The organism is Nocardioides sp. CER19, assembly GCF_029846275.1.
Classification (GTDB): domain Bacteria; phylum Actinomycetota; class Actinomycetes; order Propionibacteriales; family Nocardioidaceae; genus Nocardioides.
The window spans coordinates 897493-952540 of sequence record NZ_JARVWS010000002.1 but is presented as its reverse complement, the minus strand read 5'-3'; the positions used below and the strand labels follow the sequence as shown (position 1 = coordinate 952540).

Below are 55048 nucleotides of genomic sequence, written 5' to 3'. Positions count from 1 at the left end.
CAGCGGGGTGTCGCCGGCGTACATCGCGTCCTGGCGCGCGACCAGCTTCTCGTTCTCCGCCGCGAGCAGCGCGAGGACGAGGCCCTGCTTGCCGCCGAAGTGGTAGTGGATCTGGCTGAGCGGCACGCCGGCGTGGTCAGCGACGCGCCGCGTCGACAGGTTCGCGTAGCCCTCGGCCAGCAGGCAGGCGCGCGCCGCCTGCGTGAGTCGGGACGCGGTCTCGGCGGCCATGTGGTCTCCTCGGGAAAGGGCCCTTGTCGGTCGATCGACCGAATGCTAGCGTCTCGATATTCGGTCGGTCGACCGACCCGCCGGAGAGGAGCCCTGATGACCGCGCGCATCGCGACGCTCGCCTACGGAGCGCTCGCCTACCTCGCCTTCGTGGCGTCGCTCGCCTACACCACGCTCTTCCTGGCCGGCGTGGCCGTGCCGAAGGGCGTCGACGACGGGCCGGACGCCCCCGTCTGGCTCGCCCTGGTCGTCGACCTGACGCTGATGTCGCTGTTCGCCGTCCAGCACAGCGTGATGGCGCGGCCGTGGTTCAAGCGGGCCTGGACCACTGTCGTGCCGCCCTCGATGGAGCGCAGCACCTACGTGCTCGCGTCGAGCGCCGTCGTGGCACTGCTGCTCTGGCAGTGGCGGCCGCTCCCCCACGAGGTGTGGTCGGCCGACCCGACCTGGGCCCGTCTGCTGCTGTGGGCCGGCTACGTCGCCGGCTGGGTCGTGCTGCTGGTCAGCTCGTTCCTCATCGGCCACTTCGACCTGTTCGGGATCAAGCAGGTCGTGGCCCGCTGGCGGGCGACGACCTACCGCGAGGGCGAGTTCCGCACGCCGGGCCTCTACCGCTACGTGCGGCATCCCCTGATGGTCGGCTTCCTGATCGCGTTCTGGTCGACCCCTGACATGAGCATCGGCCGGCTGCTCTTCGCGACGGTCGCCTCGGCCTACATCGTCGTGGCGGTGCGCTTCGAGGAGCACGACCTGCGTCTCCAGCTGGGCGAGCCCTACACGGAGTACGCCGACCGGGTGCCGCGCTTCGTTCCGCGACTCCGCCCGGGGCTGGCCCTGGCACCCCGCCCGCGCTCACACTCAGCATGGGAGGAGCGATGAGCGAGGATCGCCGGATCGGCGCGGCCGACGCGGACGGGTTCGTCGAGGCGGCCGGGACGAAGGTGCACTACGAGGTGCACGGCACCGCCGGGCCCACGCTCCTGCTGATGCCGACGTGGACGATCGTGCACCAGCGCTTCTGGAAGCTGCAGCTCCCCTATCTCGCGCGGCACCACCGCGTGGTGACCTACGACGGGCCCGGCAACGGCCTCTCCGACCGACCGGTCGAGCCGGCGGCGTACGACCAGGACCGGCAGGTCGAGCGCGCGCTCGCCGTGCTGGACGTGACCGGGACCGAGACGGCGGTCGTGGTCGCACTGTCCCGAGCGGCTCAGTGGGCCCTCGACCTGGCCGCCAACCACGCAGAGCGGATCGCGGGCACGGTGCTCATCGGGCCGTCGCTGCGGCTGGGGACGTCGCCCCGGCCCGAGCGGGTCAGGCGACCGGACCCCGTCGAGCTGCCCCCCTCGCGGGTGCCGCACCTTGGCACCGACCCGCTCGAGCACTGGGCGAAGATGGACCCCGGCTACTGGCGGCGGTCCTACGACGACTTCCTGTGGTTCTTCTTCGGGCAGTGCTTCCCGGAGCCGCACTCGACCAAGCCGATCGAGGACTGCGTCGCCTGGGGACGCGAGACGAACGCCGAGGTGCTGGTCGCCGAAGCCGGCGGCCGCGTCCCGTCGGCGGAGACCCTGCGGAAGTGGTGCGCCCGGATCACCACGCCGCTGCTCACGATCCACGGTGACCACGACCGGATCAGCTCGGTCCGCCGCAGCGAGCTCATCGCCGAGCTCACCGGCGGACGGCTCGTCGCGATCGAGGGCGGCGGCCACCTGCCGCTGGCGCGCGACCCTGTCAAGGTCAACCACCTGATCCGGGACTTCGTGCGATCCGCCGCGGGAGCGGGGGGATGAGCACCGAGCGGTGGTCCCGCGCCCGGGGCCGGCCGCGCCGAGCGCTCTACCTCTCCTCCCCCATCGGCCTCGGACACGCGCGGCGCGACCTCGCCATCGCGCAGCGGCTGCGGACGCTCCACCCCGACCTGCAGATCGACTGGCTCGCCCAGCACCCGGTCACCCGGGTGCTGGAGGACGCCGGCGAGCGGGTGCACCCGGCCTCGCGGTGGCTCGGCAGCGAGTCGGCGCACCTCGAGGCCGAGTCGGGCGAGCACGACCTGCATGTCTTCCAGGCGATCCGCGAGATGGACGAGATCCTCGTCAACAACTTCATGGTCTTCGACGAGGTGGTCGAGGAGACGCCGTACGACCTGGTGATCGGCGACGAGAGCTGGGACGTCGACTACTTCCTGCACGAGAACCCCGAGCTGAAGCGGTTCTCGTTCGCGTGGATGACCGACTTCGTCGGCTGGCTGCCGATGCCCGACGAGGGCGCGCGGGCGGCCCTGGTCACCGCCGACTACAACGCCGAGATGCTGGAGCAGCGCGCCCGCTACCGGCGGATCCGCGACCGCCAGATCTTCGTCGGCAACCCCGACGACGTCGTCGACGAGTCGTTCGGGCCGGGCCTCCCGAACATCCGGGAGTGGACGGTCGACAACTACGACTTCGCGGGCTACGTCACGGGCTTCGAACCGCCCTCGGCCGCCGAGGTCGCGCGGGCGCGTCGCGAGCTCGGGTACGGCGACCGCGACGTGCTGTGCCTCGTCGCGGTCGGCGGCTCGGGGGTCGGCGAGCCGCTGCTGCGACGGGTGCTCGACGCGGTGCCGATCGCCCGCCGACTCGTCCCCGAGCTGCGGTTCCTCGTCGTCACCGGCCCCCGCATCGACCCCGCCGCCCTCCCGCACGTGGACGGCGCGGACGTGAGGGGCTTCGTGCCGGACCTCCACCTCCGGCTCGCGGCGGCCGACGTGGCGGTCGTCCAGGGCGGCCTCACCACGACGATGGAGCTCGCGGCCGCGCGCGTGCCGTTCCTCTACGTCCCGCTGCGCCACCACTTCGAGCAGAACATCCACGTCCGCCACCGCCTCGAGCGCTACGGCGCCGGCCGCTGTGTCAGCTACGAGGAGGTCAGCGACCCGGCCTGGCTGGCCGAGGCGGTCGTCAAGGAGGCCGGCACCGAGGTGGTCAGCCGGCCGGTCGAGACCGGCGGCGCCGAGCGGGTCGCGGCGATGCTCGCCGAGCTGCTCTGACCGGTCCCCTCAGGCTGGCCGGGCCCGCTCGTACTGCTGGGGCCAGTCCACCTCGCCGCCGAGCTCGGCGGCGGCACGCAGGGCCCAGTGCGGGTCACGCAGCAGTGCGCGGGCGAGCAGCACGACGTCGGCCTGCCTGTTCTTGACGATCTCCTCGGCGTGCGCCGGCTCGGTGATGAGCCCGACCGCGCCGGTCGGGACGCCGGCCTCGGCACGGATCCGCTCGGCGTACGGGACCTGGTAGCCCGGGGCGAGCTCGATCCGCGCCGGCGCCACGCCGCCGGTCGAGACGTCGACGAGGTCGACCTTGTCGGCCAGCGTGCCGGCGAGCCGGACCGACTGGTCGCCGTCCCAGCCGCCCTCGAGCCAGTCGGTGGCGGAGATGCGGACGATGACCGGGTAGTCCTCCGGCACGCGCGCCCGCACCGCGTCGACGACCTCGTGCAGCAGCCGGGCGCGGTTGTCGAAGCTGCCGCCGTAGCCGTCCGTGCGCAGGTTGCTCAGCGGCGAGAGGAACTGGTGGAGCAGGTAGCCGTGCGCCGCGTGGATCTCGACGAGGTCGAAGCCGGCCGCGAGCGCACGCTCCGCGGCGTCGGCGAAGGCGCCGGGCAGCGCGGCGATCTCCTCCGGCGTCAGCTCGCGCGGGTCGAGCAGCCCCGGGTACGCCGCCGCGCTCGGCGCGACCGGCTCCCAGCCGCCCTCCTCCGGGCCCACGACGCCGCGCTCCCAGGCCGGGCGGGTGCTGGCCTTGCGGCCGGCGTGTGCGAGCTGGACGCCGATCGCGGCGCCCTGGCGGTGGGCGAAGTCGGTGATCCGCCGCCAGGCAGCGGTCTGCTCGTCGTTCCAGAGGCCGGTGTCCTGCGGCGAGATGCGCCCCTCCGGCACGACCGCCGTCGCCTCGGTGAGGACGACGCCGACGCCGGCGCGGGCGAAGCTCGCCAGGTGGGCGAAGTGCCAGTCGTTCGGGAGGCCGTCCGTCGCCGAGTACTGGCACATCGGTGCGACCCAGACGCGGTTGCGGGCGGTCAGCCCACGGAGGGTGATGGGGGTGAAGAGCTCGCTCACGGTCTGCCCCAACAGACGCGCGCCGCCGGCTGTTCCTTTGCCACACTGTGTCGATGAGCACCAGGGCCGTCGACGTGGTCGTCACCGGACGTGTCCAGGGGGTCTTCTTCCGCGCGTCCTGCGCCGAGCAGGCCGAGCGGCTCGGCGTGACGGGCCGGGTCGCCAACCGACCGGACGGCAGCGTCTCCGGCCACTTCGAGGGCGACCCCCAGGCCGTGACGACGCTGCTCGACTGGTGCGGCAGCGGCCCGCGCCGGGCCGAGGTGGCCGAGGTGTCGGTCGACGAGGTCGCCCCGCAGGGGGATCCGCACTTCGAAGTGAGGTGACGCCGAGCCGCTGAAGGCGGAGGATCTGTCCATGACCGCGAACTGCGACGCCGTGCACCTGCGTCACTGCATCACGCTGGCTGCCCTCGCGATGGAGGCCGGTGACGGTCCGTTCGCCTCCGTCCTGGTCGACGCGGACGGCGACATCCTCGCCGAGGAGCGCAATCTCGAGCACACCAACCACGACCCGACCGCCCACCCCGAGCTGGCGCTCGCCCGGTGGGCGGTGGACCACCTGCCGCTCGCCGAGCGGGCGGCCACGACCGTCTACACCACGGGCGAGCACTGCCCGATGTGCGCCGCGGCCCACGCGTGGGCCGGCCTGGGCAAGGTCGTCTACGCCGCCTCCGCCGCTCAGCTGGCCGGTTGGCGGGCCGGCTGGGGCGTGCCGGCATCGGCCGTGAGCACGCTCGCGATCACCGACGTCGCACCCGGCATCGAGGTCATCGGTCCCGTGTCGCCGTACGACGAGGAGATGCATGCCCTCCACGAGCAGGCGCTCCAGCGGCGTACGGCCGGGGCGTCACAGCTCTGACTGGACTCCGGCGAGGAGCTGACGGGCCATCACGATCCGCTGGACCTGGTTGGTGCCCTCGTAGATCTGGGTGATCTTGGCGTCGCGCATCATCCGCTCGACCGGGTAGTCGCGGGTGTAGCCGTAGCCGCCCAGCAGCTGCACGGCATTGGTGGTGACCTCCATGGCCACATCGGAGGCGAACGCCTTCGCCGCCGCACCGAAGAACGTCAGGTCCGCATCACCGCGCTCGGACCGGCCGGCGGCGGCGTACGTCATCTGCCGGGCCGCCTCGACCTTCATGCCCATGTCGGCGACCATGAACTGCAGGCCCTGGAAGTCAGCGATCGACGTGCCGAACTGCCGCCGCTCCTTGATGTAGCCCAGCGCGTAGTCGAGCGCCCCCTGGGCGACGCCGACCGCCTGCGCCGCGATCGTGATACGGGTGTGGTCGAGGGTCTGCATCGCGTACTCGAAGCCGCGGCCCTCCTCCCCGATGAGCCGGTCGGCGGGGAGCCGGACGTTGTCGAAGTAGACCTCGCGCGTCGGGGAGCCCTTGATGCCCAGCTTCTTCTCCGGGGCGCCGAACGAGACGCCCTCATCGGACTTCTCCACCACGAAGGCGCTGATCCCCCTGGAGCGCTTCTCGGGGTCGGTCATCGCCAGCACGGTGTAGTACTCCGAGACGCCGGCGTTGGTGATCCAGCGCTTGACGCCGTTGAGGACCCAGCCGGCCTCAGGACCAGCACCGTCGCGCACGGCGCGGGTCTTCTGGTTGGCCGCGTCCGAGCCGGCGTCGGGCTCGGAGAGGCAGTAGGAGAACCCGCCCTCACCGGCGGCGAGCTTGCCGAGGTAGTGCTTCTTGAGCTCCTCCGACCCGCCGATCTGGACCGGCAGTGAGCCGAGCTTGTTGACCGCGGGGATCAGCGAGGCCGACACGTCGGCACGGGCGACCTCCTCGATGACCAGGACCGTGGCGAGCGCGTCGGCGCCGACGCCGCCGTAGGCCTCCGGCACGTGCGGGGCGTAGAAGTCCGAGGCCACCAGGGCGTCGTGCGCCTCCTGCGGGTAGCGCGCCTCCTCGTCGACCGCCGCGGCGTAGGGCGCGACCTTCGCGTCGCAGATCTCCCGGATCGCCTTGCGGATCTCCTGGTGCTCCTCGGAGAGGGCGAACAACGGGTACTCAGCGCTCATGAGGCTCGATTCTACTCGCGAGTAGCCCACGCCTTCACGGGAGGCCTGCGCTCGCGAACTAAGGTCGGAGCATGGCCGACTGGCAGAGCTCGGACGCGATCGACTTCATGCTCGACGACTGCAAGACCTGGGCGGTCGTCGGGCTCTCCGGCGACCCGCATCGGACGGCGTACTCCATCGCCGCCCTCCTCCAGGAGCGCGGCAAGCGGATCGTGCCGATCCACCCGGCCGCCGCATCCGGGACGCTCGAGGTGCTCGGCGAGCGGGCGTACCCGACTCTCGCCGACGTGCCGTTCCCCGTGGACGTCGTGGACGTCTTCCGCCGCTCGGAGGCAGCCGGTCAGTTCGCCGACGAGGCGGCACAGATCGGCGCGAAGGCCGTGTGGTTCCAGCTCGGTGTCGTCGACGAGGACGCCTTCGACCGTACGACGGCCGCCGGGCTGCGGATGGTCATGGACACCTGCCCCGCGATCGAGTGGGCCAGGCGGCGCTGAGGATCCCGCCGGCTCAGTCCGGCGGTTCCGGCGGCTGGGTGTCCGGCTTCGGCTCGGGCGTGGGGTCGGGACCCGGGAACGGGTCGGGGATGTCCGGCCCCGGCTCCGGAATGCCACCGGGGTACGGGTCCGTGCCGGGCTCGGCGGGAGGTACTGGTGTGGTGGTCATGCTCCTCCGGTATCCCCCGACCGACGCGGTCATGTAGGTCGACCTGTTTGCCGGGAGCACGTGCGGGGACCGAGAAGGGTGGACACGACCATCGAGCTCACCGTCGACGGCGAGCGCAGAGCCGTCACCGTCGACACCCGCACCACCCTCCTCGACGCCCTCCGTGAGCGGCTCGGCAACACCTCACCGAAGAAGGGCTGCGACCACGGTCAGTGCGGCTCGTGCACGGTCCTGCTCGACGGACGACGACATCTGACCTGCCTCGCTCTCGCGCTGTCCTACGACGGCGCCGAGATCACGACCGCCGCCGGCCTGGCGCGCGACGGGCTGCATCCGGTGCAGCAGGCCTTCCTCGACCACGACGGCTACCAGTGCGGCTACTGCACGCCCGGCCAGGTCTGCTCGGCCGTCGGCATGCTCGACGAGGCATCTCGCGACGCCCCGAGCCACGTCACCGAAGACCTCGACGTCCCGACCACGCTGGAGGACCTCACCGACAGCGAGATCCGCGAGCGGATGAGCGGCAACCTGTGCCGCTGCGGCGCCTACCCCGGGATCCTGGCCGCTGTCCGACAGGTGGCCGGCGCATGAAGGAGCTCGCCTACGTCCGCGCGAGCGACCCCGCCCAGGCCGTCGCCACCGTCGCCGACGACCCCGACGCCCGCTTCCTCGGCGGCGGCACCAACCTCGTCGACCACCTCAAGCTCGGCATCACGACACCCGGGACGCTGGTGGACATCAGCCACTTGCCGCTCGACGGGTTCGAGGAGACCGCTGACGGCCTGACGATCGGCGCCAACGTGCGCAACAGCGACCTGGCCGCCGACCGGCGGGTCCGGGCCGGCTGGCCCGTCGTGTCCCGGGCACTGCTCGCCGGCGCCTCCGGGCAGATCCGCAACCAGGCCACCACCGGCGGCAACCTGCTGCAGCGCACCCGCTGCGTCTACTTCCAGGATCCGACCACCCCCTGCAACAAGCGCGAGCCCGGCAGCGGCTGCTCGGCGGCTGGAGGCTACGGCCGCTACAACGCGATCCTCGGGGCGAGCCCGGCCTGCGTCACCGTGCACCCGTCCGACCTGGCGGTGGCGCTGGCCGCCGTCGACGCCGCGGTGCTCGTGCTCGGGCCCGGCGGGCGGCGCCGCATCCCGGCCGCCGAGCTACACCGGCTCCCGGGCGACGACGCCGAGCACGACACGGTGCTGGGTCACGGCGACCTCATCACCGCCGTCGAGCTGCCCGCGTCGGCGCTCGCCCGTCGCTCCACCTACGTGAAGGTCCGCGACCGGGCGTCCTTCGCCTTCGCCCTGGTGTCCGTCGCGGTCGCGCTCGACCTCGCCGAGGACGGCACCGTCACCGACGTGCGGGTCGTCTGGGGCGGCGTCGCCCACAAACCCTGGCGCGCCGAGCGCGCCGAGGACGCCCTGCGCGGCCGCCCGCTCACCGAGGCCGCAGTCCGGGCCGCAGCCGACGCGGAGCTCGCGAGCGCCGCTCCCAGCAGCGACGCCGGCTACAAGGTCCCGATGGTCCGCAACGCCACCGCGCTGGCCTTCCGGCGCCTGGTTCCCGCCCTGGCCGAGGAGGACCGATGACCGATCTCGTGCCCGCACCCATCGATGCCAAGGCGATGGGCACCGCTCTGCCCCGCGTCGACGGCGTGGAGAAGGTCACCGGTTCGGCGGCGTACGCCGTCGAGCACCCGGTCCCCCGGCCGCTGGCCTGCTGGCTCGTGCAGTCCACGATCGCCCGCGGCCGAGTCGTCTCCGTCGACCGGAGCGCCGCGCTCGCCCACCCGGGCGTGCTGTCGGTCGTCGACCACACCGACGCACCACGCCTGGCGGAGACGGACAACGGCGAGCTCGCGATCCTGCAGGACGACCGGATCGGGTTCCGCGGCCAGATCGTCGCGCTGGTGCTCGCCGAGTCCTCGGAGGCCGCCCGGGAGGGCGCCCGCCTCGTGCGCGTGGAGCAGCAGGAGGAGCCAGCCGAGGCAGAGCTGCGCGAGGACAACGCGACCTACCGCCCCGAGAAGGTCAACCCGAGCATGGAGACCGACACCGAGACCGGGGACGTCGACACCGCGCTGGCCGGCGCCGACGTCGTCCTCGAGCAGACCTACCGGACGCCGTACGAGCACAACAACCCGCTCGAGCCGCACGCGACCACCGCCTGGTGGGGCGAGGAGGACGGCCGCGACCGGCTCACCCTCTACGACTCCAGCCAGGGCGTGCACGGAGTCGCGACCGCGCTCGCGCCGATGCTCGGCATGGAGAAGGAGCAGGTCAGGGTCATGGCGCCGTACGTCGGCGGCGGCTTCGGCAGCAAGGGCGAGGCGCACGCCCACGTGATGGCGGCAGCGCTCGCGGCGCGCACCACGGGCGGGCGGCCGGTGCGGCTCGCGGTGACCCGGCAGCAGATGTTCGCGCTGACCGGCTACCGGACCGCCACGATCTCGAAGTTCCGCCTGGGCGCCGACCGCGACGGCCGCCTCGCCGCGATCGAGCACGGGGTGCTGGAGCAGACCTCGCGGTTGCGCGAGTTCGCCGAGCAGACGGCCTCCTCCACCCGGATGATGTACGCCGCCCCGAACCGGCGCACCAGCCACCGACTCGCCGTGCTCGACGTCGCGGTGCCGTCCTGGATGCGGGCGCCCGGCGAGATGCCTGGGATGTATGCGCACGAGGTGGCGATGGACGAGCTCGCCGAGGCGTGCGGGCTGGACCCGGTCGAGCTCCGCCGGCGCAACGAGCCCGACCTCGACCCCGAGAAGGGCCTGCCGTTCGACCGGCGCGGGCTCCTCGAGTGCCTCGACCGCGGCGCCGCGCGGTTCGGGTGGGCGGGCCGGCCGCGCGAGCCGCGCAGCACCCGCGACGGCGAGTGGTGGGTCGGCACCGGGGCCGCCTCGGCGACGTACCCGGCGATGCGCCAGCCCGGCAACGTCGCGCGGATCGAGTCGCTGCCCGACGCGCGCTACGCCGTCTCGATCGGCTCGGTGGACATCGGGACCGGCGCCCGCACCGCGCTGACCCAGATCGCCGCCGACGCGCTCTCGGTCGGGCCCGACGCGATCGACCTGCATCTCGGCGACACCGCGCTGCCGCCGGCGTCGGTGGCGGGCGGCTCGTCCGGGACCAGCTCGTGGGGCTCAGCGATCGTGGCCGCCGCCCAGCAGTTCAGGACCGAGCACGGTCACCGGCCCGCGCCGGGCCTGCGGACGGAGGCGGGCGCCGAGCGCGGCGACGAGGCCGAGCGGTTCTCGTTCCACTCCTTCGGCGCGGTCTTCGCCGAGGTGCGGGTGCACCGCGACACCGGCGAGCTGCGGGTGCCGCGCCTGCTCGGTGTCTACTCGGTCGGGCGGGTGGTCAACCCGATGACCGCCCGGTCGCAGCTCGTCGGCGGCCTGGTCATGGGCATGTCGGCGGCGCTCTTCGAGGAGTCGGTGCGGGATCCCCGCTTCGGGCACGTCGTCACCCAGGACCTGGCGACCTACCACATCGCGGCGCACGCCGACGTGACCGGCGTCGAGGCCGAGTGGCTCGACGAGTCGACGACGACCTTCACGCCGATGGGATCGCGCGGGATCGGCGAGATCGGGATCGTCGGGACCGCAGCGGCGGTCGCCAACGCGGCCTACCACGCGACCGGGATCCGGGTACGTGACCTGCCGCTGACCGCCGACGCGTACGTCGGCTGACCCGACCGGTCAGGCCTGCGCGGAGGAGCCGGACTCCCGGCGTACGACCTCGCCCTTGGCGTGCGCGGCCGCCTTGAGCGAGGCCTGGAACTCCACCACCTCGGCCTGCAGCGCCGGGTCGGTGGCCGCGAGGATGCGTACGGCGAGCAGGCCGGCGTTGCGCGCGTTGCCGATCGAGACGGTGGCGACCGGGACCCCTGCCGGCATCTGCACGATCGAGAGCAGCGAGTCCATGCCGTCGAGATACTTCAGCGGCACCGGGACGCCGATCACGGGCAGCGGCGTGACCGATGCGAGCATGCCGGGCAGGTGAGCCGCTCCCCCGGCCCCGGCGATGATCACCGACAGGCCACGCTCGTGGGCGCGCTTGCCGTAGTCGATCATCTCCTCCGGCATCCGGTGCGCCGAGACGACGTCCGCCTCGAAGCCGATGCCGAACTCCTCGAGCGCCTCCGCGGCGGCCCTCATCACCGGCCAGTCGGAGTCCGAGCCCATCACGATGCCGACGGAAGCAGTCACGTCGGAACCCTATCGGCCGGGCGCTGTCCGTTCATCGACCGGCGGCCACCCGCACGAGCCGCCGGGTCACTCGCTCTCGTTGCCGAGATCCCCGGCGAACCAGGCGGCGGCGTGCCGGGCCCGCTCCAGGCAGTCGTCGAGGTCCTCGCCGTAGGTGTTGACGTGGCCGACCTTGCGGCCGGGTCGCAGGTCCTTGCCGTAGAGGTGCACCCGCAGGTGCGGGTCGCGGGCGAGCGCGTGCGGGAAGCCGTCGTAGAGCCGCCCGGCGTCGGGGTCGGACCCTCCGAGGATGTTGACCATCACGGTCCAGCGCTGCCGTGGTGCCGGGGAGCCGAGCGGCAGGTCCATCACCGCGCGGAGGTGGTTCTCGAACTGCGACGTCTCGGCACCGTCCTGCGACCAGTGGCCGGTGTTGTGGGGCCGCATGGCCAGCTCGTTGACGAGGATCCGGCCGTCGGTCGTCTCGAACAGCTCGACTGCGAGGATCCCGGTCACGCCCAGCTCGCCCGCGACCTTGAGCGCGATCGACTGGGCCTGCCCGGCCAGCTCGTCCGCGAGGTCGGGGGCCGGGGCGATCACCTCGTGGCAGATGCCGTCGCGCTGCGTGGTCTGGACGACCGGGTACGCCGCCGCCTGGCCGCTCGGCGAGCGGGCGACGATCGCCGAGAGCTCGCGGCGGAAGTCGACGAGCTCCTCGGCCAGGATCCGCACGCCGGTGCGCCCGGCCACCTCGAACGGCTCGACGGCGTCGGCGGCGGACCTGACGACCCAGACGCCCTTGCCGTCGTACCCGCCCCGCGTGGTCTTGAGGACGCACGGGAACCCGAAGGCCTCGACCTCCTCGACGGAGGTGACGATGGCGTTGCGCGGGCAAGGAACGCCGAGCTCGGCGAGCCGCTCGCGCATCAGCCCCTTGTCCTGCGCGTAGACGAGCGCCTCGGGGCCGGGGCGCACCGCGAGTCCGGCGCGCTCCAGCGCGTGCAGGTGCTCGGTCGGCACGTGCTCGTGGTCGAACGTCACGGCCGCGCAGCTCTCCGTCACCTCGAGCAGGGTGTCGAGGTCGCGGTAGTCACCGACGACGTGGTCGGGGATCACCTGGGCAGCCGAGACGCCCTCGGCCTCGGCGAGCAGTCGCAGCGGCAGTCCGAGCGCGATCGCGGGCTGGGCCATCATGCGGGCGAGCTGGCCACCGCCGATGACGGCGAGCGTGGGGGCTGACACCCGCAAAGGGTATCGGCCGGCGCGGAGTGTCGTTCAGAGGACGGCGACCTGGCCGATCTCGAAACGCAGCCCCTTGCCGCGGACGGTGGTGATGAGGTGCGGGTGCCGGCTGTCGTCGCCGATCTTGCGGCGGACCCAGCCCAGATGCACGTCGATCGTCTTGGAGGAGGTCCAGAACCGGGTGGCCCACACGTCCTGCATCAGCTCGTCGCGGGTGACGATCGTGCCGGCGTTGCTGATCAGCTTGTGCAGGAGGTCGAACTCCTTCCGCGACAGCCTGATCTCCTCGTCGCCCCGCCATGCCCGACGGGCCTCGGGGTCGACGCGGATGTCCTGGACCTGGATCACGAGCAAAATCGTAGGCAGCCCCGATAGCGTCGGACGCCGGTTTGCTCGTTCCTGCCAGTGACATCTTGCTGCCAGGGCAAAGGCAGCGAGGCTCGCTCAGTGGCGCCGTACGGCGACCGGCTCGACGATCCCGAAGCCCCGCACCGGGCGCGCCGGCAGTCGTCGGGTCTCGAACTGGTCGGCCGGAAGCCGGGCCGCTGTCGTCTCGTCGACGATGATCCGGTTGCGTCGCGCGACGGCGGTGAGCCGGGCCGCCATGTTGACCGGCGGGCCGAACACGTCGCCCAGCCGGGTGACCACCGAGCCGGTGGCGAGGCCGAGCCGCACGTCCGGCATGCGCGGGTCGCGACCGATCACGTTGATGATGCCCTCGGCCGTGTCGTAGGCCCGGATCGGGTCGTCGTTCACGAACAGCACGGAGTCGCCGAGGCTCTTGATGACGCGGCCCTGCTGGACGGCGATGACGTCGGCGCAGCGGGACTCGAACAGCTCGACGAGGTCGCCGATCTTCTCCTGCGTCAGCGTGTTCGACAGTGCGGTGAACGAGACGATGTCGGCGAAGCCGACGGTCACCTGGGTCGTCCCGAGGTCGTCGGCCTCGGACGCGTCGAGGCGCGCGAGGGCGGCGCTCATGTGTCGCCGCCAGGCGTAGGTGAGCAGGCCCTCGAAGCGCTTGTTGAACTCCTCGGTGACCGCGCCGGCGACCTCGGTGAGCGCCGGCCTGTCGTCGAGCCGGCCGAGCGTCTCGAGGTGGTGCACCATCGCCGAGACCTCCCAGTCCGAGAGCCGGGCCATGGTCAGCCCGACGCCGCGCGTGAGGTTGACGGCGAGGTCGAAGTCGATGATCCCGGTGGCCAGGATGTCGGTGAGCGTGGTCAGCGCGGCGAGGTCGTCCTCCGTGTAGAACGCCTCCCCGCCGGCCTCCGGGAAGCCGAGCGCGCGCCACAGCTTCTTGGCCTGGTCCAGGCTGACGCCGGTGCGCTCGGCGACCTCGGACGCGGTGTAGCGCACGCCCTCGGGAGTGGATTCGGGCACCGGCTACACGCCTTCGTCGCGCATGGCGCGGTCGTTGCTGTCGTTGAGGAGCTCGTTGATGAGCCGCTGGGCCTCCTCCACGCGCGGGATGTCGTGGAGCATGACCCGCCCATGGGTGCTGGCGTCGCTGACGTAGAGGGTGCCGCAGCCGAGCAGCCGGTCGATGAGGTCGCGCTCGGAGGCGACGTCGCTGATCCGGCTCAGCGGGATGTCGTGCCCGCGTCGGGTGAGGACGCCGCGCCGCGTGACCAGTCGCCGGGTGGTGACGGTGTAGGTGGCGCTCGCCCAGACGAGGACCGGTCGGACGACGTACCAGAGCGCCCCGAGGGCGACCAGCGCCCACAGCACGAGCGAGGTGACCCGTGGGAGCCAGAAGTGACCGATCTCCCCGATGACGAGCAGCACGATCAGCGCCAGGGCCGGCAGCAGCAGTGCCTTCGCGTGCGTGCGGGTGTGGAGGACGACCGTCTCGCCCTCGTTCAGCTGCCTGCTCGGGATCCCCACGGGACGCATCATCTCACTATCGGACCGGCCGGAGGTGAACCACGTCACCTGCGCCGACGGCCTTCTCGCCCTGCTCCGTGGCGATGACGACGCGTCCGCTCGCGTCGATGGCCGTCGCTCTCCCGACGAGCGTCGCCCCGCCGGGAAGCTCGGCGCGGACCTGGCGGCCGAGCGTCACGCTCGCCGCCGCGTACGCCGACCGGAGCGTGTCCGGGTCGGCGACCCAGTCCTCGTAGTGGCCGCGCAGCCCCCGCAGGACCGACCGCAGCACCGCTGTGCGGTCGACCGGACCCCCGGACTCGATCGCGAGCGACGTGGCGGTCGGCACCGGCAGCTCCGCGACGGTGAGCGAGGTGTTGAGCCCGATGCCGACGACCGCCGCCGGGCCGTCCGGCGTCTCGACCCGCTCGACGAGGATCCCGCAGACCTTCTTCTCCTCGCCGGAGCGCGTCCGCAGCAGTACGTCGTTGGGCCACTTCACCCCGGCGGCGTACCCCTCCTCCCGGAGCGCGGACGTCACCGCCAGCCCCGTGAGGAGCGGCAACCACGGCCACCGCTGGGCCGGCACGCGGTCGACCGGCGGGCGCAGCAGGACCGAGAGCGTCAGCGCCGAGTGGAGCGGGGTCTCCCACGTCCGGTCGAGCCGGCCGCGGCCCGCCGTCTGGTGCTCCGTGACGACGACCAGGCCCTCGGGCGCTCCCTGCCGCGCGCGCTCGGCCACGACCGCGTTGGTGGAGGGCGTCTCCGGCAGGATCTCGACGACAAACGGGTCATCGCCCGTGGTGATCCTCACAGAATCGAGAGGGGCTCGCCCATTCGTGTCCTCGCTCACGGGCACTAGTGTGCCGAACTGTGAGTGCCCAGCCTGACGAGACACAGAGCAACCCGACCTCGGCCGACCTCCACACGACGGCCGGCAAGCTGGCCGACCTCGACCGGCGGATCGACGAGGCCGTTCACGCCGGCTCGGCGAAGGCGGTCGAGAAGCAGCACGCGAAGGGCCGCAAGACCGCGCGTGAGCGGATCGAGATGCTCTTCGACGAGGGCTCCTTCCAGGAGCTCGACGAGCTGGCGCGGCACCGCTCGACCAACTTCGGGCTGGAGAAGACCCGTCCCTACGGCGACGGCGTGATCACCGGCTACGGCACGATCGAGGGCCGCCAGGTGTGCGTGTTCTCGCAGGACTTCACGGTCTTCGGCGGCTCGCTGGGCGAGGTCTACGGCGAGAAGATCACCAAGGTGATGGACCTGGCCATCAAGACCGGCTCCCCGATCATCGGCATCAATGAGGGCGCCGGCGCCCGCATCCAGGAGGGCGTGGTCTCCCTGGGCCTCTACGGCGAGATCTTCCGCCGCAACGTGCACGCCTCCGGCGTGATCCCGCAGATCAGCTTGATCATGGGCAACTGCGCCGGTGGGCACGTCTACTCCCCCGCGGTCACCGACTTCACGGTCATGGTCGACCAGACCTCGGCCATGTTCATCACCGGCCCCGACGTCATCAAGACGGTCACCGGCGAGGACGTCTCCATGGAGGACCTCGGCGGCGCCCGGGCGCACAACACCAAGTCGGGCAACAGCCACTACATGGCCTCCGACGAGGAGGACGCGATCGAGTACGTCAAGGCGCTGCTCTCCTTCCTCCCCCAGAACAACCTCGACGAGGCACCCTCCTACGAGGCGCCCGCCTCCCTGGAGATCACCGACGAGGACCGGGCCCTCGACACGCTGATCCCGGACTCCCCCAACCAGCCCTACGACATGCACGACGTCATCGCCGGCGTCGTCGACGACGGTGACTTCCTCGAGGTCCAAGGCCTGTTCGCGCCCAACATCATCGTCGGCTTCGGCCGCATCGAGGGCCGTTCGGTCGGTGTCGTGGCCAACCAGCCGATGCAGTTCGCCGGCACCCTCGACATCGACGCCTCCGAGAAGGCGGCCCGGTTCGTCCGGTTCTGCGACGCCTTCAATATCCCGGTCCTCACCTTCGTCGACGTCCCCGGCTTCCTGCCCGGCACCGACCAGGAGTGGAACGGCATCATCCGCCGCGGCGCCAAGCTCATCTACGCCTACGCCGAGGCCACCGTCCCGCTGGTCACCGTCATCACCCGCAAGGCCTACGGCGGCGCCTACGACGTCATGGGCTCCAAGCACCTCGGCGCCGACATCAACCTCGCCTGGCCGACCGCCCAGATCGCTGTCATGGGCGCCCAGGGCGCCGCCAACATCGTCTACCGCCGCGAGCTCAAGTCCGTCGCCGACGCCGGTGGTGACGTCGAGGGCCGTCGCGCCGAGCTCATCGACGACTACGAGACCACGCTGGCCAACCCCTACATCGCCGCCGAGCGCGGGTACGTCGACGCCGTCATCCCGCCCCACGAGACCCGCGCCGAGGTCACCCGCGCGCTGCGGCTGCTCGCCACCAAGCGCGAGACGCTGCCGCCCAAGAAGCACGGGAACATCCCGCTGTGAGCGGCCTCGAACAGAACAGCGCTGTGAGCGGCAGCGAGCCGGACGCCGCGCCCGTCCTGCACGTCGTCAACCCGGACGCCGCCCCTGAGGAGATCGCAGCGATCGTCGCCGTGTTCGCCTCCCTGGGCGGTGGCGAGTCCGCGCCCGAGCCACCGCGCTCGGAGTGGGCCAACCCGGAGCGCGCCGTCCGCGCGACGACGGTCCGCGCGCTCGCGCACGGCCGCGGTGCCTGGCGGGCCAGCGGCCTGCCCCGCTGATAGCCTTCAACGGCCGTACGACGACCAGGAGGTGATACCCGTGAACGATTCGACATGGGTGCTGCTCGCAGAGGTCACGGTCGGGCGATAGGTCGTCCGGGAGCGCCGCTCGAACGCACTCCCGAAGGAACGACCATGCACTTCTCCTCTGAGCAACGACTCCGCGACGGCGTGCACGAGCGCGGATTCTCCATCGGTGACATCCCGGGCATGCTGTGGACGCCTTCGTCCGCATCGCCGACCGCACCCGTGCCGTTGATCCTCCTCGGTCATCCGGGCGGGCTGAGCCGCATGTACCCCCGCCTGGCGGGTCGAGCGCGGCACGCCGCCGCGGAGGGCTTCGCCTCGGCGACCATCGAGCTACCTGGCAGCGGCGAGCGTCCGGCGATTCCGACCGTCGAGCAGGCACGGGCTGACCTGCGCCAGGCGATCGCGGCCGGTGAGCGACCGGCAGACGACACGATCGACCGGTTGATCCTTCCGCTGGTCGACGCGGCGGTCCCGGAGTGGCAGGCCTGCCTCGACTCGGTTCTCGGCCTTCCCGAGATCGGCGGCCCGGTCGCCCTCTCCGGCGGAGTCATCGCCGTCGGCGTACGCCTGGCGCTGGCCGAACCACGCCTCGTCGCCGCCGGCCTCTTCGCCGGAAGCTTCGTGCCCCGCGCCATCATCGACGAGGCCCGCCGCGTCACGATCCCGGTCCATGTCCTGCTCCAGTGGGACGACGAGGGCAACGACCGGCAGGCGGCCCTCGACCTGTTCGACGCGTTCGGCTCGGCGGAGAAGACCCTCCAGGCGAACATGGGTGGACACACGGGAGTCCCGACGTACGCCGGCGAGGATGCCGCCAGGTTCTTCGCCCGCCACCTCCGGTAGCGGCGAGAGGAGTTGATCGCTCGCCGATCGACGACCTCACCCGCCGGATCTGGGTGGTCGCCGCGCAACGCGGTCGAAGAGAGACATCAGTCAGATCTGCTCTTGCGGACCAATTCGAACAGGTGTACGATAAGAGCAGATCGTAAGTCGTTCCCACCGAGCCGTCCCTTCGGCCCCTCCACGTCGATCTGCTGACCTTCCCGTCGAGCGATCAGTGGAGGCACGGTGACCGCCGTCAGCGACCACCCCTCTCCTACGCCGGCCTCCGACCGGCGGCACGAGGTGCACCGGTTCCTCGGCCGGTTGCACGAGCGGCTCGACGGCGTCGACGCCGGCCGCACGTGGTCGTTGGCGCCGACGGAGCTGGCGGAGTGCGTGGCCGAGGCGTTCGCCGCGCAGGCACGCATCGCCGCGCTGACGCTCGCGCTGGTCGCCCAGGCCGACCAGTCCGACCTCGCGAGCCACGACGGCGTGGTCGACCTGATGGCGTGGCTGCGTGACCGCGTGCTGCTGGCGCCGGCCGATGCCAGGCGCCAGATCACCCTGGCGCGCTCCCTCGCCGAGCACCCTGTCACCTCCGCGGCGCTGGCGGCGGGCGCCTTCCCGGTGGCCTCGGCCGCGACGATCGTCGCGGCTCTCGACGCCCTGCCGCGTGACCTCGACCCGGCCGTGCGCGAGCAGGCGGAGGAGTACCTCACGGGCGAGGCACACGCCCACGACACCCGGGCGCTCCGGCGGCTCGCCGATCACCTCGACGAGGTGATCGACCCTTCCGGTGCCGAGGCACGGCTGGCCGCCCAGCTCGCTCGTGCGGAAGCCGCGGCGGATCGGAGGACGTTCGTCCACCTCTGGCACGACGAGCTGACCGCGACCACGACCGGGACCATCCGCCTCCCGCTCCTCCACGGCGTGAAGCTGCAGCGGATGCTCGAGTCGCTGCTCAACCCCGACAGGCCCGACCCGATCCCGACCGACGACCCCACGACCGGGGTCAGGCTCTCCGCCGAGGAGCGGCGTGGGCACGCCCTGGCCGAGCTCATCGACCGCGTCCCCGCCTCCGGACTGCCGACGATGGGCGGTTGCGACCCCTCCGTCGTGGTCACCATGGACCTCACCACCCTGGTCGGCGGCCTGCGAGCCGCCCAGCTCGCCACGGGGCACGCCGTCAGCCCCGGGCTCGCCCGACGGCTGGCGGCGCGGTCAGGCGTCATCCCGGCGGTGCTCGGCACCGACAGCGAGATCCTCGACCTGGGCCGCAAGGCACGGTTCTTCAGCAAGAAGCAGCGGCTGGCGATGGTCGTGCAACAGGGTGGCACCTGCGCCGTCGACGGGTGTGTCCGTCCCGCGGTGTGGGGCGAGGCCCATCATCTCGACCAGTGGCAGTCCGGCGGCAGCACCGACCTCGCCGACGGCGTGCTCATCTGCAGGCGCCACCACACCTTCGCCGACCACCCTGACTACCGCGTCGCACGCCTTCGTCCGGGGCGGATCCAGGTGCACCGACGCTGCTAGTCCGCGAGCCGAGGACAACCGCCGTTCGAGGTGCAACACTGCGAGCCAGGAACTCCCGAAGGGAACACGCATGTTCTTCGTGATCGTCGCCGTCGTGGTGCTCGCCGTCCTCGGCTGGGCCTGGCGCTACGACCGCCGCCGCGGTCGTCAGAAGGTCGACCTTCAGGCGAACCCCGCCTTCCAGAGGGACCGCGACGCGGCCGTCGAGGAGTCGGTCATCAACAGGCTGCGCAACCCCAACGGCTACGGCCCCAGCTAGGCCGAGCCCAAGCGCCTCCGCTCGACGAGACCCGCTCCGGTGACGACGCTCATCGGGGGCACGTCCGTCGCGACCACCGCGCCCGCGCCGACCACCGAACCGCGGCCGACGGTCACCCCGGGCGCGATCGTCGCCGCCGCGCCGATCCAGACGTCGTCCTCGAGGACGATCGGCGCGTGCGTGATGAAGTCGAACCGCTCCCCCGGCTCGACCGGATGGCCGGCGGTGCTCAGGGTCACCCGCGGGCCGATGAGGACGCGGTCACCGATGGTGATGCCGCCGAGGTCCAGGAAGTAGCAGCCCTGGTTGATGAACACCCGCTCGCCGAACGACGCGCCGAGGCCGTAGTCGCAGAAGAACGGCGGGAGGATCGACAGCGACTCGGGAACCGGCCCGCCGAAGATCTGCTCGAGCACCTCCCGGCGCGCTGCGAGGTCGTCGAACGGGAGCGCGTTGAGCCGCGCGGTGAGGGTCATGACGAGCCCCACCCGCTCGGCGAAGGCTCGTGACTCGGGGGTCCCGGTCTGCAGGCGCTGCTCGTCTCGCACGCGCCGATGCTGGCACGGCGAGTCCTGGATCGGAGCGCGACCCGCCCTGGCCGGGAACGGCGCGGGGCGGGTCGTGGTCGGTCAGCCCTGAGCGTAGAACGCGCGCAGGTCGGCGACGACGTCCTCCGGCACCTCCAGGGCGGCGTAGTGCCCACCGCGCGGGTGCTCCGACCAGTGGGCGATCCCCGCGTTGTCGCGCTCGGCGAACCGGCGGATGGTCTGGAAGTCGTCGCGGAACACGGCCACGCCGATCCGCCCGGTGCTGACCACCGGTTCGACCCCGGCGTGCCCGGTCTCGTAGTGGTAGCGCACGGCAGTCGCCGCCGTGTTGGTCAGCCAGTAGAGCGTCACCTGCTCCAGCACCTGCTCGGGCGTCACGAGCGACGTGCCGTTGCCGAAGTTCTCGAAGAGCTCGCTGTAGGCCAGCCAGCCCACCGGCGAGTCCGACACGGCCGCGGCGATCGTCTGCGGCCGGGTGCCGTTCATCGCGTTGTAGCCGCCGACCGACTGGAACCACTGCAGGTGCGCCAGGGCGGCGTACTCCTTCTCGCCGAAGCCGTCCATCTCCCCCGGCGCGCCGGTGGGGAACGAGAACAGCTGGAGGACGTGCGCGCCGAGGAACCCCTCGGGGTCGAGCACGGCGAGCTCCCGGCCGATCATCGCGCCGGCGTCGCTGCCGTGGATGCCGTACGACGAGTAGCCGAGGCGTCGCATCAGGGCGTCGTAGGTCTGCGCGACGCGGGCCATCGTCCAGCCTCCGCCCGAGAGCGGGGTGGAGAACCCGAACCCCGGCACAGACGGGATGACGACGTCGAACGCGTCCTGGGCACGACCGCCGTGCGCGACCGGGTCGGTGAGCGGCCCGATCATCGGCAGGAACTCGAGGAACGAGCCCGGGTAGGTGTGCGCCAGCAGGAGCGGCGTGGCGCCCGGCACGCCGCTGCGGACGTGGACGAAGTGCACGGTCTGGCCGTCGATCTCGGTCAGGAACTGGGGATGGGCGTTGGCGCGCCGCTCGACGGCCCGCCAGTCGAGCTCCTTCCAGCGCTCGACCATGTCCCGCAGGTAGGCCGCCGGCGTGCCGTAGTCCCAGGAGTCGCCGGGGGCTGCGGGCGCGAAGCGGGTGCGCTCGAGGCGGGCACGCAGGTCGTCGAGGTCGGCCTGCGGCACCTCGATGGCGAACGGGGTGATGGTGCTCGTCGTGGTCATGTCTCTTCTCCGATCGTGGGGCTCGGTGCTGATGGAGACGACGCTAGGAGCGGTTCAGGAAAGGTAGGTTCCGCTATTCTCGAGGTCGTGCGAGAAACCTCGGCACGGCTCCTGGAGCTCCTCGGCCTGCTCCAGGCCCGGCCCGACTGGACCGGAGCCGAGCTGGCCGGTCGCCTGCACGTCACCGACCGGACCGTGCGCAACGACATCGCCCGGTTGCGCGAGCTCGGCTACCCCGTCGACGCGGTGCGCGGTCCGGGTGGCCGCTACCGCCTCGGGGTCGGCGCCAAGATGCCGCCGCTGCTGCTCGACGACGAGGAGGCGGTCGCCGTCGCCGTCGGGCTGCAGGCGGCGACGGCCGTCGCGGGGTTCGAGGAGACCGGCGCCCGGGCGCTGGCCAAGCTGGAGCAGGTGCTCCCCGACCGGCTGCGCCGCCGGCTGGCGTCCCTCGCGTCGGCCACCACCACCGGACCCAACACCGACGGGCGCTTCCCCGACACGCCGGTCGACCCGAGGCTGCTCGCCGAGCTGGCCGACGCGATCCGCGACCACCAGGGGCTCCGAGCGTTCTACCGCGACGAGCCGGCCGAGCTCGAGCCCTACCGGCTCGTCGCCTGGCAGCGTCGCTGGTACCTCCTGGCCCGCGACCCCGCCGCCGACCGGTGGGGGCCCTACCGGGTCGACTGGCTCCGCCTCCGGACGCCCGGCGGGCGGCGCTTCGCCCCGCGCGAGTTCCCCGGTGACCTGACCGAGTTCGTCGTGCGCGAGGTCGCTCGCACCGGCTGGGCGGTGCACGCGCGGCTCGCCATCGACGCGCCGGCCGAGGAGGTGGTCGCCCGCATCAACCCGGCGGTCGGCACCGTCGAGCCGCAGGGCGCAGCACGCAGCGTGCTCGTCACCGGCGGCGACAGCCTGGAGACCATCGCGATCTGGATCAGCATGCTCGGCCTGGACTTCACCGTGGAGTCGCCGGTCGAGCTCGTCGAGCACGTCCGGGTATTGGCCGAGCGCTACGCGCGCGCCGTGTCCTAGTGTCCCTACCGTGACCCGACCCGTCGACGCCCGCACCGACCAGTTCGTCGAGGACTTCGCCGCCCTCGACCCGCTCATGGCGACCTACGCCGGCATCGCCGGACACGACCACGAGCTGCCCGACCTGTCCCCGGACGGGTTCGAAGCCCGGGAGCACACCACGCTCGCGGCGCTGCGCGACGTCGAGGGCATCACGCCCTCGGACGACCGGGAGGCGGTCGCCCGCGACGCGTTCCTGGAGCGGATGCGACTCGAGGTGGAGGAGGTCGAGGCCGGCCTCGCCCGCGCGCAGCTGTCGGTCATCGGCAGCGCCGCGCACGAGATCCGCGAGGCGTTCGACCTGATGCCGACCGCCACCGAGGAGGACTGGGTCAACGTCCGAGCCAGGCTCGAGGGCATTCCGGCCGCCATGTCCGACTACCGCGTGACGCTCGCAGCCGAGGCGGACGCAGGCCGGGTCGTCGCGCGCCGCCAGTACGTCGAGGTGGCCGCCCAGGTCCGCAACTGGACCGGCCAGGAGGGCGAGGGTGGCGACTTCTTCGCCGGCCTCGTCGCGGGTGCGCCCGACGGGCTCGAGCGCGATCTCGAGCGGGCCGCCGCGGCCGCCAGCGCGGCGTACGCCGACTTCGGCCGCTTCCTGGAGTCGGACCTGGCGCCGAAGGGGCGTGAGCGCGAGCCCGTCGGCCGCGAGCACTACGCGCTGGAGTCGCGCCGGTTCCTCGGCGCGACGGTCGACCTCGAGGAGACCTACGCGTGGGGCTGGGAGGAGCTCAAGCGGCTGGAGGACGACATGGCCGTCACGGCCGAGCGCATCCTCCCCGGCGGCACGCTGCACGAGGCGGTGGCGCACCTCGACGCCGACCCGGCGCGGAAGATCCCGAAGGACGCGCTCCGCGGCTGGATGCAGGAGCTCGGCGACCGTGTGATCGGCGAGCTGGCCGACGTCCACTTCGACATCCCGCAGCCGATCCGGCGCATCGAGGCGATGATCGCCCCGACCAACGAGGGCGGCATCTACTACACCGGCCCGAGCGAGGACTTCAGCCGGCCCGGCCGGATGTGGTGGTCGATCCCCGACTCGGTGACCGAGTTCAGCCCCTGGCGCGAGACCACCACCGTCTTCCACGAGGGCGTCCCCGGCCACCACCTCCAGGTGGCGCAGACCGTCTACCGTGCCGACCTGCTCAACCGCTGGCAGCGGCTGCTGTGCTGGGTCAGCGGCCACGGCGAGGGCTGGGCGCTCTACGCCGAGCGTCTGATGGACGACCTCGGCTACCTCGACGACCCCGCCGATCGGCTCGGCATGCTCGACGGCCAGGCCTTCCGTGCCGCCCGCGTCATCATCGACATCGGCATGCACCTCGAGCTGCAGATCCCGGCCGACAACCCGTTCGGGTTCCACCCGGGCGAGACCTGGACGCCGGCGCTGGGCCGGGAGTTCATGGGCCAGCACTGCCTGATGGATCCCGCGTTCATCGACTTCGAGGTCAAGCGCTACCTCGGCTGGCCGGGCCAGGCCCCGTCCTACAAGGTGGGCGAGAAGATCTGGCTGGAGGCCCGTGCCGACGCCAAGGCACGCAAGGGCGCCGACTTCGACCTCAAGCAGTTCCACACCGACGCGCTCAACCTGGGCTCGCTCGGCCTCGACCCGCTCAAGGCCGCGCTCGCGCGGCTCTGATGCGTCTCAGCGGGGACCATGCGCGCCGGATCGCGGTCCGGGCGCAGCTGCTCGACGCCCGGCGCGAGCTGTCCGTCGCGGAGACCGTGGACGAGCTCACGCTCCTGCAGGTGGACCCGACCGCTGCGGTCGCGCCCAGCGCCGACCTGGTGCTGTGGTCACGGCTCGGCGGCGACTACGAACACTCCGACCTGACCTTCGCGCTCGAGGCGGAGCGGTCGGTGGTCGAGCACTCGTCGTTCGTGCGCCCGATGGACGACATCGGTCTGGTGCTGGCGACGGCACCACGCGAGCTGCACCCGACCGCCCACGAGTGGCTCGCCGCCAACGAGGGGTTCCGTGGAGACGTGCTCGCCAGGCTCGACGGCGAGGGCCCGCTGACCGCCGCGGAGATCCCCGACACCTGCCAGGTGCGGTGGGCCTCCAGCGGCTGGAACGACGACCGGTCGGTCAACCGCCTCCTCGAGCTGCTCACCCGGCTCGGCGACGTGGCGATCACCGGCCGGCGCGGCAAGCTGCGCGTCTACGACCTGGCGGAGCGGGTCTACCCCTCCGACCTGGAGGTGCCGTCCTACGACGACGCGCGGACCGAGCTCGACCGGCGCCGGCTCGACGCCCTCGGCATCGCTCGCAGCAGCTCGAAGGCCAACGGCGAGGAGCTCGGCTCCGGCGGTCTCGGTGATCCCGCGGTCGTGGACGGTACCGACGGGGAGTGGCGGGTCGACCCCGAGGCGCTGACGGCACTCGCGACACCCTTCGACGGGCGCGCGGCGCTGCTGTCTCCCTACGACCGGCTGGTCTACGACCGCGTCCGCGCGCTCGACCTGTTCGGGTTCGACTACGTCCTCGAGATGTACAAGCCACCGGCGAAGCGCCGATGGGGCTACTTCGCCCTGCCGATCCTGTACGCCGACCGGCTGGTCGGGAAGCTCGATGCCAAGGCCGACCGCAAGGCGGGCGTGCTGCGCGTCCACGCCGTCCACGAGGACTTCCCGTGGACGCCCGACGTCGGCGACGCCGTGGAGGCCGAGATCGACGCGCTCGCCGCCTGGCTCGGGCTGGAGGTCACGCGCGGATAGTCACTGCCCCAGCCGGGACAGCTCCTCCTCGACCACCGACGGGTCCAGCTTGGTGAACACCGGCGTCGGCTTCTCGACCGGCGTGCCGACGGCGATCGGGTGACGACCCCAGGTCGGGAAGCCCGAGTAGTCACCGGTGATGACCGGGTAGCCCGGCCCGCCGTCGAGGTCCTCGACCTCCTCGATCCGCGGCAGCGGCGCGACGTCGCCGGTCCCGCCGAGCGCCCGGTCGACCGCGTTGGCGGAGAACGGGAGGAACGGCGACAGGACGATGTTGAGATCGGCGACGCACTGCGCCATCACGTGCAGCACCGTGCCCAGCCGGTCGGCGTCGTCCTTGATCTTCCACGGCTCGGTGTCGGAGACGTACTTGTTGACCTCGCCGACGACCCGCATCGCCTCGCCGATCGCGCGCTTCTGCTGGTGGCGGCCGATGAGGTCGCCGACGGTCGCGAACGCGCCCTCGACCAGGTCCAGCACCGCCTGGTCGTCGTCGGTGATCTCGCCGAGCGCCGGAAGCTCGCCGAAGTTCTTCGCGATCAGGTTGGCGGTGCGGTTGACCAGGTTGCCCCAGCCGGCGACCAGCTCGTCGTTGGTACGCCTGACGAACTCCGCCCAGGTGAAGTCGCTGTCCTGGCTCTCGGGCCCGGCCACGGCGACGAAGTAGCGGAACGCGTCGGGCTGGTAGCGCGAGAGCAGGTCGCGGACGTAGATCACGATCTTGCGCGAGGAGGAGAACTTGCGACCCTCCATCGTCAGGAACTCGCTGGAGACGACCTCGGTGGGCAGGTTGAGCTCCCCGAGGTCACGCGGCCGGCCGCCCTTGGCGCCCTTGCCGTTGTAGCCGAGCAGCTCCGCGGGCCAGATCTGGCTGTGGAAGGTGATGTTGTCCTTGCCCATGAAGTAGTAGGACAGCGCCTCCGGCGCGTTCCACCACCGGCGCCACGCCTCCGGGTCACCCGAACGGCGAGCCCACTCGACCGACGCGGACAGGTAGCCGATGACCGCGTCGAACCACACGTAGAGCTTCTTCGTCGGGTTCTCGCGCCACCCGTCCAGCGGGACGGCGATGCCCCAGTCGATGTCGCGCGTCATCGCGCGCGGGCGGATCTCGTCGAGGATGTTCTTCGAGAAGCGGATGACGTTGGGCCGCCACAGGCCGGTCTTCTCCCGCTCGTCGAGCCACTCCCCCAACGCCTCGGCCAGCGCCGGCAGGTCGAGGAAGAAGTGGCTGGTCTCGACGAACTCGGGCGTCTCGCCGTTGATCTTCGAGCGCGGGTTGATGAGGTCCTGCGGGTCGAGCTGGTTGCCGCAGTTGTCGCACTGGTCGCCGCGGGCGCCGTCGTAGCCGCAGATCGGGCAGGTGCCCTCGATGTAGCGGTCGGGCAGCGTCCGCCCGGTGGACGGGCTGATGGCGCCGTAGGCCGTCCGCTCGACGAAGTAGCCGTTCTCGTAGACGCCGAGGAACAGCTCCTGCACGACCACGTGGTGGTTGCGCGTGGTCGTGCGGGTGTAGAGGTCGTAGGTCAGGCCGAGGCCGACCAGGTCCTCGATGATGAGCCGGTGGTTCTGGTCGACCAGCTGCTGCGGGGTCACCCCCGCCTCGTCGGCGGCGATCAGGATCGGCGTCCCGTGCTCGTCGGAGCCGGAGACCATGAGGACGTCGTGCCCGGCCATCCGCATGTAGCGGCTGAAGACGTCGGAGGGCACGCCGAAACCGGCCACGTGGCCGATGTGACGTGGGCCGTTGGCGTACGGCCAGGCGACGGCGGACAGGACATGGGTCATGACCGGAATCCTAGTGAGGAGGCGCCACCGGCTTTCCGGTCAGGGGCTGAAGCGGCGCACACGCTTGCCGATCCAGCGCCGCAGAGCGGGCAGCTCGTCGTAGAGCGCGGTCCCCGGACAGCTGGTCTCGTTGGTGTCCCGGTGCCCGTCGATCGTGGGCAGCCGCACCAGCGTGCCCGCGGGGAAGCGGTCGCTGCCCTTGGACCGCACGTCGATCCTGCGCAGCGGGTGCCCGCCGTACATGTCGAGCTTCCAGGCGGCGATGTGCACGACGGCACGCAGCGCCGCGTTGGTCGGCGGCTGCTTGCCGAACCTGCCGATCAGCGCGATGCCGACCGACTCGTGGTTGAAGCCCAGCGTGTGCGCGCCGCGGACCGGCTTGTTGGCGCCGCCGCTGCGGCCGACCCAGGCCCGGCCGAACCGGTCGACCAGGAAGTTGTAGCCGATGTCGAACCAGCCCAGGGAGTGCGTGTGGTAGTAATACATGCCCCTCAGCAGGCCGGGCACGTCGCCGGGCGCGTAGTCGTTCGCGGTCGCCGTGTGGTGGATGTGGACCTGCCGGATCTTGCGGATGTACGTCGGCTGGCCGTTGCGCCAGGACGGGTCGGCGCCCCAGGCCTTGCGGCTGTAGATGGCCGGCTTCGGCGCGTGCGTCGGCTTCTTGCGCGCCACGACGGTGGTCGCCACCGCCGGTGAGGCCGAGACCGATCGAGCGGCTGCCGGTGTCGCCGTCTCCTCGGCCGGGCCGGTGTCGATCAGGGCCAGCCTGAGGCCCTTCGGCAGGGCGCCGATCACCTCGACCTGGACCAGCCGGTGCCGGCCCGTCCACATGGCCTGGGTGCCGCTCCGGCTGCGCTGCTCGCTCGCCGACGGGAGGTCGGTCTGGCGGGACAGCGTCCGCCACCTCCCCCAGCCGCCGTCGCCGTCCGGCCACCGGACGGCGACCCGCTTCGGGGCACGCCGGCCGGTCCAGGTCACGCCGACCATCGAGTAGCCGGTGGTGCGCAGCGTGTCGGTCCGGCGGCCGCCGGTGACGGGGTGCGCCAGTCGCCCGGCGAGGGCGAGGTCGACCTCGGAGACGCCGCCGCCGGTCGGCTTCAGGCGTACCGCCGGGGCGGCCGCGGCCGGGGCCGGGGCGGAGGGGGCGAGGGTCAGGACGGGTGGGGCGAGTGCCAGTGCGAGGGCGACCGCGAGTGGTCGCCGACCGGCACGAGCCCGAGTACTCGTTCGGCGCATGACTCAACATCATGCGTCACTCCAGTCACAGAACTGGTCTAGACCGCAGGCTTCGGCGTGTCAGGACGACGTCAGCCCGCCGACCACGGGACCACCCGGCCGGCGTACGCGGCCAGGTGCTCGTAGGCGTTGGACCCTTCCGGGGCCTGGCGCGCGTTCTTGAACGCCCGGCCCTTGCGGATCGGCCCGAGGATGCGGTCCATCGTGACCACCGAGCGCTGCGCCAGCGCCTCGTCGAGGCCGTCGGTCGGGCGGCCCAGCGCGGTGGCCAGGTCCCAGGTGTGGATGGCGACCTCCGCCGCCTGCCAGTCCGGGTCGACCATCGCGGCGTCGCCGACCTCGCGCCACAGGTTGACGAGGGCGTTGCCGCGGGTGCGCAGCTCCTCGCCGAGGTGCTCGGCGTAGTCCTCGCGGCCGTTCCAGCCCGGCGGCGAGCCCTGGAGCTGGGTCACGAAGATCCGAGGCACCGCGATCAGGTGGTTGGCGAGGTCGCGCACGTCCCAGTCGGCACACGGCGTGGGCAGCCCGAGGTCGGCCGTCTTGACGTCGTCGAGGAGATCGGCCGCCTGCGTGAGGGCGCGCTGCAGCGCGAGCACGCCCATCGGGTCGACCGCCATCAGCTGAAGTCCAGGTCGTGGGTGCGCGCCCGCTTCAGCTCGTAGACGTAGGGGTACTCGGTCACGAGCACGAAGCCGTCCCACAGTCGGCCGGCCGCCTCGCCCTTCGGCGCCTTGGAGATGACCGGGCCGAAGAACGCCTGGCCCTCGATGGCGATCGTCGGGGTGCCGACCTCGTTGCCCACCTGGTCCATGCCGAGGTGGTGCGACTTCTTGATGTGGTCGTCGTAGGACGAGTCGTCCATCGCGTCGGCGAGCTCGGGCTCGAGACCCGCGGTCGCGAGCGCCTGCTCGATGACCTCGCGGGTGAAGGACTGCTTGTCGATGTGACGGGCGGTCCCGAGCGCGGTGTAGAGCGGCAGCAGCGCGTCCTTGCCGTGCTTCTGCTCCGCCGCGGCCAGCACCCGCACCGGGCCCCAGGCGTCCTTGAGGAAGTCGCGGTACTCCTGCGAGATGTCCTTGTCCTGGTTGAGGTAGGCCAGGCTCATGATGTGCCAGGTCACCTGGACGTCACGGACCTTCTCGACCTCGAGGATCCACCGCGAGGTGATCCAGGCGAACGGGCAGGCAGGGTCGAACCAGAAGTCGGCGTTGGTCATGTCTGCATCCAACACCGCACCGCCGACGGATATGCCGCGGGCCTGCGCTCAGCCGCGCTTGGTCTTCTTGACCGGCTGCGCGCCGCGCACCTTCACCGTGACCGTGCTCTTCACCCTCGTGGTGCGCGCGTCACCCATGTAGAGGGCCACGAGCCGACGCTGTCCGGGCCGCAGGCCGGTGAGCCGCACCTTGCCGACACCGCGAACGAGGCGCACGAGGTGCTTCTTGCCCTGCATCTTCAGCCAGACGTTGCCGGACGGCCGGCGGGAGTCGGGGGCGGTGACGATCACCTTGACGAGCGCGGTGCGGGCTCGGGTCGTCGCCACCCGGACCTCGAGCCCGGAGGGCGCCTTCACGCCGCCGACCGGCCCGAGCACCAGGGCCTTGCTCCGGTAGCCCAGGTGCGTGAGCTGGACCCGGACGGAGATCTTCTTGCCGATGTCGAGCGGCTTGACCACGTAGCGCGGCCCGGTGAACGCGGGCATCTGCTGGCCGTCGCGCATCCAGACGTACGTCGCCTTGGCGTCGCTCGGCTTGAGCACGCCCGGGTCGGCGGTCAGGGTCTCGCCCACGAGGAGCTTGCCCTGGACGCCGCCGGGCTGCGCGACCGTGATGTCGGGCGCCAGCACCGGGTCGGTCGGCGCCGACGTGGTGGTGAGCGTGGTGTAGCCCGGCGTGGTCGTCGTGACGACGATGCTGAGCCGCTCGTTGGCCACGTCCTGCGTCGGCTTGTAGGTCGGGCCGGTCGCGCCGGGGATCGGCGCGCCGTCGGCCAGCCACTGGACCGTCGTGCTCGCGGGCTTCGGGGTGTAGTCGCCGAGGGAGGCGGTGAGGGTCTGGTCGACCTGGGCGGTCCCGTCGATGCTGGGCGGGGTCCCCACCGTCTGGGTTCCGGGTGCGGTCGCGGCCGTGGCTGCGCTCGACGACCCACCGGAGACGTACGACGCCCGGGCGGCCGTGACCCGGACCTGGATCGCCTTGCCCAGCTCGCCGGCGCCCGGTGTGAAGGTCGACGCCGTGGCGCCCACGATCGTGTGCCCGGCGGCGTACCACTGGTAGGTGTAGGTGCCTGCCGGCGTCCACGTGCCCGTGGTGGCGCGCAGCGGCACCCCGACCTTGGCGGTGCCGACGACCGTCGGTGCGGCCGTCGCCTTGAGCGCCACGTCCTTGTAGTGGATGAAGCCGCTGGGCCACGGGCCGGCGCTCTTGGAGATCCGCCGCCAGGAGAACTCGCTGCCGTAGTTGGACTCGGAGATGACGATCTCGGTGGCGCTGATGACCTGCTCGACATAGGCGACGTGGCCGGCCGAGCCCGCACCAGGCACGTTCGCCTTCCACCAGGCGATGGAGCCGACCATCGGGGTCGCGTTGTAGCCGAACGAGGGGCCCCAGTACTCGGCGTTGCCCTTGCCGGTCTTGAGCTGGGCGGGGCGCGTGGCCGAGCCGCCGTTCTTGATCATGCGGTAGGCGACGTAGTTGGTGCAGTTCACGCCCGAGTACATGTTCCAGTACATGCTGCCCTTGGCGGTCTTGTAGCCCTGGTGGGAGTAGCCGCGGCTCTGGCAGCCGTCGAACCCCTGGCAGATCACCACCGTCGCGGTCGCACCCGCGTCGGTCTGCTCGGCCATGCCACTCTCCGCGGGCAGCGCCAGGGCCAGGAGCACACCTGCGAGCAGGGTCGCCAGGGCCTGAAGTGGTCGCTGATACCGATGTGACTGGAGTGGCACGCGAGCACTCTAGAGAAAAGATTGTCAACGCGACACGCCGTCGGAAGAACTACAATGTTGTAGTTTTCGAGGGCCTGGTGAGGGGTCACGAAAAAGCGACTTCCGTCACCGTGCGAGGATGCGCCCCATGCCAGGAACGAACCTCACCCGGGCCGAGGCCGCCGACCGCGCCGCCCTTCTCGACGTCACCTCCTACGACGTCTCGCTGGACCTCACCACGGGTTCCACCACCTTCGCCTCGACGACCACCCTCGTCTTCACCGCGACCACTCCCGGAGCCACGACCTTCGCGGACCTCGTGGGCGCCACCGTCCACGAGATCACGCTCAACGGCACGTCGCTCGACCCCGCCACGGCGTACGCCGACAGCCGGATCACCCTCCCCGACCTGGCCGCGGAGAACACGCTCGTCGTCAAGGCCGACTGCACCTACAGCCACACCGGCGAGGGCCTGCACCGCTTCGTGGACCCGGCCGACGACCGCGTCTACACCTACACGCAGTTCGAGGTCCCGGACGCCCGGCGTGTCTTCACGACGTTCGAGCAGCCCGACCTGAAGGCGCCGTTCACCTTCCACGTCACCGCCCCGGAGAGCTGGACGGTCGTGTCCAACTCCCCCACGCCGACGCCGGAGCAGCTCGGTGAGGGCAAGGCGGTCTGGCACTTCGAGCCGACCAAGCGCATGTCGACCTACATCACGGCGATCATCGCCGGCGAGTACCACGGCGTCTTCGACACCTACGAGGGCAAGAACGGCCCGATCGAGCTCGGCCACTACTGCCGCCAGTCCCTGGTGCCCTACCTCGACCGCGACGAGATCGTGAAGCTCACCAAGCAGGGCTTCGAGTTCTTCGAGGAGACCTTCGACTTCCCCTACCCGTTCGGCAAGTACGACCAGCTCTACGTGCCGGAGTACAACATGGGCGCGATGGAGAACGCCGGCGCCGTGACGCTGCGCGACGAGTACCTCCCCCGCTCCCGGCAGCCGCGCTCGTTCTACGAGTTCCGCGCCAGCGTGATCCTGCACGAGATGGCGCACATGTGGTTCGGCGACCTCGTCACCATGAAGTGGTGGGACGACCTCTGGCTGAACGAGTCGTTCGCCGAGTGGGCCTGCTACCACGCCGAGGTGGAGGCGACCGAGTTCACCGACTCCTGGACCGGCTTCGCCAACGCCCGCAAGATCACCGGCTACACGCAGGACCAGCTGCCGACGACGCACCCGATCGCCGCCGACAACTACGACCTGCAGGCGGTCGAGGTCAACTTCGACATGATCACCTACGCCAAGGGCGCGTCGGTGCTCAAGCAGCTCGTCGCCTGGGTCGGTCTCGACCCGTTCCTCGCCGGCCTGCGCACCTACTTCAAGGAGTTCGCCTACGGCAACGCGACCTTCGGCGACCTGCTGCGCCACCTCGAGTCGGCCTCCGGCCGTGAGCTCCAGGGCTGGGCGCAGGAGTGGCTGCAGACCGCTGGCGTCAACACGCTCACGCCGGAGTTCACGCTCGCGGCCGACGGGACCTACGAGTCGATCGCGATCCGCCAGACCGCGAACCCCGACTGGCCGACGCTGCGCCGGCACCGGGTCGGCGTCGGCCTCTACAACGCCGACGCCGACGGCTCGATCGTGCGCACCGACTACGTCGAGGTCGACGTCGAGGGCGAGCTGACCGAGCTCGAGGAGCTCGTCGGCAAGGCGCAGCCCGATCTCCTGCTGCTCAACGACAGCGACCTGACCTACGCGAAGATCCGCCTCGACGAGCGCTCCCTCGGCACCGCGCTCACCGGCCTCGCGAAGATCTCCGACTCGCTCGCCCGCGCGCTCATCTGGAGCGCCGCCTGGGACATGACCCGCGACGCCGAGATGGCTGTCAGCGACTACGTCGACCTCGTCCTGGCCAACATCGGCCACGAGACCGACGCGTGGGGCGTCACGCGCATCCCGACCAACGCCGCGCTGGCCGTGTCGACGTACTCGGCTCCGGCGAAGCGCGCGGCGACCGCCGCCCGCTGGGAGTCCGGTCTGCGGGGGCTCATCGACACCGCCGCTCCGCACAGCGACCACCAGCTCACCTTCGTGCGGGCCTTCGCCGCCGCGGCTCACACCGACGGTGCCGTCGCCGACCTGAAGGCGCTGCTCGACGGCAGCCTCTCCTTCGAGGGGCTCGAGGTCGACCAGGACCTGCGCTGGTCGCTCATCGTCGGGCTGGCCCGTGCCGGCGCGTTCGGTGAGGCGGAGATCGCCGCCGAGCTCGAGCGCGACAACACCATCTCCGGGCAGGAGAAGGCCGCCGCGGCCCGGGCATCGCGACCGGACGCCGACGCGAAGGCAGCCGCCTGGGAGGCGGCGGTGGTCAGCACCAGCACGCCCAACGAGACCGCGCGCGAGATCTCGCTGTCCTTCAACCAGCCTCGGCAGGACGAGGTCCTGGCGCCGTACGTCGACCGCTACTTCGAGGCCGCCGACACGATCTGGGAGCACCTCGGGACCCACAAGGCGTCGGTGGCGCTGGCCGGGCTCTTCCCGAAGTTCGCCGCCTCGCCGGCGCTCCTCGAGAAGGCCGACGCGTGGCTGGAGCGCTCCTCGGCCGAGCCGGCCGCCCAGCGTTATGTCCGGGAGGGCCGCGACGCCGCCGCCCGCGCCCTTGCCGCCCAGGCGAAGGACGCCGAGTAAGGCTCACGCAACGCAGATCGGGGCCGCCAGGAGCAATCCTGGTCGGCCCCGATCGGCGTCTGTCAGCAGGTCAGGTGCGGGCGTGGTCAGCCAGCATCGCGATGCCGGCGCGCAGGCCGCCGACCAGGTCGCCCTCGGCGAACGAGGAGCGCATCGTCTCCGCGGCCAGCGTCGCCTCCGCGTCGGAGAGCGTGCGGCGGACCCAGCCGCCGGTGACGATCTCGAGGACCCGGCGATCCGGGTCGACGACGATCATGATGCTGCGCGTGGGGGCCACGAGCGTGTTGTGCAGCTGCGTCGCGAACGCATGGGTGTCGTCGCCGTCGACCGGGCCGACGTAGACGGAGAACTCAGCGCGGGACTGCAGCTCCGCCTTGCGGATGGACTCCTCGACGGCGTACCGCTGCCCCGTCGTCAGGCGGTCACCAGCGGGCACTGGCTCCGCCTGCCTTCGACTCCTCGCTGTCGGGACCGGCCAGCTCGGAGGTGCCCTGACGGGGACCGCCCAGCCACTGGCCGCCGGCGTGACCGCCGGTGATGCCCTCGCCCTTGACCAGGCCAGGGAGCGCGGCCAGCAGGCTGATGATGATCGCGAGGCCGACCGGGATGGCGAGGATGAGGACGAGCAGGTGGCCCCAGCTCATGTGGGTATCGGGTGCCCAGCCCTCCGGTACGTCGGCCGAGGCGGGACCCGCCCCGACGATGACACCAGCGGCGGTGGCGGCGACGAGCGAGGCCGTCACGGCGGCCCGGCGGACGAAGGTCTGCTGCGGGATGGTCACGGGCGCCAGGATATCGGCATCGGGCCCGGCGGCTGAACCGGGGACTTGATTCGGGGTCGCCATACTGGGGGCCATGCTCACGACGGCCACCACCGCCATGACCGCGACTGCCCCACCCCTCACCTCTCCCGGCGCCCACACCGGCTGGCTCCAGCAGCTCGCCACCTGCCAGGAGGGCGAGGACATCTGTCAGCAGGTCTTCGACTGGACCCACAACCAGACCGCCGCCGACGCCGCGGACATCGCCATCGGCAAGCCGCTCGCGATCATCGCCCTCGTCGCGCTGGCCCTGCTGATCCGCTGGGTGCTGTTCAAGCTGGTCAACCGGGTCGTCAAGCGGGCCGAGGCGGGGGTCCTCCCGGACCGGCTGAGCGACCGGTTCGCGAGCGCCAACGCGACCCGTCGGGTGCAGCGTGCCAAGACGATGGGCGACCTGCTCAAGAGCGTCCTCACCGGCATCCTCATCGCCGTCTTCGGGACGATGATCCTCGACCAGGTCGGGGTCAACATCGCGCCGATCATCGCCAGCGCCGGCATCGTCGGCATCGCGCTCGGCTTCGGCGCCCAGTCGCTGGTCAAGGACTTCCTGTCCGGCGTGTTCATGATCTTCGAGGACCAGTACGGCGTCGGTGACGTCATCAACCTCGGCGAGGCGTCCGGGACCGTCGAGGCCGTCTCTCTGCGGGTGACCCGGCTGCGCGACGTCAACGGCACGGTCTGGTACGTGCCGAACGGCGAGATCCTGCGCGTCGGCAACATGAGCCAGAACTGGTCGCGCGCCGTCGTCGACGTGACGGTCGGCTACCGCGAGGACCTCGGCAAGGTGATCACGACCCTCCGCGACGCTGCCCACGACCTGTGGGAGGACGAGGACTTCAAGGGGATCATCATCGAGGAGCCCGAGGTGACCGGGGTCGAGACGCTCGGCCCCGAGTCGGTCAGCGTGCGGGTCATGGTCAAGACCGAGCCGATGGAGCAGTGGAAGGTGGCCCGCGAGCTGCGCTCCCGGATCAAGGCCCGTTTCGACCACGAGGGCATCTCGATCCCGGTCACCCAGCGGGTGCAGTGGCAGGACGAGGCGCACGCGGGCACCTGACCCTTCCGCACGCGACACGCCGTCGAGGCGGTCCGGAGGGTCAGGTGCCCGTCTCGACGTACGCCGGTCAGGCGAGTGCGGCGTCCAGCGTGATCGTGGTGCCGGCGAGCGCCTGGGAGACCGGGCAGTTGGTCTTGGCGTCCTCGGCGAGCCGGACGAACGTGTCGTTGTCGAGGCCCTCGACGACGCCGCGCACGGTGAGCTTGATGCCGGTGATGCCGGTGCCGGGCGTGAACTCGACGTCCGCGTTGACCGTCAGCTTGGTCGCCGGGGTGTCATTGCCTGCGAGGCCGTTGGAGAAGGCCATCGAGAAGCACGACGAGTGGGCGGCCGCGATCAGCTCCTCGGGGCTGGTCTTGCCGCCGGGCGCCTCCGCGCGGGAGACCCACGTGACGTCGTAGGTACCGAGGCCGGACGAGTCGAGCGTGACCTTGCCGGCGCCCTCGAAGAGGGTGCCCTCCCAGACGGTCGTGGCGGTGCGGGTCGTGGGCATGTGCGATCTCCCTTGTGGTGGTGGGGAACGGGTCGCTGCCGATCCTTGCACGGCTGCGACGGCGTGCAACCGGGCGCCGGGTCCCCCGCCCGCCCGCTGCTTCCGTGGTGGGCGAGAATGGCCGGGTGACCGAGCAGCAGGCAGCCAGCTTCTACGACGAGATCGGCGGCCACGAGACGATGCGGCGCATCGTCGCGAAGTTCTACGAAGGCGTCGCCGACGACCCGGTGCTCCGGCCGATGTACCCCGAGGAGGACCTCGGTCCGGCGGAGGAGCGCTTCCTCCTCTTCCTGACCCAGTACTGGGGCGGCCCGACGACGTACTCCGAGCAGCGCGGCCACCCGCGCCTGCGGATGCGCCACGCACCCTTCGCCGTGACCGCCGAGGCCCGTGACCACTGGCTCGCGAACTTCCGCGCCGCCCTCGACTCCGTCGGGCTCCCCCCGGAGCAGGACGCCCGCTTCTGGGAGTACGTCACCCACGCCGCCCAGTTCATGATCAACACCCCCGGCTGAGATTTCTCGCAAGCGGATGTAACGCCTCCAGCCTGCGGTGACAGGTACCGACCGCACGACACTTTCTCGCACCTGTCACGGAGGATCCGCATGCAGAGCACCGAGGCTGCGCAGCCTGTGCCCGCACCCCACGGTGCGACGACCCGAGGCGCGGTCCGCTGACCGCGTTCCCCCTCGACTGGACTCCACAGAGAATGGCCCCCATGGACGAACTTCCCGAGCTCCGCGCCACAGTCCCGGCGCTCGAGCCCGACCCCGTTCTCCTGGCCCAGCTCGTGGAGCTCAGCGCAGCGAGCGCGGCGGCATCCGCCCGCCGTTCACCGCTGCGTCCGGTTCGAGTGCTCGCCATGGGAGCGGCGGCACTCGGGCTGGTGGCCGCGACGTCGTGGATCGCGGGAGCCCTGCCGGGGGTGCCATCCCCCATCGCACCGAACCCGGCACCCCCTCCCGCACACACGACGCCCGCCGCGCCGAGCCGCACCAGCGACCCCCACGCACCTGGTGCGGACCTCGGTCCCACGTCCGGCGCCTCCGGTCCCCACACCGAGGCGCCGGGCGTGGCCACGCCCAGCAGCATCCCGAGCTCCTCCCCGCACGCCCAGGGCACGGACCACCCGAACGGTCCGCGTGGCAACGCCTTCGGCAACGGGTCCGGCAAGCATCCCGACCACGTCCGGCACCCTGGCCGGGCTGTCGGTCAGCACCAGCACCGCCACGGTCGGCGGGCCAAGGGTTCGCCCGGGACCGGACACCAGCACACCCCGACGGCCTCGGCCTCGCCGTCGCCGGAGTGGTCGTCGGGCCAACCGACGAAGACGCCCCAGCCGACGAGCGAGCCGACGACCGGTCCGTGAGAGACGACGACCGCACCGTCGCCGCAGCCAAGCAAGGCGACCCGGACGCCTGGCGTGAGCTCTACCGAGCACACGCCGGGCGCTTGGTCGTGTGGCTGCAGCGGCGGCCACTGGCCGACGGCGCGGTCACGGCCGAGGACGTGGCCGCGGAGACCTGGCTGACGGCCGCGAGCAAGATCGCCGGCTTCGCCGGGTCGTCCGACGAGTTCGCCGGCTGGCTCTTCGGGATCTCCCGCAACCTCGAGGCCAACGCGCGGCGACGCGACAGCCGCCGCCGCACGACGCCGCTCGCCGAGGTCGAGCCGGACCCGGTTCCCGGTCCCGAGCCGGCGTACGTCGCCCAGGACTGGGTCCGCTCCGCGCTGTCAGGGCTCCCGGAGCGGGAGCGCGACGTCGTGACCTGCCTCGACGTGATCGGGCTCGACGTCGCCACGACCGCGACCGCGCTCGGCATCAGCCACGTCGCCGTACGGGTCGCCCGGCACCGCGGTCTCAAGCGACTCCGCGGCCTCGTCGGGGTGCCCTCGGGAGTGATGGGGTAGCGGGGTCGCGAGAGGTCTCAGCCGGCGACGAGCTCGGCGAGCACCTCTCGGAGCTCGGCCGGCGGCTCGGTGCTGCGCTCGGTCGCGGGATCGAAGAACACCATGACGAAACGGCCGCGGGCGAGCAGCTCGTCCTCGGCGAGGATCTCCGCCTCCATCACCATGGACCTCCGGCCGAGCCGGGAGATCCACGTGTTGAGGTCGTAGGCCTCGGGCCGGAACAGGATCGGGCGACGGTAGGCGACGTCCGACTGCGCGACGACCATCGCCGGCGCCGACGTCATGTCGACGCGCTGGCGCAGCTTGCCGACCGCCGAGACCCGCGCCTCCTGGAAGTACTCGAAGTACTTCACGTTGTTGACGTGCCCGTAGGCGTCAACGTCCGAGAAGCGCACGTGCAGCGGGTAGTGGCCGAGCTCGGTGCGGTGCGGCTCGCCGAACGCGGTCGTGGGTGTCTCCGCGGGCTCGAGGTAGGGCTCCAGCGACGCGCGCTCCTCGGGCGTGATGCGCCGGGGCCGCTCGGTGGCGAAGACGTACGGCGCCAGCACGCTGGTGGCCCGGAGGTGGACGGTGCGCTCCCCGGCGACCTCGCGGAAGACCTCGTAGGCGAGCGTGAAGCTCGCCGGACGGATCTCGGTCGCCCAGACCTCGACCAGCACGGGGGTGAAGTCGAAGAGCAGCGGCGCGACGTAGTGGACCTGGTGGCTGACCACCACGACGCCCTCGGCGAGGTTGTCGGTCTGCCGGCTGCGCGCGTGGATGCGCAGCATGTCGACCCGCGCCTCCTGCAGGTAGTCGACATACGTCACGTTGTTGACGTGGCCGAGCATGTCGAGGTCGGCCCAGCGCATCGGGCACTCGTAGAGGTGGCGCACGTGCGTGAGTCTGTCATCCGGCATACCGTGGCGGACCGGTGCCCCTGTAGGGTGCCGAGGACCTTCGTTACTCGCGAGTAATCACTGGAGAGCGCCATGCCCGAAGCCGTCATCGTCTCTGCGACCCGCTCCCCCATCGGGCGCGCCAACAAGGGATCCCTCAAGGACTTCCGCCCCGACGACCTGACGGCCCTGATCGCGCAGGCGGCCCTCGACAAGGTCCCGCAGCTCGACCCGAACACGATCGACGACTTCCTGCTCGGGTGCGGCCTGCCGGGCGGCGAGTCCGGAAACAACATGGGCCGCAACGTCCCCGTGCTGCTCGGCTACGACAATGTGCCCGGCACGACCGTCACCCGCTACTGCTCGTCCTCCGTGCAGACGACACGGATGGCCTTCCACGCCATCATGGCCGGCGAGGGCGACGTGTTCGTCTCCGCCGGTGTCGAGACGGTCTCGCGCTTCAGCAAGGGCACCTCCGACCACTGGCCGGACACGAACAACCCGCTGTTCGCGGACGCCACCGCGCGCACCAAGTCCACCGCCGAGGCCGGCAACGCCGCCGGCAGCTGGCACGACCCGCGCGAGGACGGCCGGCTGCCCGACGTCTACATCGCCATGGGGCAGACCGCCGAGAACGTCGCCACGCTCCGCGGCCTGGACCGCAAGGAGCTCGACGAGTTCGCGGTGCGCTCGCAGAACCTGGCCGAGAAGGCCATCGCCGACGGCTTCTGGGCCCGCGAGATCACTCCGGTGACCGCGCCCGACGGCACGGTCGTCTCCGCGGACGACGGCCCGCGCGCCGGGGTCACCTACGACGCCATCTCCCAGCTGCAGCCGGTCTTCCGGCCCGACGGCGTCGTCACCGCCGGCAACTGCTGCCCACTCAACGACGGCGCGGCCGCCGTCGTGATCATGTCCGACACCAGGGCCGCCGAGCTCGGCATCACGCCCCTCGCCCGGATCGTCTCCACGGGAGTCTCCGGACTCTCCCCCGAGATCATGGGCCTCGGTCCGGTCGAGGCGTCGAAGCGTGCCCTCGCGAACGCGGGGATGTCGATCGGCGACATCGACCTCGTCGAGATCAACGAGGCGTTCGCGGCGCAGGTCGTGCCGTCGTACCAGGACCTCGGCGTCGACATCGACCGGCTCAACGTCAACGGCGGTGCGATCGCGGTCGGCCACCCGTTCGGCATGACCGGCGCCCGGCTCCAGAACACGATGCTCAACAGCCTCGAGTGGCACGACAAGACCACCGGGCTGATCACCATGTGCGTCGGCGGTGGCATGGGCATGGCGCTGATCCTGGAGCGCGTCTGAGCGCCGGGCTCTGGGACACTGGGTCGGTGACCGAGGACACCCGCTGGCTGGACCAGGACGAGCAGCGGTCCTGGCGCGCCCTGCTCATGGGCATGACGCTGCTGCGGGATCGGCTCGATGCCGACCTGCGCCGCACCTTCGACCTCTCGCTTCCCGAGTACGAGGTCCTGGTCCGACTCTCGGAGAACGACGGTCAGCTCCGGATGGCGCAGCTGGCCGATGCCATGGCCCACAGCAGGTCGCGGATCACGCACACCATCAGCAGGATGCAGAAGGCCGGCCTGGTCGAGCGCACGGAGTCACCCGAGGACGGGCGGGGCGTCATCGCCAAGATGACGGAGGACGGCCACGACCTGCTCGTCCGGGCGGCCCCCCTCCACGTCACGGGCGTGCGCGACTACCTCGTCGACCTCGTCGCCTCTGACGACTTCGCCGCGGTCGGCCGGGTGTTCAACGCCGTCTCCGACCGCCTGGTCGAGTGCCACCCCGCCATCGAGATGCGCACCCCGCCGGCCTGATCTGGCGCTGGTCGAGGTGCGAGGAGCGCCAGCGACGAGCCTCGAAACCAGGCCGAATACGACAGGGCCTTGGTTTCGAGGCTCGCGCCGCTCGCACGTCACAACCAGCGGCAGGGAGGTCAGTCGCGGGTGAGGCGACGGTGGGTGACCCGGTGCGGGCGGGCCGCCTCCAGGCCGAGGCGCTCGACCTTGTTCTCCTCGTAGGACGCGAAGTTGCCCTCGAACCAGAACCACCTGCCCTCGTCCTCCTCGTTGCCCTCCCACGCGAGGATGTGGGTGGCGATCCGGTCGAGGAACCAGCGGTCGTGGGAGGTGACCACGGCGCAGCCCGGGAAGTCGAGGAGCGCGTCCTCGAGCGAGGACAGGGTCTCGACGTCGAGGTCGTTGGTCGGCTCGTCGAGGAGCAGCATGTTGCCGCCCATCTTCAGCGTCAGCGCGAGGTTGAGGCGGTTGCGTTCGCCGCCGGAGAGGACGCCGGCCTTCTTCTGCTGGTCGGGTCCCTTGAAGCCGAACGATGCGACGTAGGCCCGGCTGTTCATCTCGAAGTTGGCGACCTTGATGAAGTCCAGGCCGTCGGAGACGACCTCCCAGACGTTCTTGTTGGGGTCGATGTTGGCCCGGGTCTGGTCGGCGTAGGAGATCTTGACCGTCTGCCCGACGACGAGCTCGCCGCTGTCGGGGGTCTCGGAGCCCGTGATCATCCGGAACAGGGTGGTCTTGCCGACGCCGTTGGGGCCGATGACGCCGACGATGCCGGCGCGCGGGAGGGTGAACGAGATGTCGTTCCAGAGCGTGCGGTCGTCGAACGCCTTCGTGAGGCCCTTCGCCTCGAGCACGACGTCACCGAGCCGCGGACCGGCCGGGATGTTGATCTCGGAGGTGTCGATCTTGCGGGCGCGGTCCGCCTCGGCCGCGAGCTCCTCGTAGCGAGCCAGACGCGACTTGGACTTCGTCTGCCGGGCCTTGGCGTTGGACCGGACCCACTCGAGCTCCTTCTCGAGCATCTTGGCGCGCTTGGCGTCCTTGGCGCCCTCGATCTTGAGGCGCTCCTTCTTCGTCTCCAGGTAGGTGGAGTAGTTGCCCTCGTAGCCGTGGATCGACCCGCGGTCGACCTCGGCGATCCACTGGGCGACGTTGTCGAGGAAGTAGCGGTCGTGGGTGACGGCCAGGACGGCGCCCGGGTAGGTCTTGAGGTGACCCTCGAGCCACTGGACCGACTCGGCGTCGAGGTGGTTGGTGGGCTCGTCGAGGAGCAGCAGGTCGGGCTGCTGCAGCAGCAGCTTGCACAGCGCGACCCGGCGGCGCTCCCCACCGGAGAGGTTGTCGACGACCGCGTCCGGCGGCGGGCAGCGCAGCGCGTCCATCGCCTGGTCGAGCCGCGAGTCGAGGTCCCACGCGTTGGCGTGGTCGAGGTCGGTCTGCAGGTCACCCATCTCGGCGAGCAGCGTGTCGAAGTCCGCGTCGGGGTTGGCCATCTCCTCGGAGATCGCGTTGTAGCGGTCGAGCTTGCCCTTGATGTCGGCGACCGCCTCCTCGACGTTCTCGAGAACGGTCTTGCCCTCCGTCAGCGGCGGCTCCTGCTGGAGCATGCCGACGGTCGCCTCGGGGTCGCGGACGATGTCACCGTTGTTGGGGTGATCGAGGCCGGCCATCAGCTTGAGCAGCGAGGACTTGCCCATGCCGTTGGGTCCGACGACGCCGATCTTGGCGCCGTGGAGGAACGAGAGGGTGACGTTGTCGAGGACGACCTTGTCGCCGTGGGCCTTGCGCACGTTGCGCAGGGAGAGGATGTACTCGGCCATGGGTCGCAAGCCTAGTGGCGAAACCAACCTGAGACCTGACCGGGGTTCCGCAGCGTCAGGAGGGACGTGGACGACACCGAGTTCGAGCGATTCGTCGCCGCCCGCTCCGGCCAGCTCTACCGCAGCGCTCTGCTGCTGACGACCTCGCCGCACGCCGCGGAGGACCTGCTGCAGACGGCCCTGACCAAGGCGTACGTCGCCTGGCCGCGGGTGCGCGCGGCCGACGACCCCGTCGCCTACGTCCACGGCGTGCTGCTCAAGGCGTTCCTCTCCGACCGCCGCCGACGCAGCAGCACCGAGCTGGCCGTGGCCGAGCCGACCGACGTGCCGGTGCCCGGCGTCGATCCGAGCGAGCGACTCGCGCTCATGGCCGCCCTGCGCGACCTCGCGCCGCTGGACCGGGCGGTCGTGGTCCTGCGGTTCTGGGAGGACCACAGCGTCGCCGAGACAGCCCGCCAGCTCGGCCTGTCCGAGGCAGCGGTGAAGAACCGCTGCCTGCGCGCCCTCCGCACCCTGCGCGGACTCCTCACCGACTCCTTTCCGACCTCACCCCGGAGCGCCCGATGAGCACTGACCTCGACGACCTGACCCCTGACGACCTGGCCGACCTCGACGACCTCCGCGATCTCATGGCCCGCGCTCTCGACGACGTGGACGTGCCGGTCGGCCGGATGCACGACCGCGCGGCGGTCGACGGCCGTCGACTGCGCCGCCGGCGCAGTGCGCTGGTCGGAGTCGGTGGCCTGGCCACCGCGGCGGCGGTCGCGGTGTTCGCCGTGCCCCTGACCGGCGGCGACACCACCGCACGCGACGACGGCTACGCCGGCGGTCACAACCGGGCCGCCGACTCGGTGCCGTTCGTCGCCAAACCGGGGTACTGGGACATGCCGGTCGCCGAGATCGCCAGCCGCCTCACCGACCTCCTCCCCCAGCGGGTCAGCCTCACGTCGTACGAGCGGACGAACACCGACCATGCGCCTGGCGAGTCCGACGTCGTCATCGGCTACCTGACCGGCACCCTCTCCGGCAGGACCGGCCCGGGGAGCGTCGAGGTGATGCTCACCCAGCTGTCAGACCAGGCGCAGCGCGACGGGGCGGTCAGCCAGGGCGAGACATGGGGCGACCAGGATCTCAGCTGCCCGCCTGAGCTCAGCTCACCTGACATCGAGGTGAGGACCTGCGCCACCAGGTCGGACGCGTCCGGCAGGGTGGTCGAGCGCGAGCTGGAGATGGTCGACCACGGAGTCACCTACCGCGAGGTCAAGATCGTGGCCCGGGGTGGAGTCGTCTACGCGGCGACCGCGAACTCGACCCAGCGCAAGTGGACCGCCCCGCCGTCCGCGAGCCGCAACCCGTTGACGCTGGACCAGCTGGCCCGGATCGCGACGTCGCCGGTCTGGACGAGCTGGGCGCCGTCAGGCAGCTGACGGGTCGGCCCGCCAGTCGCCGACCGGGTCCGGCTGCGGCTCCGCGGTCGCTGAGGCGGGCTCACCGGTCGCGCCGACGCCGGCGTCCGGCGCGGCGACCTCGCGCTGCGCCCTCTCGTTGCGCACCAGGCGAGTGGTGCCGTGGCGCAGGTCGTGGCCGACGGAGGTCGCCTCGATCTCCAGGGACGTGCGCTCGACCCCGTCCTGCGCCGTCCAGCTGTGGACGTTGAGCCGGCCGACGACCGACACGCCGTCGCCCTTGACGAGCGATCCGGCCACGTTGCGAGCCATCCCGCGCCAGGCGTTGACGGTGTACCACTGCGTCGGCGCATCCACCCACTGCCCGGTGCGGCGGTTGAAGTAGCGCGGCGTGCAGCCGAGCCTGAAGGTCGCGACCTCGGTCTCCCCCGCCTTCTTCAGCGACACGGCGCCGCCGACGAAGCCCTGCACAGTGATCTGGGTGTCGTTCATGGTTTCACTCCTCCGGTCGGGTGCGGGCCCGACGGACCCGCTCGTCTCCGACCTTCTGCACCACGTCCGACACTCCCCGTCCGCGGCCGTGCGCCCTGGGGAGAACGCAGCAGCGGGCCGCTCTGTGGAGACAGAGCGGCCCGCCGTGGGGCTGATGTGCCGGGCGTCAGGCGAGCCCGTTCTTCTGCAGCCATTCCTTCGCGACGTCGGCCGCCGTCGGCTTGGAGTCGGCCGCGAAGGCGGTGTTGAGGGCGAGCAGCTCCTCCGTCGTCAGCTTCGCCGAGACGGCGTCGAGCGCCTGCGACACCTTGTCGCTGTCGGCTTCGTCGCGGATGAGCGGGACGACGTTCTGCGCGGCGATGAGGTTCTTCGGGTCCTCCAGCGTCACCAGCTTGTTCTGGCTGATCGACGGCGTCGTCGAGTAGATGTCGGCGACGTCGACCTTGCCCGAGGTGAGCGCCTTCAGGGTCGCCGGACCGCCACCGTCGTTGATCGCCGTGAAGGAGATGTCCTTGATGCCGTAGACATTCTCGAGGCCGGGGATGCCGTAGGCCCGCGTCTTGAACTCCGGGTTCGCCGCGAGCTTCAGCCCCTTGACCTGGGCGAGGTCGGCGATCGAGGCGACGCCGTTCTTCTGGGCGAAGTCGGAGGTGACGTTGAGCGAGTCCTTGTCCTCGCCCGGAGCCGGCGTCAGCACCTTCAGCCCGCTCGGCAGTGCCTTGCCGAGGGCGGTGTTGACGTCGTCGGGCGCCGTCGCGGTCGCGCTCTGGTCGAAGAAGAGCAGCAGGTTGCCGGTGTACTCCGGGATGAGGTCGATCGTCCCGTCCTTGATCGCGCCGATGTAGGCCTCCCGCGCGCCGATGTCGAGCTTGGTGGAGGCGTTGACGCCCTTGGCCTTCAGCGCCTGGGCGTAGATCTCGGCCAGGATCTCGCTCTCGCCGAACGCGGCGGAGCCGACGACGATCGACTTTGAGCCACCCCCACCGGAGGATCCCGAGTCGTCGGACTTGGTCGGATCGTTGCCGCAGGCCGCGAGGCTGAGCGCCAGGACTGCGGCCGTGAGAGCGCCGAGGGTACGGGTGAGCTTCATGGTCGTTCTCTCTTCTCGGATGGGTACTGCCGGATCAGGCTGGTGCGAGTCGTTGGAGAAGTGCGAAGGTCCCGTCGAGCACGAGGGCGAGCACGACGATGACGAGGGAACCACCCAGCATCTGCGGATAGTCCCGGATGGCGACGCCGTCGATGACGTAGCGGCCCAGGCCGCCGAGACCGATGTAGGCGGCGACGGTCGCCGTGGCGACGACCTGGAGCACGGCGGAGCGCAGGCCGCCGAGCAGCAGCGGCAGCCCGAGCGGGACCTCGACCCGGGTGAGCACCTGCCACTCGGTCATGCCGATGCCCCGCGCGGCGTCGACCGTACGCCGGTCCACCGACTCGACCCCGGCATAGGCGCCGGCGAGCAGCGGCGGGATCGCGAGGACCACCAGCGCCGTGATCGGAGGTGTGAGCCCGATGCCCCGCCAGAGGACGACGAGCGTCAGCAGCCCGAGTGTCGGCAGCGCGCGCAGCGCTCCGGTGAGGCCGACAGCGAGCCCGCGGAGCCGGCCCGTGTGACCGATCCAGAGACCCAGCGGCACGGCGATGGCCACGGCGACGACGACCGTGAGCGCGGTGTAGCCGAGGTGCTGGACGAAGCGGTGCGGGATGCCGTCCTCACCGTGCCACTGCGCGCTGGTCGTGAACCAGGTCCAGGTCTGGCCGAAGACGCCCATCAGACGACCTTCCCGCGCGCCCACGGCAGGAGCACTCGCCCGAGGAGGACCCAGCACGCATCCAGCACCAGCGCGAGTGCGACGACGAGCACCATCCCGACGATGATCTCGGTGTTGAAGTAGCGCTGGAAGCCCTCGGTGAACAGCGACCCGAGGTTGCTCACCCCCACCAGGGCGCCGATCGTCACCAGGCTGACGGTCGAGACCGACGCGACCCGGATCCCGGCGAGCATCGCCGGCCCCGCGAGCGGGAGCTCGACGGTGAACGCCCGCTGCCACCGCGAGTAGCCGCTGGCGGACGCGGAGTCGAGCACCTCGGCCGGTACCTGCCCGAACGCGTCGGCGACAGTGCGCACGAGCAGCGCGAGGGCGTAGATGGTCAGCGTGATCGCCACGTTGATCGGGTCGAGGAAGCTGGTGCCGATGATGCTCGGGATGATGACGAGCAGCGGCAGCGACGGGATCGAGTAGAGCACGCCGCCGAAGCTCAGCGCCGGCGCGCGGAAACCGCGGAAGCGGCTCGCGTACCACCCCACCGGCAGCGCCAGCAGGAAGCCGAGGACGACCGGCAGCACGCTGAGCCAGAGGTGCTGCCACGTCAGGTCGACGAGCCGGTCCTGGTTCGCCCGGACCCAGGTCATGGCGCGAGGACGCCCGTCGGTCGGCCCTGCTCGTCGACGACGACCTGCTGACCGTCGACCTCCTTGATCCGCAGCTTGCGGTGGCCCCTGTCGAGCCCGACGAAGCTGCTGACGAAGTCGTCGGCCGGCGACGCGAGGATCTCGGCGGGCGTGCCGACCTGGGCGACCACGCCACCCTTGCGCAGGATGACGACCTGGTCGCCGAGGAGGAACGCCTCCTCGATGTCATGGGTGACGAAGAGGATCGTCTTGCCCAGCTCCTGCTGCAGCTCGAGCATCTGCTGCTGCAGGTCGGCGCGGACGATCGGGTCCACGGCGCCGAACGGCTCGTCCATCAGCAGGATGTTGGGGTCGGCGACGAGGCCGCGCGCGACTCCCACGCGCTGCTGCTGGCCGCCGGAGAGCTGGCCGGGGTACTTGCGCGCGAGGTCGGCCTCGAGGCCGACGCGCTCGAGCGCGACGAGGGCGCGCTCCCGCGCTTCCTTCTTGTGTACGCCGGCCAGGCGGAGTGGCGTCGCGACGTTGTCCACGACCTTGCGGTGCGGGAGCAGCCCGGCCTGCTGCATGACGTAGCCGATGCTGCGGCGCAGGGCGACCGGCTCACGCGTCGCGACGTCGACGTCGTCGATGAGAACCTGACCGGACGTCGGGTCGACCATCCGGTTGACCATCCGCAACAGGGTCGTCTTGCCACACCCGGACGAGCCGACGAGGACGGTGGTCGTCCGCGACGGGATGGTCAGGCTGAAGTCACCGACGGCGGCCGGCCCGTCGTCGTAGGTCTTGGCGATGGACCTGTACTCGATCATGCGCTCAGCCCGCCACCACGTGCTGGACCGGGGTCGGCCCGGCCACGATCGGCAGCCCCGCCGCGCGCCAGGCGAGCATGCCGCCCTCGACGTCGGCCGCGTCGAGGCCGAGCGAGCGCAGCGCATGTGCGGCGAGGGAGGAGCTGTAGCCCTCGGCGCAGAGGATGATCCAGCGCCGGGGGGTGTCGGCCTGAGGCAGCCGGGAGTCGGAGGACGGGTGCACCCGCCACTCGAGGTGGTTGCGCTCGATGATCAGCGATCCCGGGACCTCACCGACCTCACGGCGCTGCCACTCGGGCCGGATGTCCACGATGAGGTCACCGGCCGACACCGCGTCCGCCGCTTGCTGCGGCGCCAGGCGGGTCAGCCCGTCACGGGCCGCCTCGAGCAGCTCGTCCACAGTCCCGAAGGTCACGATGCGGCACGCTCCTCACGCGCCGGTGCCGGCGCCTCCGGGTCGTCGGTCCAGCTGGATGCACGGTGCACCAACCGGTTTCCGTCGACATCGTAGTAGTGCAGGACCGACAACGGCGGTGAGTAAACGGGCACGCTCAGCGCAGTACCCACCGCGAAGCGACTTTCTCCAGGCGCAGCGGCCGATGAGAAGACAGGGTGCTCACCACACTGATTTTAATCTCAGTTCAGTTACTCGACTTGAATCGGCGAGCGCATCGACCCATCCCGACCCGGCCGCGTCACACCTAGGCGAGCGCGCGGTCGAGGCCCGCACGCACCGTCGAGTACGCCGCGAGCTCCTGCTCGACCGGCGCCACGACGAGCTCCTGGGCCACCCCGGACACGGCCGAGCGGAGCCGGTGGTCGGCGCGCGCCGCTCGGGTGCGCGCCGTGCCGGCGACGAGGATGCGGCAGACGAGCGCCAGCACCACGCCGAGCAGCACTCCCCCGAGGCACACGATGATCGGCAGTGAGATGCCGCCGACGTGCGGGGTCGAGGAGTCGTCGAGCGTGCCGGAGGCGAGCGCGGCCAGCGTCCAGACGCCACCACCGACGGCGGCCAGGATGAGCAGCCACTGGAGCACGCGCACCAGTCCGGCCCAGACGGGCAGCCGCGCGACGCCGAGGTCGGTGTCGCCGAGGGCCGCGTCGAGGCGGTCGTTGAGGTCGTCGACCCGCGAGACCGACGCCTGCCGGATCGACTCCTGCCAGGACTGCCCGAGCCCGGTCGAGGCGTCGTCGGCCAGCGCGCGCACCTCGCTGTCGACACGGGCGCGCTGGACGGCCGTCGCCGTCGGCATCGACGTACGGGCACGCCCGGTGAGCTCCTTGCCCGCCGAGCCCAGGTCGAGGTGCAGCCGCTTGAGCGGGTCGGCCTTGAACCGGGAGACCCACGAGACCAGCGGCCAGCCGGTCGCGCGGTTGGCGCGCAGACGGGTGGCGCGCTCGACCGCGTCGACGATCGTCGGTACGCCGGCCGCCTCGGCGAGCGCGTCGTCGAGCGCCTCGACGCGGTCCGACGCCAGCGAGCGCACCGGGGCCGAGCCGGACTCGGCCTCGATCTTGCCGGCGACGACCCTGACGTCGGCCTCGAGCCGGGCCCGGGTGGCGTTCTTCTCGGCCACGCGCTTGGCGATCTCCGCCTTCAGCTCGTGGATGCCCCAGCCGAGCTTGGCGCTGACCGGGATGACCGGCACCTTCTGCAGGCCGTCGTTGTCGAGCAGCCGGCGCACGTCGGCGATCATCGACTCGCGCCGCTCCTCGGGCACGGTGTCGATGTGGTTGAGCACGACGACCATGACCTCGTCGTGGGTCTTGAGCGGGTTGAGGTAGCGGTCGTGGATCGCGGCGTCGGCGTACTTCTGCGGGTCGAGCACCCACACGAGCATGTCGACGAGCACCACGAGCCGGTCCACCTCGAGATGGTGGGAGACCTCCGTGGAGTCGTGGTCCGGCAGGTCGAGCAGGACGACGCCGTCGAGGTCGTTGCTCTCGCGACGGGTGTCGAGCATCGAGTCGCGGGTCGTCTGGTGCCGGTCGGGGATGCCGAGCCACTCCAGCAGCTCGCGCGCGCCCTGCGTGCCCCAGACGCACGCGGTCGCCCACGAGGTGGTGGGCCGCCGGACGCCGACAGCGGAGAGCTCCAGGCCGGTCAGCGCGTTGAACGTCGACGACTTCCCGGACCCGGTGGCACCGGCGATGCCGACCACCGTGTGGTCCGCGGAGAGCTTCAGCCGGCCCTGCGCGCGCTCGACGATCGTCCGGGCCTCACCCACGACCTCGTCGCTGAGCCGGCCGCCCGCGGCGTCGACGGCGACGGCGAGCCCGTCGATGCGATCGCCGATGTCGGATCCGGACGAGGAGACCAGGCTCTTCTTCACGTTCTGGAGCAGCGAGGTCATGGCGTCACCCTATGATGCGCCGATCCGAGCGGCGTACCTGGCGTCGTCGACCCGCCGGGCGGCCTGCCGCAGCTTCTCGGCCGCCTCCGGCTCGATGCGCAGGTTGTCGAGCATGTCGAGGTAGCGCACCTGCTCGTCGGCGAACAGGGTGCGCACCCGCACCTCGAGCGACTTGCGCGCCCGCTCGGCCAGCGAGCGCACCGCTTGGTCGCCGAAGACCGCCTCGAGCAGCTTCTGCCCGACGACCGCCGAGCCCCCGGCGATGCCGACCTCGGCACCGGTCAGCCCCGCGGTGTTCGCGAACACGACGACCATCAGCGCCACGGACAGCCCGTTGACGCCGAAGGCCAGGAACCGGGCCGTCGACTTCTTGTCGGCGCCCTCCGTGCGGACCATGTCGAGCACGTCCTGCTGCCAGTCGCGCACCGCCCGCTCGGCCTTGCGGCGCAGGTCGCGGGAGGCGCGCCCGAGGTCGGACGGCGCCGACTCGACCAGCCCGCGGCCGGCCTCGAGCTGGAGCCACGAGGCCTCGGCCCGCTCGGCGGCGTGCTCGGCGTGCTCGAGGATGAGCAGCTCGAGTCCGGACTCGACGGCGACCTGGACCTGCTCGGCCTGCTGGGGCTTGCCCTTGACCGCGTTGACCAGCCGGTCGCGCAGCTTGCTGACCTTCGCCTCCAGCGACTTCAGCAGCTCGCCGGTGCCGACGAACTCCTGCCAGCGCGCGAGCACCTCGCCGCGCAGCATGGTGCCGTCAGCGGTCGCGGCGAGGATCGCGCGCAGCCCCTCGTCGTACGCCGACACCGCGTCCTGGCGCAGCCGGGCCGCGGCCTCCGCCTGGGCGACGGACGCGTCAGCGATCGGGTGCGCGCGACGGGACACCGTGCGCACCGCACCCTCGAGCGTCTGGCGCACCACCGCCTGGCGGGCGCCGCTGTCGGCGGCGAGCATGTCGAGCCAGCCGCGGACCTCGGCGACGTTGTCGGCGGGGAGCAGGCCCTCCTCGGAGACCTTGCCCTCGTGGACGATGAAGAGCGGGCTGTCCTTGAGGCCGCGCGAGGCGAGCATCCGGGCCAGGTGGGTGGCGACAGTCTGAACCGCGTCGGCCGGGGTGCGGTCGAGCACGACAGCGACCGCCGTCGACCGCTCGGCGGCGGAGCGCAAGAAGTCCCACGGCACCTGGTCGGCGTACCGCGCCGCCGAGGTGACGAAGATCCAGAGGTCCGCCGCGGCGAGCAGCTGCGCGGCCAGCAGCCGGTTCTGCTCCTCGACCGAGTCGACGTCGGGCGCGTCCAGGATGGCCAGGCCGACGGGCACGTTGTCCGACGCGACGAGCTGGAGCGCCTTCGGGTCGTTGGTGGCGTGGTGCACCCGCTCGAGCTCGGGCAGCAGCCGGTCCTGCCCGAACCACTGGGCGTCGGCCGGGTTGTGCACCAGGACGGGCGAGCGGGTGGTCGGGCGGAGCAGACCGGGCGTGGTCACGTGCGTGCCGACGAGGGAGTTGACCAGGGTCGACTTGCCCGCTCCCGTGGACCCGCCGACGACGGCCAGCAGCGGCGCCTCGATGGTCGTCATCCTCGGGATGACGTAGTCCTCGAGCTGGGCGACGAGCTCGGTCTGGCTGGCTCGCTGGTCGGCGGCACCGGGCAGGTCGAGCGGCAGCACGACGTCGGTGAGCGCCTGGCGCAGGCGCACCAGCGCCGTCACCATCCGGGTGGTCGCCGTCCCGACGCCGGCCGCACCGGTCGCCCCTGCCGCGCCCGCGGCGGGGGTCGGGTTCGGAGCCGAACCCTGGGGTGTCGTCATCGCGTGGGTACCACCTGTCCGGGAAATGCGATGGTCGGCCTGACACTACCGATTCTCGCGACGTACTCCTGACCCCGCGCGGCGTAGTCGGGCGGTGGTGTTCCTCTCAGGTAGCGCGAGTGGAGGTAGCCGAGCTCGATGGCCGCCTGCTGGTAGTCCCGCATCGCGCGCTCGCCGGTCGCACCGCCCCGCATCTTCGCGTAGGAGCGGGCATGGCGGCGAGCGCCCAGGTCGACGACCCAGGGGATGTCGGTCTCCGGGAGCAGCCCGTGGCGGGCGGCGTCGACGAGCGACCTCTCGAGCATCCGCCGCTCCGAGGAGCGCGCCCAGAGCGCGAGCCCGCCGACCGCGCACAGCGCGGGGATCATCAGCACGACGTAGACGACGACGAAGCTGCCGAAGCCATAGACCGTCGAGGAGTTCCAGATCGAGTGGGCGATCACGGCACACGCGTACCCCGCGAGCGGGGCGAACAGCCGTACGCCGCCCGAGCGGGCGCCCACCGCGATGCCGACGCCCACCCCGGTGAACGCCGTGAACAGCGGGTGCGCGAACGGGCTGGCCAGGCACCTGATCACGAACGTCTGGGTGAGCGCGTCGGTGCCGCCGGGGCCGATACCTCCCGTGCCGTCGTAGGCGGCGGCGAGGTAGAGGATGTTCTCGGTGAAGGCGAAGCCGATGCCGACCATGCCGGCGTAGACGATGCCGTCGAGAACGCCGTCCAGCTCGTCGCGGCGCCACCACAGCAGCGCCACCAGGAAGGCGCCCTTGCAGGCCTCCTCGATGGCCGGGGCGAGGATCGCGCTCGTGGCGTCGCCGGTCAGGCCGGTGACCACGCCGCCGACGCCCTCGAGCACCACGGCCGCGAAGCACGCCACGAACGCGCCCCAGAGCAGTCCGAGCGCGAGGAGGGTGTGCGGCTCGGGCTCGTAGCGGTCGAGCCAGAGGTAGCAGCCGACCAGCGGCACGACCGGCAGCGCCGCGAGGATCGTCGCGAGGATCAGTGTCGAGGGCGCCCCGGAGAAGGCGATGATCAGGAGCATCGGAAGAGCGGCCAGCACGACCACGATCGACACGATGACAGTGAAGACGGCGCCGCTCCGCCTCCGATGTGCGCTCGCGCGAGCTCCTGCCCCCATGCGGCCACCCTATCGGCGGCGCCGGGTCCTAGAGTGAGGGCCATGGGTGAGGAGACCAAGCCGGCCACCGAGTCACACGACCCCTCCGTTCCGGAGGCGTGGTCTGCGTTCATGCGCCAGGGATGGGGCGACCGGGAGCTCGACCTGCCGGCGCACCCGATCACGCCGTACGCCGCCGCGCGGCGCGCTCGGCTCGCCGACGCCTTCCCGGGCGAGCGGCTGGTGATCCCGGCCGGCGGCTACAAGGTGCGCTCCTACGACACCGACTACCGCTTCCGCCCCGACACGGCGCACACCTACTTCACCGGCAACCAGACCTCCGACGCCGTCCTGGTCATCGAGCCGGACGGCTCGTCGGTCCTCTATGCGCGACCGCGGTCATCGCGCGAGACCGACGAGTTCTTCCGCGACCGCGTCTACGGCGAGCTGTGGGCCGGTCGTCGACCCTCGTCGCGCGAGATCTCCGACTCCCTCGGCATCGAGGTGCGCCACGTCGACCAGCTCGAGGACACCCTGCGCGGCGGTGTGAAGACCCGCGTCCTGCGCGGTCGCTCGTCGTACGTCGACGGGCTGGTCGCCCCCGACGAGACCCTCGACGCCGACTTCGCGCGAGTGGCCTCGGAGATGCGCCTGGTCAAGGACGACTGGGAGGTCGCCCAGCTGCAGGAGGCGTGCGACATCACCGCCTTCGGCTTCGAGGACTCGGTCCGCGAGTGGCCGCGGGTGCTCGAGTTCGGCGAGCGCTGGATCGAGGGCACGTTCTTCCGTCGTGCCCGCGCGATGGGCAACGACATCGGCTACGACTCGATCGTCGGCGGCGGGTCGCACGCGACGACGCTGCACTGGATCGACAACACCGGCCCGATCACGCCCGGGACGATGGTGCTGCTCGACATGGGCGTCGAGGGCCGCAACCTCTACACCGCCGACGTGACCCGGACGCTGCCGGTCTCCGGCACCTACACGCCGCTCCAGCGCGACCTCTACGACCTCGTCCACCGCGCGCAGGAGGCCGGCATCGCCGCCGTACGTCCGGGGGCGGCCTTCCGCGCCGCCCACCACGCGGCCGTCGAGGTGCTCGCGCACGGTCTCGGCGACATGGGCCTGCTGCCGGTGTCGGTCGAGGAGGCGCTCGACGAGAACAGCAAGGTCTACTCGCGGTGGACCCTGCACGGCGTCAGCCACATGCTCGGCCTCGACGTGCACGACTGCGGCGCGGCCTCGAAGGAGGCGTACACCGAGGGCACGCTCGCGGAGAACATGGTGCTCACCGTCGAGCCCGGCCTCTACTTCCAGGAGGACGACCTGCTCGTCCCCGAGGAGCTGCGCGGCATCGGCATCCGGATCGAGGACGACATCCTGGTCCGGCCCGAGGGCGCGCAGAACCTCTCCGCCTCGCTCCCCCGTACGTCGGGCGACGTCGAGGCGTGGATGGGCTCGCTGATCCCCTAAGGCTTCGGACGGAGCCTGACGACCGGCAGCTCGCGGTCGGTCTTGTGCTCGTAGTCGCCGAAGCGCGGCGCGGCGGCGACCACCGCCGCCCAGGCCTCCGCGCGCTCGGCGCCGTGCAGCTGCTCCGGGATCACCGCGGTCGGCTGACCGTCGATCTCGATCGCGACCTGGTCAGGGTGGGTGGCGAGGTTGTGGTACCACGCCGGGTTGCCGATCGCCCCGTTGGCCGAGGCCACGATGATGCGGCTGCCGTCCGGACCGGGGAACCAGGCGACGGGCGTCTGCCGCGGCTGCCCGGACTTCGCGCCGACGGTGTGCAGCACCAGCAGGTGCATGCCCATCATCTTCTTGCCGCCGGCCTTGCGGACCCGGCCCGCCATCATCTTGTTGCCGAAGCGCACGAGAGCGCCGCGCGGCTGCCTGCGACCGCGGGTGCCGTGGGGGTGCGTGAACGACATGGCTCAACCTCCCGAGAAACGG

At 71.4% G+C, this 55048-nt stretch carries 59 protein-coding genes (1 of these 59 cut by a window edge); 27 read left to right on the top strand and 32 right to left on the bottom strand.

Annotated elements, in window-relative coordinates; genetic code table 11:
• On the bottom strand, positions 1–231 hold the 5' portion of the coding sequence (locus QDS12_RS13120; RefSeq protein ID WP_279879502.1) for a TetR/AcrR family transcriptional regulator. The gene continues 351 nt to the left of window position 1, outside the view; only the first 231 of its 582 coding nucleotides appear in the window; its start codon is at positions 229–231; its stop codon lies beyond the left edge, outside the window.
• 96 nt (positions 232–327) lie between these two features.
• Here QDS12_RS13120 and mddA point away from each other — a divergent pair, with 96 nt between their 5' ends.
• Genes mddA through QDS12_RS13105 form a run of 3 tightly spaced genes read left to right on the top strand, consistent with a single transcriptional unit; the run spans position 328 to position 3259 of the window.
• Complete coding sequence (gene mddA, locus QDS12_RS13115; RefSeq protein WP_279879501.1) at positions 328–1110, top strand: methanethiol S-methyltransferase; 783 nt, start codon at positions 328–330, stop codon at positions 1108–1110.
• Positions 1107–2024, top strand: coding sequence for an alpha/beta hydrolase (locus tag QDS12_RS13110; RefSeq protein WP_279879500.1), 918 nt, complete (start codon positions 1107–1109; stop codon positions 2022–2024). Before mddA ends, QDS12_RS13110 begins: the two co-directional genes overlap by 4 nt.
• Positions 2021–3259 carry a glycosyltransferase gene (locus tag QDS12_RS13105; RefSeq protein ID WP_279879499.1) on the top strand — a complete coding sequence of 413 codons (1239 nt, stop codon included), beginning with the start codon at positions 2021–2023 and terminating at the stop codon, positions 3257–3259. Before QDS12_RS13110 ends, QDS12_RS13105 begins: the two co-directional genes overlap by 4 nt.
• 9 nt (positions 3260–3268) lie before the next feature.
• On the opposite strand, the gene QDS12_RS13100 is transcribed toward QDS12_RS13105, so the two are convergent.
• A complete protein-coding gene (locus tag QDS12_RS13100; RefSeq protein ID WP_279879498.1) occupies positions 3269–4324 on the bottom strand; it encodes an NADH:flavin oxidoreductase/NADH oxidase in 1056 nt (351 codons plus the stop codon).
• Positions 4325–4377: 53 nt separating this feature from the next.
• Here QDS12_RS13100 and QDS12_RS13095 point away from each other — a divergent pair, with 53 nt between their 5' ends.
• Both QDS12_RS13095 and QDS12_RS13090 read left to right on the top strand, forming a co-directional pair.
• A complete protein-coding gene (locus tag QDS12_RS13095) occupies positions 4378–4650 on the top strand; it encodes an acylphosphatase (protein ID WP_279879496.1) in 273 nt (90 codons plus the stop codon).
• 31 nt (positions 4651–4681) lie between these two features.
• Complete coding sequence (locus QDS12_RS13090) at positions 4682–5185, top strand: nucleoside deaminase (RefSeq protein WP_279879495.1); 504 nt, start codon at positions 4682–4684, stop codon at positions 5183–5185.
• Here the strand turns inward: QDS12_RS13090 and QDS12_RS13085 are convergent.
• A complete protein-coding gene (locus QDS12_RS13085; protein ID WP_279879494.1) occupies positions 5174–6358 on the bottom strand; it encodes an acyl-CoA dehydrogenase family protein in 1185 nt (394 codons plus the stop codon). The two genes, QDS12_RS13090 and QDS12_RS13085, sit on opposite strands and share 12 nt — an antisense overlap.
• Before the next feature lie 71 nt (positions 6359–6429).
• Between QDS12_RS13085 and QDS12_RS13080 the strand changes: the two genes are divergently transcribed.
• Entirely contained in the window at positions 6430–6852 is a 423-nt protein-coding gene (locus tag QDS12_RS13080) for a CoA-binding protein (protein WP_279879493.1), read from the top strand.
• Positions 6853–6865: 13 nt separating this feature from the next.
• Here QDS12_RS13080 and QDS12_RS13075 read toward each other — a convergent pair whose 3' ends face one another.
• Positions 6866–7021: a hypothetical protein gene (locus tag QDS12_RS13075; protein ID WP_279879492.1), complete on the bottom strand. Its 156-nt coding sequence runs from the start codon at positions 7019–7021 to the stop codon at positions 6866–6868.
• A gap of 78 nt (positions 7022–7099) precedes the next feature.
• Here QDS12_RS13075 and QDS12_RS13070 point away from each other — a divergent pair, with 78 nt between their 5' ends.
• Genes QDS12_RS13070 through QDS12_RS13060 form a run of 3 tightly spaced genes read left to right on the top strand, consistent with a single transcriptional unit; the run spans position 7100 to position 10712 of the window.
• Positions 7100–7612 carry a 2Fe-2S iron-sulfur cluster-binding protein gene (locus QDS12_RS13070; protein WP_279879491.1) on the top strand — a complete coding sequence of 171 codons (513 nt, stop codon included), beginning with the start codon at positions 7100–7102 and terminating at the stop codon, positions 7610–7612.
• A complete protein-coding gene (locus tag QDS12_RS13065) occupies positions 7609–8610 on the top strand; it encodes a xanthine dehydrogenase family protein subunit M (RefSeq protein WP_279879490.1) in 1002 nt (333 codons plus the stop codon). The genes QDS12_RS13070 and QDS12_RS13065 overlap by 4 nt, the downstream gene beginning before the upstream one ends.
• Positions 8607–10712 carry a xanthine dehydrogenase family protein molybdopterin-binding subunit gene (locus QDS12_RS13060; protein ID WP_279879489.1) on the top strand — a complete coding sequence of 702 codons (2106 nt, stop codon included), beginning with the start codon at positions 8607–8609 and terminating at the stop codon, positions 10710–10712. The genes QDS12_RS13065 and QDS12_RS13060 overlap by 4 nt, the downstream gene beginning before the upstream one ends.
• Before the next feature lie 9 nt (positions 10713–10721).
• On the opposite strand, the gene purE is transcribed toward QDS12_RS13060, so the two are convergent.
• The 6 genes from purE to QDS12_RS13030 form a co-directional block, all read right to left on the bottom strand.
• A complete protein-coding gene (gene purE, locus QDS12_RS13055) occupies positions 10722–11207 on the bottom strand; it encodes a 5-(carboxyamino)imidazole ribonucleotide mutase (RefSeq protein ID WP_279880442.1) in 486 nt (161 codons plus the stop codon).
• 90 nt (positions 11208–11297) lie between these two features.
• On the bottom strand, positions 11298–12458 hold the full coding sequence (locus QDS12_RS13050; RefSeq protein ID WP_279879488.1) for a 5-(carboxyamino)imidazole ribonucleotide synthase: 1161 nt from the start codon (positions 12456–12458) through the stop codon (positions 11298–11300).
• A 27-nt stretch (positions 12459–12485) separates the two neighbouring features.
• On the bottom strand, positions 12486–12800 hold the full coding sequence (locus tag QDS12_RS13045; RefSeq protein WP_279879487.1) for a winged helix-turn-helix domain-containing protein: 315 nt from the start codon (positions 12798–12800) through the stop codon (positions 12486–12488).
• Positions 12801–12896: 96 nt separating this feature from the next.
• The gene (locus tag QDS12_RS13040) at positions 12897–13835 is read right to left on the bottom strand and encodes an adenylate/guanylate cyclase domain-containing protein (protein ID WP_279879486.1); all 939 of its coding nucleotides are present in this window, start codon (positions 13833–13835) and stop codon (positions 12897–12899) included.
• A gap of 3 nt (positions 13836–13838) precedes the next feature.
• Positions 13839–14351 (bottom strand): PH domain-containing protein, encoded by a 513-nt coding sequence (locus QDS12_RS13035; protein ID WP_279879485.1) that lies wholly within the window; start codon positions 14349–14351, stop codon positions 13839–13841.
• Positions 14352–14355: 4 nt separating this feature from the next.
• Positions 14356–15132, bottom strand: a complete 777-nt coding sequence (locus tag QDS12_RS13030) for a biotin--[acetyl-CoA-carboxylase] ligase (protein ID WP_279879484.1) — start codon at positions 15130–15132, stop codon at positions 14356–14358.
• 59 nt (positions 15133–15191) lie between these two features.
• On the opposite strand from QDS12_RS13030, the gene QDS12_RS13025 reads away from it, so the two are divergent.
• The 5 genes from QDS12_RS13025 to QDS12_RS13005 all read left to right on the top strand — a co-directional run bounded on the left by QDS12_RS13025 (position 15192) and on the right by QDS12_RS13005 (position 19712).
• Positions 15192–16811, top strand: coding sequence for an acyl-CoA carboxylase subunit beta (locus QDS12_RS13025; protein ID WP_279879483.1), 1620 nt, complete (start codon positions 15192–15194; stop codon positions 16809–16811).
• On the top strand, positions 16808–17068 hold the full coding sequence (locus tag QDS12_RS13020) for an acyl-CoA carboxylase subunit epsilon (protein ID WP_279879481.1): 261 nt from the start codon (positions 16808–16810) through the stop codon (positions 17066–17068). Before QDS12_RS13025 ends, QDS12_RS13020 begins: the two co-directional genes overlap by 4 nt.
• Positions 17069–17203: 135 nt before the next feature.
• Entirely contained in the window at positions 17204–17941 is a 738-nt protein-coding gene (locus QDS12_RS13015; RefSeq protein WP_279879479.1) for an alpha/beta hydrolase, read from the top strand.
• Positions 17942–18166: 225 nt separating this feature from the next.
• Positions 18167–19453, top strand: a complete 1287-nt coding sequence (locus tag QDS12_RS13010; protein ID WP_279879478.1) for an HNH endonuclease signature motif containing protein — start codon at positions 18167–18169, stop codon at positions 19451–19453.
• Between the two features lie 70 nt (positions 19454–19523).
• A complete protein-coding gene (locus QDS12_RS13005) occupies positions 19524–19712 on the top strand; it encodes a hypothetical protein (RefSeq protein WP_279879477.1) in 189 nt (62 codons plus the stop codon).
• Here QDS12_RS13005 and QDS12_RS13000 read toward each other — a convergent pair.
• A complete protein-coding gene (locus QDS12_RS13000; RefSeq protein ID WP_279879476.1) occupies positions 19709–20260 on the bottom strand; it encodes a sugar O-acetyltransferase in 552 nt (183 codons plus the stop codon). The genes QDS12_RS13005 and QDS12_RS13000 overlap by 4 nt on opposite strands.
• Before the next feature lie 81 nt (positions 20261–20341).
• On the bottom strand, positions 20342–21469 hold the full coding sequence (locus tag QDS12_RS12995; protein WP_279879475.1) for an epoxide hydrolase: 1128 nt from the start codon (positions 21467–21469) through the stop codon (positions 20342–20344).
• An 87-nt stretch (positions 21470–21556) separates the two neighbouring features.
• Between QDS12_RS12995 and QDS12_RS12990 the strand changes: the two genes are divergently transcribed.
• From QDS12_RS12990 to QDS12_RS12980, 3 genes are read left to right on the top strand one after another with little or no spacing between them, the layout of a single operon-like run.
• Positions 21557–22501, top strand: coding sequence for a WYL domain-containing protein (locus QDS12_RS12990; protein ID WP_279879473.1), 945 nt, complete (start codon positions 21557–21559; stop codon positions 22499–22501).
• A 10-nt stretch (positions 22502–22511) separates the two neighbouring features.
• Positions 22512–24179, top strand: a complete 1668-nt coding sequence (locus QDS12_RS12985; RefSeq protein WP_279879471.1) for a DUF885 domain-containing protein — start codon at positions 22512–22514, stop codon at positions 24177–24179.
• Positions 24179–25258, top strand: a complete 1080-nt coding sequence (locus tag QDS12_RS12980; protein ID WP_279879470.1) for a crosslink repair DNA glycosylase YcaQ family protein — start codon at positions 24179–24181, stop codon at positions 25256–25258. Before QDS12_RS12985 ends, QDS12_RS12980 begins: the two co-directional genes overlap by 1 nt.
• Here QDS12_RS12980 and metG read toward each other — a convergent pair whose 3' ends face one another.
• From metG to QDS12_RS12955, 5 genes are all read right to left on the bottom strand, one after another.
• On the bottom strand, positions 25259–27046 hold the full coding sequence (metG, locus tag QDS12_RS12975; RefSeq protein ID WP_279879468.1) for a methionine--tRNA ligase: 1788 nt from the start codon (positions 27044–27046) through the stop codon (positions 25259–25261). It abuts the gene before it with no gap.
• A 39-nt stretch (positions 27047–27085) separates the two neighbouring features.
• On the bottom strand, positions 27086–28282 hold the full coding sequence (locus tag QDS12_RS12970; RefSeq protein WP_279879466.1) for an N-acetylmuramoyl-L-alanine amidase: 1197 nt from the start codon (positions 28280–28282) through the stop codon (positions 27086–27088).
• Between the two features lie 71 nt (positions 28283–28353).
• Positions 28354–28899, bottom strand: coding sequence for a maleylpyruvate isomerase family mycothiol-dependent enzyme (locus QDS12_RS12965; protein ID WP_279879465.1), 546 nt, complete (start codon positions 28897–28899; stop codon positions 28354–28356).
• The gene (locus QDS12_RS12960) at positions 28899–29498 is read right to left on the bottom strand and encodes a DsbA family protein (RefSeq protein ID WP_279879463.1); all 600 of its coding nucleotides are present in this window, start codon (positions 29496–29498) and stop codon (positions 28899–28901) included. Before QDS12_RS12960 ends, QDS12_RS12965 begins: the two co-directional genes overlap by 1 nt.
• Before the next feature lie 48 nt (positions 29499–29546).
• Entirely contained in the window at positions 29547–31226 is a 1680-nt protein-coding gene (locus QDS12_RS12955; protein ID WP_279879462.1) for a CHAP domain-containing protein, read from the bottom strand.
• Between the two features lie 127 nt (positions 31227–31353).
• On the opposite strand from QDS12_RS12955, the gene pepN reads away from it, so the two are divergent.
• Complete coding sequence (pepN, locus tag QDS12_RS12950; RefSeq protein WP_279879461.1) at positions 31354–33900, top strand: aminopeptidase N; 2547 nt, start codon at positions 31354–31356, stop codon at positions 33898–33900.
• 70 nt (positions 33901–33970) lie between these two features.
• Here pepN and QDS12_RS12945 read toward each other — a convergent pair whose 3' ends face one another.
• Both QDS12_RS12945 and QDS12_RS12940 read right to left on the bottom strand, forming a co-directional pair.
• Positions 33971–34336: a DUF5130 family protein gene (locus QDS12_RS12945; protein WP_279879459.1), complete on the bottom strand. Its 366-nt coding sequence runs from the start codon at positions 34334–34336 to the stop codon at positions 33971–33973.
• Positions 34323–34682, bottom strand: a complete 360-nt coding sequence (locus QDS12_RS12940) for a hypothetical protein (RefSeq protein WP_279879458.1) — start codon at positions 34680–34682, stop codon at positions 34323–34325. The genes QDS12_RS12945 and QDS12_RS12940 overlap by 14 nt, the downstream gene beginning before the upstream one ends.
• Positions 34683–34755: 73 nt before the next feature.
• On the opposite strand from QDS12_RS12940, the gene QDS12_RS12935 reads away from it, so the two are divergent.
• Positions 34756–35778 (top strand): mechanosensitive ion channel family protein, encoded by a 1023-nt coding sequence (locus QDS12_RS12935; RefSeq protein ID WP_279879457.1) that lies wholly within the window; start codon positions 34756–34758, stop codon positions 35776–35778.
• Positions 35779–35845: 67 nt separating this feature from the next.
• Here QDS12_RS12935 and QDS12_RS12930 read toward each other — a convergent pair whose 3' ends face one another.
• Positions 35846–36271 carry an OsmC family peroxiredoxin gene (locus QDS12_RS12930; protein WP_279879455.1) on the bottom strand — a complete coding sequence of 142 codons (426 nt, stop codon included), beginning with the start codon at positions 36269–36271 and terminating at the stop codon, positions 35846–35848.
• Between the two features lie 125 nt (positions 36272–36396).
• Here QDS12_RS12930 and QDS12_RS12925 point away from each other — a divergent pair, with 125 nt between their 5' ends.
• From QDS12_RS12925 to QDS12_RS12915, 3 genes are all read left to right on the top strand, one after another.
• Positions 36397–36786 carry a globin gene (locus QDS12_RS12925; RefSeq protein ID WP_279879454.1) on the top strand — a complete coding sequence of 130 codons (390 nt, stop codon included), beginning with the start codon at positions 36397–36399 and terminating at the stop codon, positions 36784–36786.
• A gap of 203 nt (positions 36787–36989) precedes the next feature.
• The gene (locus QDS12_RS12920) at positions 36990–37640 is read left to right on the top strand and encodes a hypothetical protein (protein ID WP_279879453.1); all 651 of its coding nucleotides are present in this window, start codon (positions 36990–36992) and stop codon (positions 37638–37640) included.
• The gene (locus tag QDS12_RS12915; protein ID WP_279879452.1) at positions 37637–38182 is read left to right on the top strand and encodes a sigma-70 family RNA polymerase sigma factor; all 546 of its coding nucleotides are present in this window, start codon (positions 37637–37639) and stop codon (positions 38180–38182) included. The genes QDS12_RS12920 and QDS12_RS12915 overlap by 4 nt, the downstream gene beginning before the upstream one ends.
• A gap of 17 nt (positions 38183–38199) precedes the next feature.
• On the opposite strand, the gene QDS12_RS12910 is transcribed toward QDS12_RS12915, so the two are convergent.
• On the bottom strand, positions 38200–39057 hold the full coding sequence (locus QDS12_RS12910) for a thioesterase family protein (protein WP_279879451.1): 858 nt from the start codon (positions 39055–39057) through the stop codon (positions 38200–38202).
• A 96-nt stretch (positions 39058–39153) separates the two neighbouring features.
• On the opposite strand from QDS12_RS12910, the gene QDS12_RS12905 reads away from it, so the two are divergent.
• Together QDS12_RS12905 and QDS12_RS12900 are read left to right on the top strand one after the other, a co-directional pair.
• On the top strand, positions 39154–40377 hold the full coding sequence (locus QDS12_RS12905; RefSeq protein ID WP_279879450.1) for an acetyl-CoA C-acetyltransferase: 1224 nt from the start codon (positions 39154–39156) through the stop codon (positions 40375–40377).
• A gap of 26 nt (positions 40378–40403) precedes the next feature.
• Positions 40404–40895 (top strand): MarR family transcriptional regulator, encoded by a 492-nt coding sequence (locus QDS12_RS12900; protein WP_279879449.1) that lies wholly within the window; start codon positions 40404–40406, stop codon positions 40893–40895.
• A gap of 119 nt (positions 40896–41014) precedes the next feature.
• Here QDS12_RS12900 and ettA read toward each other — a convergent pair whose 3' ends face one another.
• Positions 41015–42697, bottom strand: a complete 1683-nt coding sequence (gene ettA / locus QDS12_RS12895) for an energy-dependent translational throttle protein EttA (RefSeq protein WP_279879448.1) — start codon at positions 42695–42697, stop codon at positions 41015–41017.
• Positions 42698–42763: 66 nt separating this feature from the next.
• Here ettA and QDS12_RS12890 point away from each other — a divergent pair, with 66 nt between their 5' ends.
• The gene (locus QDS12_RS12890) at positions 42764–43264 is read left to right on the top strand and encodes a SigE family RNA polymerase sigma factor (RefSeq protein ID WP_279879447.1); all 501 of its coding nucleotides are present in this window, start codon (positions 42764–42766) and stop codon (positions 43262–43264) included.
• Positions 43261–44124, top strand: a complete 864-nt coding sequence (locus QDS12_RS12885) for a hypothetical protein (RefSeq protein WP_279879446.1) — start codon at positions 43261–43263, stop codon at positions 44122–44124. Before QDS12_RS12890 ends, QDS12_RS12885 begins: the two co-directional genes overlap by 4 nt.
• Here QDS12_RS12885 and QDS12_RS12880 read toward each other — a convergent pair.
• The 9 genes from QDS12_RS12880 to QDS12_RS12840 all read right to left on the bottom strand — a co-directional run bounded on the left by QDS12_RS12880 (position 44113) and on the right by QDS12_RS12840 (position 53053).
• Complete coding sequence (locus tag QDS12_RS12880) at positions 44113–44595, bottom strand: single-stranded DNA-binding protein (RefSeq protein WP_279879445.1); 483 nt, start codon at positions 44593–44595, stop codon at positions 44113–44115. The two genes, QDS12_RS12885 and QDS12_RS12880, sit on opposite strands and share 12 nt — an antisense overlap.
• 166 nt (positions 44596–44761) lie before the next feature.
• Positions 44762–45685 (bottom strand): ABC transporter substrate-binding protein, encoded by a 924-nt coding sequence (locus QDS12_RS12875; RefSeq protein ID WP_279879444.1) that lies wholly within the window; start codon positions 45683–45685, stop codon positions 44762–44764.
• 34 nt (positions 45686–45719) lie between these two features.
• Entirely contained in the window at positions 45720–46367 is a 648-nt protein-coding gene (locus tag QDS12_RS12870; RefSeq protein WP_279879443.1) for an ABC transporter permease subunit, read from the bottom strand.
• A complete protein-coding gene (locus tag QDS12_RS12865; RefSeq protein WP_279879442.1) occupies positions 46367–47008 on the bottom strand; it encodes an ABC transporter permease in 642 nt (213 codons plus the stop codon). Before QDS12_RS12865 ends, QDS12_RS12870 begins: the two co-directional genes overlap by 1 nt.
• The gene (locus tag QDS12_RS12860; RefSeq protein ID WP_279879441.1) at positions 47005–47817 is read right to left on the bottom strand and encodes an ATP-binding cassette domain-containing protein; all 813 of its coding nucleotides are present in this window, start codon (positions 47815–47817) and stop codon (positions 47005–47007) included. Before QDS12_RS12860 ends, QDS12_RS12865 begins: the two co-directional genes overlap by 4 nt.
• 4 nt (positions 47818–47821) lie before the next feature.
• Entirely contained in the window at positions 47822–48232 is a 411-nt protein-coding gene (locus QDS12_RS12855) for a rhodanese-like domain-containing protein (RefSeq protein ID WP_279879440.1), read from the bottom strand.
• A 286-nt stretch (positions 48233–48518) separates the two neighbouring features.
• A complete protein-coding gene (locus QDS12_RS12850; protein WP_279879439.1) occupies positions 48519–50174 on the bottom strand; it encodes a YfjP family GTPase in 1656 nt (551 codons plus the stop codon).
• Between the two features lie 9 nt (positions 50175–50183).
• Positions 50184–51977 (bottom strand): dynamin family protein, encoded by a 1794-nt coding sequence (locus tag QDS12_RS12845; protein ID WP_279879438.1) that lies wholly within the window; start codon positions 51975–51977, stop codon positions 50184–50186.
• Positions 51974–53053, bottom strand: a complete 1080-nt coding sequence (locus tag QDS12_RS12840) for a PrsW family intramembrane metalloprotease (protein ID WP_279879437.1) — start codon at positions 53051–53053, stop codon at positions 51974–51976. Before QDS12_RS12840 ends, QDS12_RS12845 begins: the two co-directional genes overlap by 4 nt.
• Before the next feature lie 105 nt (positions 53054–53158).
• Between QDS12_RS12840 and QDS12_RS12835 the strand changes: the two genes are divergently transcribed.
• Positions 53159–54568, top strand: a complete 1410-nt coding sequence (locus QDS12_RS12835; protein ID WP_279879436.1) for an aminopeptidase P family protein — start codon at positions 53159–53161, stop codon at positions 54566–54568.
• On the opposite strand, the gene QDS12_RS12830 is transcribed toward QDS12_RS12835, so the two are convergent.
• Positions 54565–55026: a nitroreductase/quinone reductase family protein gene (locus tag QDS12_RS12830; RefSeq protein WP_279879435.1), complete on the bottom strand. Its 462-nt coding sequence runs from the start codon at positions 55024–55026 to the stop codon at positions 54565–54567. The genes QDS12_RS12835 and QDS12_RS12830 overlap by 4 nt on opposite strands.
• Positions 55027–55048: the final 22 nt, after the last annotated feature.

Bases quoted from the DNA above. Each gene is read 5' to 3' on its own strand.
- QDS12_RS12935 (WP_279879457.1), top strand. From the start codon at position 34,756: ATGCTCACGACGGCCACCACCGCCATGACCGCGACTGCCCCACCCCTC.
- QDS12_RS12930 (WP_279879455.1), bottom strand. From the start codon at position 36,271: ATGCCCACGACCCGCACCGCCACGACCGTCTGGGAGGGCACCCTCTTC.
- QDS12_RS13065 (WP_279879490.1), top strand. From the start codon at position 7,609: ATGAAGGAGCTCGCCTACGTCCGCGCGAGCGACCCCGCCCAGGCCGTC.
- QDS12_RS13015 (WP_279879479.1), top strand. From the start codon at position 17,204: ATGCACTTCTCCTCTGAGCAACGACTCCGCGACGGCGTGCACGAGCGC.
- QDS12_RS12845 (WP_279879438.1), bottom strand. From the start codon at position 51,977: ATGACGACACCCCAGGGTTCGGCTCCGAACCCGACCCCCGCCGCGGGC.
- pepN (WP_279879461.1), top strand. From the start codon at position 31,354: ATGCCAGGAACGAACCTCACCCGGGCCGAGGCCGCCGACCGCGCCGCC.
- QDS12_RS12995 (WP_279879475.1), bottom strand. From the start codon at position 21,469: ATGACCACGACGAGCACCATCACCCCGTTCGCCATCGAGGTGCCGCAG.
- QDS12_RS12885 (WP_279879446.1), top strand. From the start codon at position 43,261: ATGAGCACTGACCTCGACGACCTGACCCCTGACGACCTGGCCGACCTC.
- QDS12_RS13060 (WP_279879489.1), top strand. From the start codon at position 8,607: ATGACCGATCTCGTGCCCGCACCCATCGATGCCAAGGCGATGGGCACC.
- QDS12_RS12970 (WP_279879466.1), bottom strand. From the start codon at position 28,282: ATGCGCCGAACGAGTACTCGGGCTCGTGCCGGTCGGCGACCACTCGCG.
- QDS12_RS13090 (WP_279879495.1), top strand. From the start codon at position 4,682: ATGACCGCGAACTGCGACGCCGTGCACCTGCGTCACTGCATCACGCTG.
- QDS12_RS13105 (WP_279879499.1), top strand. From the start codon at position 2,021: ATGAGCACCGAGCGGTGGTCCCGCGCCCGGGGCCGGCCGCGCCGAGCG.
- QDS12_RS12880 (WP_279879445.1), bottom strand. From the start codon at position 44,595: ATGAACGACACCCAGATCACTGTGCAGGGCTTCGTCGGCGGCGCCGTG.
- QDS12_RS12860 (WP_279879441.1), bottom strand. From the start codon at position 47,817: ATGATCGAGTACAGGTCCATCGCCAAGACCTACGACGACGGGCCGGCC.
- metG (WP_279879468.1), bottom strand. From the start codon at position 27,046: ATGACCCATGTCCTGTCCGCCGTCGCCTGGCCGTACGCCAACGGCCCA.
- QDS12_RS12920 (WP_279879453.1), top strand. From the start codon at position 36,990: ATGGACGAACTTCCCGAGCTCCGCGCCACAGTCCCGGCGCTCGAGCCC.
- QDS12_RS13075 (WP_279879492.1), bottom strand. From the start codon at position 7,021: ATGACCACCACACCAGTACCTCCCGCCGAGCCCGGCACGGACCCGTAC.
- QDS12_RS12850 (WP_279879439.1), bottom strand. From the start codon at position 50,174: ATGACCTCGCTGCTCCAGAACGTGAAGAAGAGCCTGGTCTCCTCGTCC.
- QDS12_RS13080 (WP_279879493.1), top strand. From the start codon at position 6,430: ATGGCCGACTGGCAGAGCTCGGACGCGATCGACTTCATGCTCGACGAC.
- QDS12_RS13110 (WP_279879500.1), top strand. From the start codon at position 1,107: ATGAGCGAGGATCGCCGGATCGGCGCGGCCGACGCGGACGGGTTCGTC.
- mddA (WP_279879501.1), top strand. From the start codon at position 328: ATGACCGCGCGCATCGCGACGCTCGCCTACGGAGCGCTCGCCTACCTC.
- QDS12_RS13095 (WP_279879496.1), top strand. From the start codon at position 4,378: ATGAGCACCAGGGCCGTCGACGTGGTCGTCACCGGACGTGTCCAGGGG.
- QDS12_RS12965 (WP_279879465.1), bottom strand. From the start codon at position 28,899: ATGGCGGTCGACCCGATGGGCGTGCTCGCGCTGCAGCGCGCCCTCACG.
- QDS12_RS13085 (WP_279879494.1), bottom strand. From the start codon at position 6,358: ATGAGCGCTGAGTACCCGTTGTTCGCCCTCTCCGAGGAGCACCAGGAG.
- QDS12_RS12980 (WP_279879470.1), top strand. From the start codon at position 24,179: ATGCGTCTCAGCGGGGACCATGCGCGCCGGATCGCGGTCCGGGCGCAG.
- purE (WP_279880442.1), bottom strand. From the start codon at position 11,207: ATGGGCTCGGACTCCGACTGGCCGGTGATGAGGGCCGCCGCGGAGGCG.
- QDS12_RS12905 (WP_279879450.1), top strand. From the start codon at position 39,154: ATGCCCGAAGCCGTCATCGTCTCTGCGACCCGCTCCCCCATCGGGCGC.
- QDS12_RS12875 (WP_279879444.1), bottom strand. From the start codon at position 45,685: ATGAAGCTCACCCGTACCCTCGGCGCTCTCACGGCCGCAGTCCTGGCG.
- QDS12_RS12830 (WP_279879435.1), bottom strand. From the start codon at position 55,026: ATGTCGTTCACGCACCCCCACGGCACCCGCGGTCGCAGGCAGCCGCGC.
- ettA (WP_279879448.1), bottom strand. From the start codon at position 42,697: ATGGCCGAGTACATCCTCTCCCTGCGCAACGTGCGCAAGGCCCACGGC.
- QDS12_RS13035 (WP_279879485.1), bottom strand. From the start codon at position 14,351: ATGATGCGTCCCGTGGGGATCCCGAGCAGGCAGCTGAACGAGGGCGAG.
- QDS12_RS12870 (WP_279879443.1), bottom strand. From the start codon at position 46,367: ATGGGCGTCTTCGGCCAGACCTGGACCTGGTTCACGACCAGCGCGCAG.
- QDS12_RS12960 (WP_279879463.1), bottom strand. From the start codon at position 29,498: ATGACCAACGCCGACTTCTGGTTCGACCCTGCCTGCCCGTTCGCCTGG.
- QDS12_RS13005 (WP_279879477.1), top strand. From the start codon at position 19,524: ATGTTCTTCGTGATCGTCGCCGTCGTGGTGCTCGCCGTCCTCGGCTGG.
- QDS12_RS12835 (WP_279879436.1), top strand. From the start codon at position 53,159: ATGGGTGAGGAGACCAAGCCGGCCACCGAGTCACACGACCCCTCCGTT.
- QDS12_RS12865 (WP_279879442.1), bottom strand. From the start codon at position 47,008: ATGACCTGGGTCCGGGCGAACCAGGACCGGCTCGTCGACCTGACGTGG.